Here is a 56,247-nt window from a genome sequence, read left to right as displayed (position 1 = left end):
TTGCCATCCAGGGCCATGTATGGTGGCACCTGGCGCTGGTCATGGCGGTGTCTAACATCATCGGCAGCCTGATCGGCACCCGGCTGGCGCTGAAACACGGTGCGGGCTTTGTGCGGCAAGTGTTCATCCTGGTGGTGCTGGCCTTGATTTGCAAAACCGCTTACGACACCTGGTTCAGGGCCTGACAACAGATCGCAGGAGCCACAAGCCGGCGAGTGCTCGGCTGGCCCATCGCTTCAGCGCAAGCGCCACTTGATTTGCCCAGCGTACTGCGCCATCGCCACGCCCAGCAGAGTGACACCCGCTCCGGCGAGCTTGATCCAGGAGTAGTGCTCCCCCGACAGCGCCCAAGCAAACAGGCCCGCTACGGGGGGCATCAAATACATCAAGGGCGCAGTGCGGGCCACCCCACGCACGTTGTTGATCCAGCCCCAGGCCAACCAGCCAATGAAAGCCGAAACCAAAATGGACCAAAACAAGCCCACCCAGGCCCAAAAACCCAAAGCCGACCAATTTGCATCCAGTCCAGCTGGCACCGACAGCAGCAACACCGGCAAGCCCCCCAACAAGGTGGCATAGCCCATGGTCAACACCGGACCATGTCGCTCCATCAAGGGCTTGACGGCCACGGTGTAATAGGAAAACAGGCTCGCGGCAAGCAGCAAAATCAAATCTCCCCCACCGGCCCGCCAATGGCCGCCCAGCAACTTGTCGGACAAGAACATCAACACCCCGCCAAAAGCCAAGGCCACACCGGACATTTGCGCCGCAGTCAGCCGCTCAAGGCCCTGATACCGCAGGATCAACAAGGTCAAAATCGGTCCGCAGGCCAAAATCACCGAACTGGAAAACGCCGTGGACCAGTGCACGCCATAAGTGACCAAACCCACATGCAAGGAATGACCAATGAAGCCCAGCCAAACCATGTGCATCAAGTCCTTGCGGGGCAAAGGGGGCAGCCAATGGCCAAAGCGCCAGCGCAGCATCAACAACGCACACACAGGCATGATCAGGTAGCGCGCCCACAAAAAGCCCCCCGGCGTGAGCAGCTCAAGAAGGTACTTTTGCAGGGTGAAGTTGCCCCCCCAGATAACCACCAATACGAGCGCTACGAGCAAGGCACGTCGGTCATGACGGTGTAGGTGAGTCTGATGAAGCATGCATAGATTGTGGCGCCAGCAGATGCCATCCCGTGTCTCGTTCGCAGCAAGAAGGCCACAGGATCACGGGGAGGGGCCAACGCACTCTGAGGATGCCGGCCACCTGAAGGTGCGCATGTGGCCAGCAGCGCTTGGCTGGCCACGTCAGACATCACTTCTTGCGTGCAGCAACAGCGGCTTCGGCTTCTTTCACCAGGGCAGGGCCCACGGTGTTTTTCCACTTCTCGTACACCGGGCGGGTGATTTTGACGAAGGCATCGCGCTCGTCGGCGGTGAGCGATGTCACCGTCACGCCCATGGCGGCGATGTCCTTGAGGACTGGCTTGTCGGCTTCAACCAAGCCTTTACGGGCAATGGCGATTTCGGCTTTGCCTGCGTCCACAGCGGCCTGGCGCACGATGGCCTGGTCAGCGGGTGTCCACGACGCCCAGATGTCCTTGTTGACCACAAAGATCAGCGGGTCTGCCACATAGCCCCAAGTGGTCACGAATTTCTGACCCACGGTGTGCATTTTCAGCACGGTGAACAAGAACAGCGGATTTTCCTGACCGTCCACGGCGCCGCTGGACAGCGCAGGCTGCGCATCGGCCCAGCTCATTTGCGTGGGGTTGGCCCCCATGGCCGAGAACATGTCCGAGTAAATGGGCGAGCCCACCACACGGATTTTCATGCCTTTCAAATCGGCTGGCGACTTGATGGGGCGCTTGGAGTTGGTGAGTTCACGGAAGCCGTTTTCACCCCAAGCCAAAGGCACCACGCCCGACTTGTCCAGGGTCTGGAAAATCTTCTGGCCCACGCTGCCTTGCGTCAACGCGTCAATGGCCGCGTAGTCGGGCATCAAAAATGGCAGCGAAAACAGGTTCAGTTCTTTGACCTGAGGCGACCAGTTGATGGTCGAGCCCACGGCCATGTCGATCACGCCCTGGCGCAATGCACTGAATTCGCGGGTCTGGTCACCCTGGATCAGCGACACGCCGGGGTAGAGCTTGATGTTGATGCGACCCTGGGTGCGCTCCCTGACCGTGTCGGCCCACATCTTGCCAGCCTGGCCCCAAGGTGTGGGAGGTCCCAACACCAGCGACATGCGGTACTCGGCTTTGTATTCAGCAGCCACCACCGGAGCGGTGAAGGCACCCAAGCCAGCGGCCACAGCCAGCAGGCTGAGCAAATGACGACGAAGTTTCATGGTTCTCTCCTTGTTGAAAAAATGAACATCAATAACCCAAATAACGCGGCAGCCACAGGGCCAGCTCGGGCCAAGCGATCACCGCCAGCATGACCAGGAACATCGAAAACAGCATCCAGCCGACCCAGCGCACGGTTTCTTCCATGCGCACCCCGGCGATGCGACAAGACACCATCAGGTTCACGGCCAGCGGCGGCGTGAACTGACCCAGCGCCACTTTGAGCGTGAGGATCACACCAAACCAGACCGGGTCCCATTTGTAGTACTGCACGATAGGCCACAGGAGTGGCACAAAGATCAAGAAGATCGACACACCGTCAAGGAACATGCCCACAGTGATGAGCATCAAGATGAGCAGCGCCAGCACGCCGTATTCGCCCAAGCCCGAGTTGACGATGGCGTTCGTCACCGGGTCGATCACCCCCAGCGTGGACAGCGAAAAGGCAAAAATACCTGCCAGCGACACCACCAGCAAGATCACCGCCGACAACTCGCCCGATTCGCGCAAGATGACAAACAGGTCGCGCACCTTGATCGTGCGGTAAATCACCATGCCCACAAACAGGCCATAAAACACCGCCACCACCGCCGCCTCGGTCGGCGTGAACCAACCGGCCCGCATGCCGCCCAAAATCAAGACCGGCGCTGCCAAGCCCCAAACGGCTTGCACAAAGCTTGTCCACAATTCGGGGCGTGGCAAGCTCGCCTCCAGCGCACCCATCTTGTGCTTGCGGGCCATCCACACGGTGGGCACGATCAAGGCCAAGCCCGCCAGAATGCCCGGGATCATGCCCGCCGCAAACAGCGCGGGCACCGAGGCGCCGGGCACCAGCACCGAATACACGATGAAGGCCACCGAAGGCGGAATCAAAATGTCCGTGGCCGCTGCTGCACCCACCACACTGGCCGAAAATGGTGCCGGATAGCCCGCGCGCGACATGGCCGCGATCATCACCGCACCCACCGCTGCCGCATTGGCCGGGCCCGAACCCGAAATACCACCCAGGAACATGGCCACCACAATCGCCACCAAAGGCAGCATGCCCGGGCCACGGCCCACGATGGCCACAGCAAAATTGACCAGCCGAAGCGCCACACCCGAGCGGTCAAAGATGGAGCCCACCAGCACAAACATGGGAATGGCCAGCAGCGGGTACTTGCCCAGACCGGCGTAAAAGTTTTGCGGCACAGCCAGCAGGCCAAACCACTGCGCGTCCGAGTTGGCCAAGGCAATGCAAGCAGCACCGGCCAAACCCAAAGCCGCGCCAATGGGCACGCCCATGAGCATCATGACCACAAAGGCCACAAACAGGAGGGTCGGGATCATGGCTGACGCCCCCGGCGTATGAACAAGCCCAAAGCACGCCCGGCAATGGCCACCGACAAAACCGGCAACCAGATGGTGTACCACCACTGCGGCACGCCAATGCCCGGTGAGGTCTCGCCAAAGCGGAAATCGTCCCAGACCACGCGCACGCTGAGCACCGCGATCAGCGCAAACAGCACAAACACCATCAGCGCACCAAAGCGGGCCAACGCCCGCTGGCGTTTTTCTGAACCGCTGTCGGCAAAGTATTCAATGCGGATTTGCCGGTTGCGGGCCACCGAGGCCGAGCCCGCCACCAGCGCCAGCACGATCATCAAAAACACCGAAAACTCTTCCGTCCAGGCAAAGGACTGGTCGGTGAAATAGCGCACCAGCACATTGGCAAAGGTGATGAGCGAGAGCAGAGCCATCACGATCACCGTGAGCCAGTCTTCGATTTTCAGAGGAACGGCGGTTTCTTCATCGGATTCAGCAGCGGCCACTTCGGCGGGGGCCTGCTCGTGCAAATGGGTCATAGGTCTCAAGCCAAATTTCAAATTCACTTTACCATGGCGTTATTGGCCACATGCCGCCCGATCAGGCCCCAAAGCGCCCCGGGGACACAGGGATTACCCCATGAAAAAGCCCGCAAAGTGCAGGTGCAAGCAGATCGCATGGGGCAACATCCTCACTGAGTGACGGGCTTCAGGCAGTTCTGCGCTGCCGCTACGATCTGCTCAGCCGACACGCGGGCCACCGCTTCCAGAACAGGGGCGTAACCCACCGGGATGCGCGGCGCGCCCAAGCGCTTGACGCGCACGCCCAAGGTTTCGGCCACGGTGGCGGCGATTTCAGCGCCAAAGCCTGCGGCCTGAATCGCTTCGTGCACCACCAGCAGATGGCCTGTTTTGGCCGCAGACTTGAGCACCGTGTCCCGATCCCAAGGCCACAGGGTGCGCAAATCAATCAGCTCGACCTGAATACCCAAAGCCGCCAATTGATCGCAAGCCACTTGGCACACCTGCATCTGGCGACTCCAGCTGACCATCGTCAAACGATCACCCGCACGCAAGACAGCGGCCTGGCCCAGTGGCACTTGCACGCTTTCGTCCACTGGCCCTTCCAAGCCCCACAGGGTCTTGTGCTCCATGTAGACCACAGGGTCACCGCACTGCATGGCCGCGCGCAGCAAAGAATAGTTGTCTTGCACCGAGCCCGGACACACGACCACCAAGCCGGGGATGTGGGCAAACCAGGCTTCAAGCGACTGCGAATGCTGCGCCGCCGAAGCGTCCCAGATGCCAATGGGCATGCGGGCCACCAAAGGCACACGGCCCTGGCCGCCAAACATGTATCGGTTCTTGGCGGCCTGGTTGATGATTTCGTCCATGCCGCAAAGGGTAAAGTCGACCACGCGCATCTCCACCACCGGGCGCATGCCCGCCAGCGCCATGCCCACGCCGCCGCCCATGATGGCCGCTTCGCTGATGGGGGTGTCGATGATGCGGTGCGTGCCAAAGGTCTGTTGCAAGCCTTTGTACTGGCCAAAGATACCGCCCCGCCCCACGTCTTCACCCATCACCACCACGCGCTCGTCGGCTTCCATTTCGCGCTGCACGGCCAGCACGGCGGCCTGGCTGTAGCTCATCGTGTTCAAAACCATTGCCCTGCTCCTGTGGTCTGGATGTCGGTGTAAGCGGCAGACACGCTGGGCCAGGGCGCTTGGTCCGCTGACTGCATGGCGGACTGCACTTCGGCCTGGGCTTGCTGGTCCATCTGGTCGCACGCGGCATCGCTGCTTCCCAGCGCCAGCAGCGCGCGGCGGGCGTTCTGGATGGGGTCGTTTTTCAGGGCTGCTTCGACTTCCCGGGGGTCCCGGTACGCGGCCAGGTCCACCGACACATGGCCTTTGACACGGTAGGTGAGCGCATGCAACAGGCGCGGCCCGTGGCCCGAGCGAACGGTCTGCACCAGCTCGGCGGCTTTTTCGTGAACAGCCCACACATCGTTGCCGTCGACCAGGTGGGCTGCAATGCCCAGACTTTCGCTGCGCGCCGAAGCGCCGGGGCCGGCAATCATCGGGCCGCTGGCGGTGGTGGCGCTCCAGCGGTTGTCTTCACACACAAACAGCACCGGCAACTGGTGCACCTGCGCCCAGTTGAGGGCCTCCAGAAAAGGCCCCCGGTTGGTGGCACCGTCGCCAAAAAAGCAAACGGTGATGTCGCTGCGACCCTGCAATTTCTGGGCGTGTGCTGCGCCCACGGCAATGGGCAGACCCGCCGCCACCACGCCATTGGCCCCCAACATGCCGACCGAAAAATCGGCGATGTGCATGGAGCCACCCTTGCCCCCGTTAAAACCTGTGGCTTTGCCGTACAGCTCGCACATCATGCGGCCGAGATCCGCCCCCTTGGCCAGGGTGTGGCCGTGGCCACGGTGGGTGGAGGTCAGGTAGTCGCGCGGAGTGAGGTGGGCGCACACGCCAGCGGCCACGCCTTCTTGCCCGGTGGACAGGTGCAAAGGGCCGCGCACTTTGGCGCTGCCGTCTGCGGTTTTGTTGTAAGCGCTGACGCCGCCCTGGCTCAGGATTTCTGCGGCATTTTCAAAAGCCCGGATGCGGGCCATGCACAGATACAAAGCGGCCAATGCGTCTTTTTTGGGAATCTGAAGCAATCGGTGTCTCCTGTGATGAGATCGCCCCGGAAAACAACTTCTCAAGGCCATGATTACTCTAATGGCATTTGGCCTGACGGCCTGCACGCAGGCGACAGGGCCCCTGGAACTTAGGGATGGGGCCTCAGACCACCAGCACCGGCACACGCGCAGCCAGTGCACACATGAGCTCATAGCCCACAGTGCCTGCCGCTTGCGCCACATCGTCAATGTCCAGCAACGCACCCCCTTCGGCTTGTCCCCAGAGCGTGACCTGGCTGCCCACGCCCGCATCGGGAAATGGACTCAGGTCCACCGTCAGCATGTCCATGCTCACGCGGCCCACGGTGCGGCCCCGTGCACCGTCCACCAGCACGGGCGTGCCTGTGGGGCAAATGCGCGGGTAACCGTCGGCATAGCCACAGGCCACCACGCCGATGCGCATGGGGCCATCGGCCACAAAACTGGAGCCATAACCCACGCTGTCGCCAGCCTGCAACTGCTGCACCGCGATGATGCGGGCATGCAAGCTCATGGCGGGTTGCAGACCCCAATCGGCAACGCTGTGTTCTGGAAAGTCGGGCGAGCTGCCGTAAACAGCAATGCCGGGCCGAATCCAGTCCGCTCTCACTGCGGCATCTTGCGCATGGCGCAAGGTGGCGGCGCTGTTGCTTACACTGCGCTCACCAGGCAAGTCCCGGGAGGCTTCTTCAAATCGGGCCATCTGCTCGGCAATGCCTTTGGGGCCGTCGGCGTCGCTGAAATGAGTCATGAGCGAGATTTCGTCCACCTGCGGCAAGGCATTGAGCCGCGTCCAGGCCGAGCGGTATCGCTGCGGTGCAAAGCCCAACCGGTTCATGCCCGAATTCATCTTGAGGAACACGCGGTGCGGCTCGTGCGTCTTGTGCAACGCCAGCATGTCGATTTGCTCGTCGCAATGCACCGTGTGCCACAAGTGCAGGCGCGAGCACAACTCCAGGTCGCGCGCCTCAAAAGCGCCTTCGAGCAACAAAATGGGGCCACGCCAGCCCAAAGCCCTGACACGCTCGGCTTCACTCAAGTCCAGCAAGGCAAAGCCGTCGGCTCCGCGCAGACCTTCAAACACCCGCTCAATGCCGTGCCCATAGGCATTGGCCTTGACCACCGCCCACACCTGGGCATCGGGCGCGGCTTGGCGTGCCAAGGCCAGGTTGTGGCGCAAGGCCGCGGTGTGGATGGTGGCTTGAATCGGGCGGGGCATGGTCAGGCGTGAAATCGCAAGAATACCCGAAAGTGCGCCAGCAAAAACGGGGCGTCGAATGCGGCGTCAACTCGAACGAATGCCTGTTCAGCTGCTCTGAAACACCCGCCTGACCCGTCTCAAGAAAGGACTTGTAAATGCTTTACACTGGCGCGCAGCCTGCTGAGCCCTTGCATTTCGCTAGGGGGGTTTTAAGCAATCAAACTTTGAAATCCATGGAAGTTTTTGAGTTTTTGATGCCCATCTTCACCGAGTACGGCTACCTTGCCGTATTCGTGATGCTGCTCATTTGCGGTTTTGGTGTGCCCATCCCGGAAGATGTGACCCTGGTCACGGGCGGGGTGATTGCAGGCCTGGGGCATGCCGATGTGCACACCATGTTTGCCGTGGGCATGGCGGGTGTGATGGTTGGTGATGGGTTGATGTTCACCCTGGGCCGTCTGTATGGCGAGCGTATTTGCAAGCTGCCCGGTTTTCGCAAAATCCTGACACCCGAGCGCTTTGCCAGAGCGCAAGAGGCTTTTGAGAAATACGGCAAATGGGTCATGTTCGTGGCCCGCTTTTTGCCCGGTTTGCGCACGCCGGTCTTCTTCTCAGCGGGCATGAGCCGACGCGTCAGCTTTTCCACCTGGTTTTTCATGGACGGCTTTGCTGCACTGATCAGCGTGCCCATTTGGGTCTACCTGGGTTACTTTGGCGCGCAAAACTGGGACTGGATGTTCAACGTGCTGCGCCAGTTCCAGCACGGCATTTTTGCCCTGCTGGGCATTGGCATCGTCTGGTTGGGCTGGCGCTGGTGGCGAAAGCGCCAGGCCACCCTGGCAGCCAAAGCCTCTGGCGACGTCTCTTAAGCTGCCCACGCATGGGCGACACATCCCCCAAAAGCCTGGCGGTCGCCGGGCTCCTGTTCAACGCCTTTGTCTGGGGCGTGTGCTGGTGGCCCTTCAAACAACTTGAAGCCCAGGGCCTGCACCCGCTGTGGGCCACGGCACTGGTTTACGCCTTTGTCTTTGTGTCCATCGCCTTGTGGCTGTGGCGCCGCGGCCAGTTGCAAAGCTGGCGCGGCCACCCCGGGCTGTGGCTCCTGCTGCTGGCCTCGGGCCTAACCAATGTCGGCTTCAACTGGGCCGTCACGGTGGGCGACGTGGTGCGCGTGGTACTGCTGTTTTATTTGATGCCCGCCTGGTCGGTGCTGGTGGCTTGGTGGCTGCTGGGTGAAAAGCCCACCCCCATGGCCTTGCTGCGCTTGGTGCTGGCGCTGGCCGGTTTGTTCATCGTTCTCAAAACCCCCGAGACGCCCTGGCCCGTGCCCGAAAGCCTGGCCGATGGGCTGGCGCTGATGGGGGGCCTGACGTTTGCCATCACCAACGCCTTGCTGCTCAAGCTCAAGGACAGCCCCAGCTCATCGCGCACCCTGGCCATGTTTGGCGGCGGCGCGGTCATGGCCACGCTGGCGGCCTTTGTCGGTTTGGCCACGGGCGTCGTGGCCATCGGCGCGGCCCCCACTTGGAGCTGGCTGCCTCTGGTGGCCTTGCTGTGCATCTCGTTCCTGTTGGGCAACCTGGCGCTGCAATACGGCGCGGCCCGACTGGCCGCCCACACCACCGCGCTGGTCATGCTGTCCGAAGTGCTGTTTGCCAGCGTGTCGTCGGTCTTGCTGGGCGCCTCCAACTGGGACAGCCGCACCCTGATCGGCGGGGCCCTGATCTTGCTGGCGGCTTTGCTGTCCATCGTGGGGCCTGGCCACAAGGCCCACTGAACCGCCCTGCCCAGCCAGGGTCCGTCACTGGCATGATGTCCATCTGTCCACACCCAACGGAACCAACCCCATGAGCTTGTACGACCTCGAAGCCCAAAGCATCGACCACCAACCCGTGCCCCTGTCGCGCTACAAGGGCCAAGTGATGCTGATCGTCACCACCGCCAGCGCATGCGGCTTCACGCCGCAGTTCACCGGGCTGGAAAAGCTGCACAAAACCTACGCCGACCAAGGCCTGGCCGTGCTGGGCTTTCCGTGTAACCAATTCGCCAGCCAAGACCCGGGTGATGACGCGCAAATTGCCAACTTCTGCCAAAAGAACTACGGCGTGAGCTTTCAGATGATGCGGAAGGTCAAGGTCAATGGCGCTGACGCCCACCCCCTGTACCAATGGCTCACCGCCGAAGCCCCCGGCATTTTAGGCAGCAAGGCCATCAAGTGGAACTTCACCAAGTTTCTGGTGGGGCGCGATGGGCGTGTGATCAAGCGCTATGCACCGCAAGACTCACCCGAGAAGATGGCCAAGGACATTGAGGCGGCGTTGGCGGCCAGTTGATGGTGTTTTGGTGGCGTTTTGATATCTGATCGATGGTGGTTTGATATCAGGCGACGGGATCAGTACCCAGCGCCTGGGACTGCAAGACTATTGATCCGGCCCATTGAAGTCGTTAACCCTGTTCATGGAACAGCTTATTTTGCAGGAGCCCACCCCTGTGGGCTCCTGCAAAGACAAAGATACCCGCATGGCCAACAACAACATGGGCCATTCAAACTTCATCGGGCCTGATCAATAGTCCGATGCCGTTGCATGATGGGCCACAAGCCCGTTCAGGCTTCTTGGCTCAAGTCCACCAAGTGAGCACCGCCAACCACAGCAACACAGCCGCCCCACCCCACACCAGCAACCGCGTGCGCAGGCGCAGCACTTCCACGGTGCTGACCAAGCGTGCGTTTTGCTCGGCCAACTCGGCCAGGGTTTCGGTCAATTCGCGCTGGGTCTGGGCTTGGCGGTCGATCTGGCCTTGTGCGGCAATCAAGGCGTTCTTGAGCTCGCCCAAACTGGGCACGGCACTCACCGGGGTTTGTGTGGCGGGGGTGCCTGCTGAGCCCGGGGGCTGAGGGGGCTGACGGTCCATCAGTTTGCGCGCAGCTTTGAGGACCGAAGGCGCGTGTTCGATCACATCGCCCCAGGGAATCACTTTGAGCGCCATCAACCAAGGTATCGCCATCGTCTTATCCTTTGTGTGCGCTGTGCCAGCGCGGTCTGCCGTCCAGCGTTGAATCCTACCCGGGTGGTCGTTTTGGCGTGCTCGGGCGCGGGCCTTGCCGGATGGGGAAAAGGATTTATGGTGCTGGCAATTCAGGTCGGCGACCCAGGATTAACCCATTAAACATTGAAATACTAACGCCACACGTTAAAATTTCAAAGATGATTGACCGACAAACCCTCACCACACTGTCTGAGCGCCTGCACGAAGCCCCAGCGGTGGTGCTGCTCGGACCGCGTCAGGTGGGCAAAACCACCTTGGCGCTCACGCTGGCCGACACCTGGCCAGCTGGCTCAACTTACCTCGATCTGGAACGTCCGGCAGACCGTTTGCGGCTGCAAGACGCCGACGCATTTTTGCGCGCCCAAGGCGGCAAATTGGTCATCCTCGATGAAATCCACCGCATGCCGGGCCTGTTTGAAGTCCTGCGCGGCATCATCGACGAGCGCCGCCGTGCAGGCCAGCGCTTTGGCCATTTCTTGCTGCTGGGATCGGCCTCGCTGGACTTGATGCAGCAAAGCAGTGAAACGCTGGCTGGGCGCGTGGCCTATCTGGAGATTGGCCCTGTTCACGGACTCGAATGGTCCGCCGCCGATCTGGACACGTTGTGGCTGCGCGGCGGTTTTCCGGACAGCTTGCTGGCCGCCAGCGATGCGGCCAGCCTTCGCTGGCGCGAAGACTTTGTGCGCAGCTACTTGCAACGCGACGTGCCCATGTTTGCGCCGCGCCTGCCAGCCGAAACCGTGGGCCGTCTGTGGACCATGTTGGCGCACCAGCAAGGAGCCTTGTTACAACAAAGTCGTTTGGCCCGTGGCTTGGGCGTGAGCAGCCCGGCAGTGGAACGCTACATCGACTTGCTGGTGGACTTACAGCTGGTACGCCGCCTGCGGCCCTGGAGCGGCAATGTGGGCAAACGCCTGGTCAAAGCGCCCAAGGTGTATGTACGCGACAGCGGGCTGGTGCACGCTTTGCTAGGCCTGGGTAGCTTGCATGACTTGGCAGGTCACCCTGTGTGCGGCCCCAGTTATGAGGGCTTTTGCATCGATAACCTGATGGCCGCCACCCACCCGCAATGCACGGCTTACAGCTACCGCACCCATACGGGGGCCGAGATCGACCTCTTGATTGAGCGTGCAGGCCAGCCGTGGATGGCCATCGAAATCAAACGATCCACCGCGCCCACCCTGAGCAAGGGCTTCGACATCGCCTGCGCAGACCTGAATATCGACCAGCGCTATGTGGTTTATCCCGGCACCGAACGCTTTCCGATGCGTTATGGCGCGCAAGCGATTGGGCTGGTTGAATTGATGCAGGTATTGCGCACAAGCTGAGGGAATTTGCTCGGCGTTAACGCAACCGATCGAACGGCTCTTGGTCTCTGAGCTCAACCGCCCAATTAGCCAATTGGCAATTTTTTCATTTTTGTTTGAGTACTGCTACTGACAAGCCTGAAGCCACAAACGTCAATCCAGCCCCCACATTGAGCCCAGCGACAACCCGCGGTTTCTGGCGCAGCCAAGACGACAGACGTGACGAGAAAATGCCCATCAAAGCAAAGCCTACCGCTGTCAGAAATGCGAACCAGCAACCATAAACCAGCATCTGAATCGTGACCGAACCACGATCAAGACTGACAAACTGAGGAATGAAGGCCAGCACAAAAAGACCCGGTTTGGGGTTGAGCGCCGCTGACAAAAAACCAGTCGCAAAGATCGTGGACAAAGGCTGTTTGGCTGTCGACGCAAAACTGATCAGATTGCGCGACCGCAAGACCTTGGCCCCCAACCAGATCAAATAGACGGCCCCGGTCAGCTTGACCACCCAAAACGCCAGAGCCGATGTCTGCATAAGCAAGGTCAGTCCAAAAGTCGCCGCAGCAACGTGAAACAAAATTCCGGCACCCGAAGAGACACCCGAAACAATCGCTGCACTTTTACCTTGACTGAGGCCACGCCCAATCGCCAGCAAGTTGTCCGGGCCAGGGGACAACATAAGCAACAAACATGCTGCGGTATAGGCAGCCCAAATTTCAAGTGGGAACATGGTGAATCTCCTGAACGTGTGAATGCTTAAAAATGACATAAAAGCATACCAATTAATTAACTCAATCCACCTCTCAGCTGTCCTTTTTCGTCCCCTTCTGGTCTCGCCCAGCCCTGTGCATCGTTGTGTCTGATTCGCACAATGGACACATGTTCAACGCCCACACCAGCGCACCATGACCAGCCAACACACACACCAAAAATCCGCTCTGCTCATCATCGATGTGCAGCAGTCATTCTTGCGCATGCCGTATTGGTCGTCTGGACAACTCGCGCCATTTCAACAAGCGCTGTTGAAACTGGAAGCAGGTTGTCGCGCAGCGGATGTACCGGTGGTGCACATTTTTCACATCGACGACGATGCGCCTTTTCGTGCCGAGTCGGGCCTGATCCGTGCCATGGACTGGCTGCCGGGCGAGCCCGCCGCACGCTTTGACAAGCATGTGCACAACGCCTTCACCGACACCGGGCTCGACAACTGGCTGCGCCGTCAAGGCGTGCAGCGGCTCATCATCAGCGGCATCCGCACCGAGCAATGTTGCGAGACCACGGCCCGTGTGGCCTCGGACCTGGGCTACGCGGTGGACTTTGTGTCCGAAGCGACGCTGACTTTCCCGATGACGCACAAAGGCACCGGCCAGACTTTCAGCACCCAAGACATCACCACGCGCACCGAGTTGGTCTTGGCTGACCGCTTTGCGCGCATCGTGAACGTGGATACTTGTCTGTCCAGCCTTTGAATCGCCCACCAGGAAACCCCATGCTCCAACTGCGCCCCAACTGCGAATGCTGCAACCGCGACCTGCCGCCTGAGGCGCTGGAAGCGCGGATTTGCTCTTTTGAATGCACCTTTTGCGTCGAGTGTGCAGACACGCGCTTGCAGGGCATCTGCCCCAATTGCGGTGGCGAACTGGTGCGCCGCCCGGTGCGCCCTGCGGCCAAGCTGCTCAACAACCCTGCATCGACCGAACGGGTGTTCAAACCGCAGGGCTGCCTTCCACTGGCTTGATCTCGGAAATGACCACCCCGCTGACCATATACTTGGTCCTCACACCCGGCGTGCTGTTACTCGACTATGCAGGTCCTGCCGAAGCGCTGCGCATGGCTCGCGACATGGGCGCACCGCTTGTCATGCACACCTGCGGACCGTGCTCTGGCGTGAAAACATCGCTGGGCACGCAACTGGCCGACATTGAGCCTCTGCCCCAGCGTCTGCCACCGAACTCCCTGGTGCTGATCACCGGCAACAGCCACGAGCAAGAAGACTACGCCACTCCAGCAGCACAGCAAGTGGTGCAATGGCTGCAATCCGCGGTGCTGCCCGACACACGACTGGCCAGCATTTGCTCGGGTGCTTTGCTGCTGGCCATGGCGGGCCAACTCGACGGCCTGCGCTGCACCACACACCACACGCTCCTTGATGATTTGCAAGCCTTGGCCCCCACCGCACAAGTGCAAGCCGACCGGATTTTTGTGGATGACGGCCGTGTGCTGACCAGCGCAGGCATCACCACCGGCATCGATCTGGCGCTTTACATCGTTGAACAAGTGGCCAATGCCGCACTGGCAGCGCAAGTGGCGCGGCGCTTGGTGATGTACACACGGCGCGGCCCCAACGACCCACAGCTTTCTCCTTGGCTGGCGCACCGCAACCACATGCACCCGGCGGTGCACCGCGCACAAGACGCCCTCACGACAAGTCTTGTCCAAGACCCGGCCCGCCGATGGTCACTGCCCGAGCTGGCTGATGTGGCCTTCGTGAGCCCCCGGCATTTGTCACGCCTTTTCATGCAGTACACCGGCATCAGCGTGCTGGACTACCAGCAGCAACTGCGCATGGCGCGTGCGCAAGAGTTGATGGCGCACAACCCGGCACTGACCCAGGAGCAACTGGCCGAGGTCTGCGGCTTTGGCTCTGCGCGGGATTTCAGGCGAGTTTGGGCCAGATGCTTGTAGAAAGTCGATTTATCCTTGTATTTTGAATATCGTATATTTAAAATACAAGGATGTTTAAACGCATCGCCCAAAACACACTGGCCTCACACCTCACTTGGAGCCCGGCTGTTGCCATTTTGGGGCCGCGCCAGATTGGCAAAACCACCTTGGCCCGTGCTCTGCTGGAAACCCATCCAAATGCCCTATATCTGGACCTGGAATCCCCACAAGATCAGGCACGCCTGGGCGAGGGCCCGCTGTTTCTGCAAGCCCACGCAAACCGGCTCGTGATCCTGGACGAAGTTCAAAATGCACCGCAGTTGTTTTCGGTGTTGCGCGGTGAAATCGACCGCATCCGTCGCCCCGGGCGTTTCGTCTTGCTGGGCTCGGCTTCGTTTGAATTGCTGCGCCAATCCCAATCCTTGGCCGGAAGGCTGAGTCTGATTGACATGTTCCCGCTCCTCGTCAACGAAGTCGGCTCCGACCTCAGCACCGTGCAGGACTTGTGGGTGCGCGGCGGCTTTCCGCCCAGCTTCACCGCCGTTGACTCGCACGCCTCTTGGGCCTGGCGTGATGCGTTCATCCGCCACCTGCTGCACACCGATTTGCCCGCTCTGGGCTTGCGCGTAGATGCCGAAAGTCTGCGCCGTTTTTGGCGCATGCTGGCACATGTTCATGGCCAACTGTTCAATGCATCGGCCATCGCCAACTCTCTGGACGTGAGCGCCCCCACAGTCAGTCGCTGGCTAGATCACATGGTGGGTGCCTTGCTGGTCAGAAAACTCGAGCCCTACCACGCCAACCTAGGCAAGCGTTTGGTCAAGGCTCCCAAGGTTTATGTTCGCGACAGCGGTCTGCTGCACAGCCTGCTGGGTTTGAGCAATCCGGACGACCTGCAAGGCCACCCCATGACAGGTGCGTCCTGGGAAGGCTTCGTCATCGACCAGATTGCCGCCCACTTGCCCACTGGGGCCAGCTTGTCGTTTTACAGAACAGCGGTGGGTGCCGAACTGGATGTGGTGGTGGAAACCGGGCAGCGAAAAATCGGTTTCGAAATCAAGTTCAGCGTCGCGCCCAAAGTCACCAAAGGCTTCTGGCAATCCCTGCAAGACGTGCAACCCGACAAAACCTACATCGTCGCCCCCGTGCAGCAGCGCTGGCCTTTCGCCGATGGGGTTGAGGTGATTTCCGTGGGCGATATCGCTGGGGTTCTGGCGGGGTGATGGGCTAACAAACGAAACGCACGCAGTCGGTGCACTTCAATGGACTGGTTAGGCTTGCGAAATTGTGCGTTCGCAATCACAGGGTGGCCTCACTCACCCTCAAAGGTGCTGCACAAAGTGGTGTGGCAATGTCATTGTGGCCAGGCCGTCTCGTGCCACTTGGGGTCGCATGTCCACATGGTGCAACTGCTGGGTTTCAAACCACTTGAACTCAAGCTGCCTGTTGGTCTCTACGCCTTTGAACGTCATGCGCTTGTCGTTGTAACTTGAGTCAGCGGGTAGCCCGGCGTAAAAATACAAACCAATTTCATGGTGACTTGCTTGGTCATGACGGAAGAAGTTTTCTCCGACACAAGCGAGGTGGCCACACTCAATGCTTGTACCAAGCTCCTCTTCAAACTCCCGACAAAGCGCTGCTTGTGCTGACTCACCCACATTCACCCGACCACCGGGCAATGTCCAAAAAGCATCACCTGATACCCGATGCAACAAAAGCTGACCTGAATCCATCACGATCGCCGCAACACGGTATTGGAAACGATGGGGTCCCTCTTGAAATGGAATCACAGCACTTGCTTCGGTTTACGCGACAAGCGTTTACTGCGCTGGCGTACGGCCTCAATGTCTTGCTCCAAAGCATTCAAATCTTGTGCAGGTGCCGCCACCTCAGGCAAGGCGGCATGTCGGCCCATGAGCCAAAGGGCCGTGGCGTAGACGCCCATGCCGACTGACGGGTCGCCTTTTTCCATGCGAATGAGCGTAGGCACCGAAACCGACAGGCGGCTGGCCCAGGCACGCTGGCTTTCATTGCGGCGCTGGCGGGCCAGGGCCAAGTTTTCGCCCAGGTCTTTCAGTGCGCGGGCAACCGCAGCAGGCAGAATTTCTGTGGCTTGAGCAGGCTTCGACATAAGACAAAGTTTACCATGAAATCCAATCATGTCAATTTTGTTTTACCTCAATGGGATCTTCACCCGGCCAGCAGCGCCTCGTCCAACAACTCCACCCAATGCCGCACAGGCAAGCCGCTGCCGCTTTGCAGGTGGGTGATGCAGCCAATGTTGGCGCTGATCACGCCTTGCGGCTCCAGCGCGTTCAGGTGGCCCAGCTTGCGGTCGCGCAGTTGTTTGGACAGATCCGGGTTGAGCACGCTGTAGGTGCCGGCTGAGCCGCAGCACAGGTGCGATTCATTGGCCGTGACCTTGATCTGGAAGCCCAAATCGCCCAAGTGCTTTTCGACGCCACCCTTGAGTTGCTGGCCGTGTTGCAGCGTGCAAGGCGGGTGGTAGGCCTGCAGGCCTGCGGCTTGCAGAGCTTCAGGTTTGAGCTTGTCTTTGAGCAGCGGCACCAGCTCGGGCAGCAATTCGCTCAGGTCGCGTGTCAGGGCACCGATGCGGGCGGCTTTGTCGGCGTAGTGCGGGTCGTCTTTGAGCACATGGCCGTAGTCCTTGACCATGACGCCGCAGCCCGAGGCGTTCATGACGATGGCTTCGACGTCGCCGCTCTCCACCAGCGGCCACCAGGCGTCGATGTTGGCGCGCATGTGGTCTTTGCCGCCGTCGTGGTCGTTCAGGTGGAACTTGACCGCGCCGCAGCAACCGGCCTTGGGGGCGGTCACCGCCTGAATACCTGCAGCATCCAGCACGCGGGCGGTGGCGGTGTTGATGTTGGGGCTCATGCTCGGCTGCACGCAACCGGCCAGCATCAGCACCTTGCGCGCATGCGTGCGGGTGGGCCAGGCACCGGCGTTTTGCGGCGCAGGCACTTTGGCTTTCAGGCTGTCAGGCAGCAGGCCTCGCACCATTTGGCCCATCTTCATGGCGGGGGCAAACAGGGGCGACGGCAAGCCCTCTTTGAGCGCCCAGCGCACCAGTTTTTCTCCAGCGGGGCGTTCGACTTTGGCGTCCACCAGCTTGCGGCCGATGTCCACCAAGTGGCCGTATTGCACGCCGCTGGGGCATGTGCTTTCGCAGTTGCGGCAGGTCAGGCACCGATCCAAGTGCATCTGGGTTTTGCGGGTGGGCGTTTCACCTTCGAGCACCGCCTTCATCAAATAGATGCGGCCACGCGGGCCATCCAGCTCGTCGCCCAGCAGTTGGTAGGTGGGGCAAGTGGCGGTGCAAAAGCCGCAGTGCACGCACTTGCGCAAAATGGCTTCGGCCGCCAAGCCGTCGGGGGTGTTTTGGTATTCGGGGGCGAGATTGGTTTGCATGACGATTCGCCTCAGAGGGGGTGCATTCGACCGGTGGCGAACACGCCTTTCGGGTCGAACTGTTTTTGCAGTTGCTGCTGAACGCGTTGCTGCACGGTATCCAGCGGGGAGTTCACGCCAACAGCTTTGTCCACTTCGGCATGGGCGGCACTGGCGCGGAACAAGGTGGCATGACCACCGACAGATTGAGCCAGTTCGCGCAAGGCCACAGCCGCCGTGGCAGGCGCCCACAGCCAGCGCTGCGCGCCTTGCCATTCAATGTAGGTGGCGTAGGGCAAATCCAAAACCGGCGCGGTTTGCGGCACCGACAGACGCCACAGGCAAGCGTCGGGGTTAGGTGCATCAAAGAAGGCCAGCGACTGCTCGGCGCTGGCGCGCCAGTCTTGCGCGGCTTCGGCATTGTCCATGGCTTGCACTTGCTCGCCCAAAGCCATGGCATCGGCCGCCATCTTGCCGGTGGCCGACTGCACCGCCGCCACCGCACCGCGCAGGCGCACAAACAAATAGTCGGCCACCGGTTGGGCGGTGGTGTCGCGCACCCAAGCACTGGCATTCAGGGGCAGGGGCTGGCCGCCCCAGCGGTGGAGCAAATCCAACGCCGGACCTTGGGCCAAACCCGCGATCATCAGCGTGGCCTCGGCCGGTGCCACGGGCAAGACTTTCAGACTGACCTCGGTGATCAGGCCCAGGGTGCCCCAGCTGCCCGCCATGAGGCGGCTCACGTCGTAGCCGGCCACGTTTTTCATGACCTGACCGCCAAAGGTCAGGTGCTCACCCAAACCGTTGATGAAGCGCGCACCCAAAACAAAGTCGCGCACAGCGCCAGCGGTAGCGCGGGCCGGGCCGCTCAGGCCTGCGGCCACCATGCCGCCCACCGTAGCGCCGGGGCCAAAGTGCGGCGGCTCAAACGCCAGGCACTGCCCCTTCTCGGCCAAAGCGGCTTCCAGCTCGGCCAGCGGCGTGCCGCATCGGGCCGTGACCACCAATTCGCTGGGCTCGTAACTCACGATGCCCTGGTAGGCCCGGGTGTCCAGCACCTCGTCCGTGAGGCTCTGGCCCCAAAAATCTTTGCTGCCACCACCGCGCAAGCGCAAAGTGCGGCCATCCGCAGCGGCCTGACGCACGGCGTCGATGAGGGTATTGAGTTCAGCTTCCATGGGCCAAGATGGTAACCCCCAGCCTTATGGGGCTGTGTGAATTTTTTGAACGTTGGGGTTGTGGGAAATTGATGGGGATTGAGGAAAAATCAAACGATTTCAAATCCCTTCCGCATCACGCAGGCGATCAATGAGTTCATTGGTGATTTGAGTACCGCGCGCAGGCAAGGGCTCAATACCCCAATCCGCCAGTTTTTTGTAGGTCTGAACCTTAAAACCATTCACCGGCAACCCCGCCACCTCCACCCGCATCGCCCATACGCACCCAGAACCGGGGTACTGCGCCAGCTCGGCCTCACTGCGACCTTGGCGCGATGTGGTGATGAACAGGGTTTTCATGTCCGCGCCGCCAAAGCAGGGCATGGTGGGGCAAAGCGCCGGGGTGGGCACTTCGGCCAGCACCTGGCCACTGGGTGCGATGCGCAGCAATCGTCCGCCCTCGTATTGGGCGGACCAATAGCAGCCCTCAGCATCCACCGCCGCGCCGTCGGGTCGTCCGCCGTAGGGCGCAGCGCTGCCCCAAACCCAGCCAGCGGGCTTGGGCGTCATTTGGTGGAACACACGCCCCGCGCTCAGTTGGCCGGTGGCCGCATCCACGTCAAACGCCCGCACCTGGTGCGCAGCGGTGTCGGCCCAGTAGGCGGTGCGGCCGTCGGGCGACCAAGCCAAGCCGTTAGCCGTCACCACGCCATGGTTCCCACCGTCTTTCTCACCGCCCACCATGGCGTGCAGCCCTTGGCCATCCAGCATGTAAAGCACGCCCAGCGCCTGGTCTTTGGGCTCATACAAACTGCCGGCCCAAAATCGGCCTTGAGCATCGCACTTGCCATCGTTGAAACGCAGCTTGGCCGTGTCATAAGGTGCGGCGGCCAGCTGGAGCAATGAGCCACCCCACTCGCGCGCCAAGTAAATGCCATCACGCAGGGCCATGACCAGGCCGCCCCCTTGCACCGGCGCGATGCAGCCGGGCTCTTGCGCCAAGGGCCAATACGCCACCGGCCCTTGGGTCTGCAAACCCTGCACCGCCACACGGCCAATGCGCTGCCCGGGAATGTCCACCCAATACAAGTGCTGCTCTTGCGGGTGCCAAAACGGCGATTCGCCCAAGCCATTGGGCTCTGTGGTGATGGCGGCCCAAGTGGGTGAAGACAAGTCAGATGCGTGCATGAAATCCATTGTGCCCGAGCGTATGGCGCGTTCGACTACCCCAACAAGGAACGTACCTCGATCAATCGCCACCGAAACCGCACACCCAAAGAAACAGCCCGCAGAACCTGAGCGCTGCGGGCAGATGAAAGGGCGGCTTGCGCCACCGCTTGCAATGAAACTTGTCTTGGCTGGCTTTTAGCCGTGGTAGGCCGACTCGCCGTGCGATGCAATGTCCAGACCTTCGCGCTCTTCTTCTTCGGTGACACGCAGACCAATGGTCAGGTCAACGATCTTGAAGGCGACCACCGAGACCACGCCCGACCAGACGATGGTCAGCAGCACAGCCTTGGCCTGGGTCCACACTTGCCCAGCGATGGAGTAAGCGTCGGGCGCGATCATGGCCACCGTGACCCAGTCGCCCACGGCGCTGGGGCCACCCAAAGCGGGCGAGTTGAACACGCCGGTCAACAAGGCGCCGACGATACCGCCCACACCGTGCACACCGAACACGTCCAGCGAGTCGTCCGCACCGAGCATCTTTTTCAGACCGTTCACACCCCACAAGCATGCAAAGCCCGCCACGATGCCGATCACCAAACCACCGCCGATGCCGACGTTGCCTGCGGCTGGCGTGATGGCCACCAAACCGGCCACAGCACCCGAGGCCGCACCCAGCATGGAGGCTTTGCCGCGCATCATGGCTTCACCCACACACCAGGCCAGCACAGCACCGGCTGTGGCGACCAAGGTGTTGATGAAGGCCAGCGCTGCGAAACCGTTGGCTTCGAGAGCCGAGCCCGCGTTGAAGCCGAACCAACCCACCCACAGCAAGGACGCGCCCACCATGGTCAAAGTCAGGCTGTGTGGGGCCATGGCTTCACGGCCATAACCCACGCGCTTGCCCACCATGAAGGCACCAACCAAGCCAGCCACAGCGGCGTTGATGTGCACCACGGTGCCGCCAGCGAAGTCCAGCGCGCCCCACTGCCAGATCAGACCGGCTTTGGATGTCATTTCGTCGGCGACTTCTTTGGCGGTGTAGGCGTCAGGACCCATCCAGAACCAGACCATGTGGGCGACAGGCAGGTAGCTGAAGGTGAACCACAGCACCATGAAGGCCAGCACGGCAGAGAACTTGATGCGCTCAGCGAATGCACCCACGATCAGCGCGCAAGTGATGCCTGCGAACGTGGCCTGGAAAGCGGCGAACGAGATTTCAGGAATGACCACCCCTTTGCTGAAGGTGGCTGCGTTGGCAAAGGTGCCTGCTGCGTTGTCCCAAATGCCTTTCATGAACAGGCGGTCAAAACCGCCGATGAAGGCATTGCCCTCGGTGAACGCCAGGCTGTAGCCATAAATGAACCACAACACGGTGATCATCGAGAAGGTGACTACCACTTGCATCAGCACCGACAGCATGTTTTTGCTGCGGACCAAGCCGCCGTAGAACAGGGCCAGCCCCGGAATGACCATCATGATCACCAAAATGGTGGCCACCATCATCCAGGCAATGTCGCCCTTGTTGGGCACCGCCGCTGGCGCGGCTTCGGCCGCTGCCGCGGCGGGTGCCGCTTCCGGTTTGGCTTCTGCGGCAGGAGCTGTAACGGCAGCAGGGGCAGTCTGTGCGGTGGCAACAGAGGTCGCACCGAACAGGCCCAAGCCCAGGCTCAAGCCCAAGGCCAGAGTTGCGAATAGCTTTTTCATCAATGACTCTCTTTCTGATCGATCAAAGGGCTTCGCCACCGGTCTCACCGGTGCGGATGCGAACCACTTGTTCGAGGTCGTAAACAAAAATCTTGCCGTCGCCGATCTTGCCGGTGCGGGCACCGGATTCAATGGCTTCGATCACACGCTCGACCAACTCGTCAGAGACGGCCGCTTCGATCTTCACCTTGGGTAAAAAGTCGACGACGTATTCAGCGCCACGGTACAGCTCGGTGTGGCCTTTTTGACGACCAAAGCCTTTGACTTCGGTCACAGTGATGCCCTGCACGCCGATGCCCGACAGTGCTTCACGCACTTCGTCCAGCTTGAAGGGTTTGATGATGGCGGTCACCAGTTTCATGATGGCTCCTTGGTTGGAATGGGTGAAATCAGAAGGTGTACTTCAGGCCAACGACCAATGCGTCTTTGCCGTTGTACTTGCCTCTGAAAGAATAAACGTTCCTGTTTGCATCTGTACCCACAAAGGCTGCCGATGCAGTTAAACCATTTTCAATATCTTTGACGAGGGTCAAGGCGTAATCGGTGTATGAAGCGTTGGCAATGTTCTGAACGCTCTGGTAACCCACATGGGGCGTTAAAGTCAATCCATTGCCCAAATCAAGGGCCGCACTCAGGTCAAGGTAATAGCTGTTTTTGCTGTTTGGATTACCAAACAAATTGGAAATGGCATGGGAGTACTTGGCCGTGAATACCCCGTAAGTCAGGCCACCATAAACTTCGTTGGTGTTGGCATTGGCAAATCCAGGGACATTGCCCAATTTGTTGCCGCTGTATTCATAACGCAAAAAACCCGCGTCATAAGACACATCGCCCACGGCACCCTTGTAACCACCGTACAAGTCAACTTCAACGTTGGCATCGCCGCCCGAATCCTTGATCCACTTGATGGTCGAAGCCCAGGCGCCTGCATACAAACCGCTCTTTTGGGCGTAATCAAAACCGCCTTGCACTGCCGGCTCCAGTCGAGACTGGGAAATACCACGGTAACGGTAGTCAGAAACCACCCCTGCATTGAACGACAAGGTGCTCTCGCCGGCCTGCGCCCGGGCTGCACCGGTGAGCAACAACAAGGACAAAGTCAGCAAAGAAGGTACGAGGATGTTTTTCATGGAAAGCTCCTGTAAGCAAAAAAGGACAAGCCATTCAAGCACGGACCGTGCCAATCCACCCCAGCGTCAACGTTCGGGGTTTTCCCCATGCATTCCTCACCCGTGCATGCTTGAATGGCATTCCAACAAGTTCTTTGCGCCGGGACTGCGCCACAGGACACGCAAAATTGCACCAAAACAGGGCAAGGAGGGTTTATGAGTCTCAGTTTGGTGCGAAGTCGCGCCCTGATCGGTCTGCAGGCACCACCCGTCACCGTCGAAGTGCACTTGGCCAATGGTCTGCCCAGCTTTACCCTGGTGGGCTTGGCCGATGTCGAAGTCAAAGAAGCCCGCGAACGGGTGCGCTCTGCCTTGCAAAACAGCGGGCTGGACTTTCCGCACAACAAACGCATCACCGTGAACCTGGCTCCAGCCGACCTGCCCAAGGATTCGGGTCGGTTGGACTTACCGATCGCACTGGGCATTTTGGCGGCCAGCGGGCAGATCGATGCCAGCAAACTGGCGGGCTACGAGTTTGCAGGCGAGCTGTCGCTGTCGGGTGAGCTGCGCCCAGTGCGCGGCGCACTGGCCATGAGCCTGGTGCTGCGCCAGCAGCAAGTTCGAACGCGGCTGGTCTTGCCACCCGGCAGCGCCGAAGAAGCGGCGCTGGTGCCCGATGCCGAAGTGTTCAGGGCACGGCATCTGCTCGATGTGGTGCAACAGTTTTTGCCCCCCTCCAACGAAGCTCTTCCAGAGCCCGGCGATGGCTGGGCCCGCATGGCACCGAGCACTCCGAACACCCCTCCACGGTATGCCGACCTGGCCGATGTGAAAGGCCAAGCCGGCATCAAACGGGTGCTGGAGATCGCCGCTGCCGGAGGCCATTCGCTGCTCATGGTCGGCCCGCCGGGTTCGGGCAAGTCCATGCTGGCCCAGCGCTTTGCGGGTTTGCTGCCGCCCATGGCCATCGAAGACGCCTTGGAATCGGCAGCCATTGCCAGCCTGGCGGGGCGTTTTGACCTGACGCGCTGGGCACAACGCCCCACGGGTCAGCCGCACCACTCGGCCAGCGCGGTGGCCTTGGTGGGCGGCGGCTCGCCACCGCGCCCAGGCGAGATCTCACTGGCGCACCACGGTGTGCTGTTTCTGGACGAGCTGCCCGAATTTCCGCGTGCGGCGCTGGAGGCCCTGCGCGAACCTCTGGAGACGGGCACCATCACCATCGCCCGCGCCGCTCGGCGGGCCGAGTTTCCGGCGCGCTTTCAGTTGATCGCGGCCATGAACCCCTGCCCTTGCGGCTATTTGGGCAGCGCCACACGGGCCTGCCGCTGCTCACCCGACCAGGTCAGCCGCTACCAAGGCAAGCTGAGTGGCCCGCTGCTGGACCGCATCGACCTGCACATCGAAGTGCCCAGCCTACCCGCGCAAGACCTGCTGAACGCCCCACCCGGTGAAAGCACCACCGCCATCGCGGCCCGCAGCCAGGTCGCCCGCGAACGCGCCCTGGCCCGCCAAGGTTGCGCCAACGCCGACCTGCAAGGTCAGGCCATTGACGCACAAGCGCGCTTGGACGACAACGCCACCGCCTTGCTGCAAAAAGCCGCCGTCAAACTCGGCTGGAGTGGCCGCAGCGTACACCGCAGCCTCAAAGTCGCCCGCACCATCGCCGACTTGGCGGGCAGCGACACCATTGCCACCACGCATGTGGCCGAAGCATTGCAGTACCGGCGGGTACTCAAGGAGCAGTGAGCCAGGCACGGATAATCCGGCCATGCCACACGCAGATCCATCAGCAGCGAGCGTCACCCGCCAGGGCCATTTCAGCATCTGGCTGTCGTTGCCCCAGCTCATCACCTGGGGCAGTGTTTTTTACACCTTCTCACTGTTGATGACGCCCCTGGAAGCCGAGCTGGGCATGAGCCGGGCCGAATCCTCGCTGGCTTTCAGCCTGGCACTGCTGGCCGAAGGTTTGATGGCCTATGGGGTGGGGCGCTGGATCGATGCGGGGCGCGAGCGTTGGGTCATGACGCTGGGTTCCTTGTGGATTGGCGTGGGCCTGGTGGGGCACAGTTTCGTCACCACGGTGGCGGGGTTTTATGCCGCCTGGATCTGGCTGGGCCTGGGCATGGCGGCCACGCTTTACACACCCGTGTTTGCGTTGGTCACACGCCGCTTTCCGCAGGACTTTCGGCGCGCCATCATCACACTCACCTTCTTGGGCGGGCTGGCCAGCACGGTGTTCATTCCGTTGTTTGCCTGGTGGATGGATTTGTGGGGTTGGCGCCAAGCCCTGTGGGCGCTGGCGGCGCTGCAGTTCTTGGTTTGCGCGCCACTGCATGCCTGGTTGCTGCAAGGCGCGCCGCTCAAGGCGCTCGAGTCCGCTGCGCATGACGCGGTGCAACCCGCCTCGGTGCGCGAACACCTGCGCCACGCGCCATTTTGGCTGTTGGCGCTGTTCATGGTGCTCACCATGTCGGTCACTGCGGCACTGCCCGCGCACATGATCGCCTTGCTGCAAGAGTCGGGCTTGTCCCCCACCTGGGTGATTGCCATCCCGGCGGCCATCGGGGTGATTCAAGTGCTGGGGCGCTTGGTGCTGTTTGTGTTTGAGCGTTATTGGGACGTTCACGCCGCCAACCGCTGGATTCCCACTTTGGTCCCGGCGGGCGTGCTGGCTTTGCTGATTGGCGGGCTCAGCCCACTCGCCTCGCTGGTGTTTGTGCTGCTGTACGGCCTGGGCAATGGCATGAACACCATCGTCAAGGGCACGGCCATGGCGCAGTACGTCAGCCGCCAGCATGTCGGGCAGCTCAATGGTTTACTGGGTGTGCCGATTGCGCTGGCCCGCGCTGCTGCGCCCTTGACGCTGGGCCTGCTTTGGTCGCCAGAGCACGGCTACACCCTGGCGCTGTGGTGGCTGTTGCTGGCCAGTTTGCTGGGCACGGCCGCGTTGTGGGCAGCGCAAAGTTTTGCCCGCACGGCGCGTCACTGAAACCTGCATCGACGCGGCGTTATATCCATTTCGGCATATAAACCTAACTAAAAAATCGTTCCCATGTCTGAGGAGGCTGACCACAATCGCGCCATCTTCTGCTCTTCTCTTTCAGGAAACGACCCCATGAAACACTTCTGTGCTTTGGTCCTGGCCTTGTCGGCCGCCAGCTTCAGCGCCAACGCCCTGGCAGCTCAGCCCCTGCTCAGCCCTGCCGAGTTGCAAGCCAAGTTGTCCGACGCCAACGTGCGCGTGATCGATATCCGCGACCCCAAATCGTATGCCGCCAACCACATCCCTGGCGCGGTGAATGCGCCCTATGGCACCTGGCGCGGCCCGGCCAATAACCCCGGCGAGTTGCCTGGCCTGCCCAAGTTGACCACCTTGGTGCAAAGCCTGGGCCTCACGCCCAGCACCCACGCGGTGGTGGTGTCCAGCGGTGCAGACGCCACCGACTTCGGCGCTTCTGCTCGCGTCTACTGGACCCTCAAAGTGCTGGGCCTCAAAGAGCTGTCGGTGCTCAACGGCGGCGTTCGGGCTTGGACCACGGCGGGCCTGCCGCAAAACAACACGGCCGTGCAAGTCGCTGCCAGCAGCTTCCAGCCGCAAATCGACAAAAGCTTGGTGGCCACCAAAGAAGAGCTGGTGGCCCGCGTGAAGTCGGGCGATGCCGCCCTGATCGACGCCCGTCCGGCCGACTTCTTCAAGGGCGACACCCGCCATGTGGCGGCCAGCGTGCCTGGCACCTTGCAAGGCGCGGTGAACGTCGAGCACGACAAATGGTTTGCCCCCGGCACCTCCACCTTTGTGAGCACCGACCAAGCCCAAAAAGTGGCCGCGTCCAGCCCCATCGATCCGGCCAAAGAGACCGTGTCGTTTTGCAACACCGGCCACTGGGCGGCGACCAACTGGTTTGCCATGTCCGAAGTGCTGGGCCAGAAAAACGTGAAGCTTTACGCCGGCTCCATGGTCGAATGGTCGAAAGACCCCAACGGCCTGCCCATGGCCAACGTGCCCAGCCGCCCCAAGCAGCTCTTGATCGACGCCAAGTTCTGGGCTGAGAAAACCTTCAAATAAACTCGGATCATGAAACGCCTTCCTTTAGCGGCCTTGCTGGCCGCTTTTTTCATCTTTTTAGCCCTGTCCGTGTCCGTCCGCCAGGCGGTGCTGATGCTGGTGGGCGTGGGCATGGGCGCGGCTTTGGCGGGGGCGCGCTTTGGCTTCACCACCGGCTGGCGACAACTCATTGAGCAGCGCAACCCCCAGGGCGTTGCCGGGCAGGTGCTGCTGCTGGCCCTGGCCAGCCTGGCGGCGCTGCCGCTGCTGGGGCAGTTTTCTGAATTGCAAGCCGCTTTGGGGCCACCCAGCGTGAGCTTGCTGGTGGGTGCGTTCGTGTTCGGGCTGACCATGCAAATTGCCGACGGCTGCGGTTCGGGCACTTTGTACAAAGCCGGTTTGGGCGTGCCCCTCAACATGGGCATCTTGCCGCTGTTTGCACTGGGCAGTTTTTTGGGATCGGTGCACCTGGACAGCTGGCTGTCGCTGGGCCAAATGGCCCCGGTCAGTTTTTCAGCCGCGTACGGCACAGGCGGCGCGCTGGCCCTGACGCTGGCTTTGCTGGCCGCCGTGCTGGTGGCGGTGCGCCTGTGGGTGGGCGCGGGCCAAACCTGGCTGGACAAACGCTGGCTTTGGGGTGCCGTGGCGCTGGCGGTGCTGGCCACACTCAACTTGTTGCTGGCGGGCCAGCCCTGGGGCGTGGTGTACGGCTTTGGCCTGTGGGCCGCCAAGGTGTCGGTGGCGCTGGGCGCTTTTGACCCCACGGCCAATGCCTTTTGGGGCCAGGCGGGCAATGCGCAACGCCTGACACAAACCGTGTTCATGGACGTGACCACCATCACCAACATCGGCATCTTGGGCGGTGCGTTGTGGGTCTCGGCCAAAGCCGCCTCCAACAGCACGCCTTTGACCACCCAGCAATGGGTGATTGGCCTGATTGCCGGGTTCGTCATGGGCTACAGCTCGCGCTTGGCCTTTGGCTGCAACATCGGCGCCATGCTCAGCGGCATCTCTACTGGCAGCTTGCACGGCTGGATCTGGGTGCCCCTGGCTTTTGCAGGCACGTTGATCGGTGTGCGCGTGCGCCGCCATTACCAATTTTGAAGGAGGCCGCATGAGCACCACGCACCAATTACAAGCGGTTTTCTGGCTCGGCCTGGCTGCCTTTTTGAGTTGGGACTTCATGGTCTCGGCCCCGGTGGACCTGCGCAATGAACCCCCGTTGATCGCGGCGGGTTCAGGCCAGGCCACCAGTGGCGGGCATTGTTCGATGGCGAAGTGAGTGTGGGTCGGTTGGCACTACTTCGGCTTGCGACCCAAAGCGGCTCGGTCATATTTCCCGAGACGTCAACTTGTTTGCGTTAATAGCGACCCGCCGTGCACCAGCCAGGAAACGGCCATTACCCGAAATCTAAAGCAATGACTTGTTCAAAGCGGCAGCACTGAAACCTGTTTGATATCCCGCAACACGATGCTCGAACGCACATGCGCCACTGCGGGCAGCTTAAACAAAGTTTTCATCAGGAAGTGTTCATACGCCTCGATATCTTGCGCCATGATGGTCAACACATAGTCTGATTGGCCCGTGGTGGAATAACAGTGCACGATGTGAGGCGAAGCCTGCACAGCCGCCTCAAATTCGGCCACTGTTTTTTCAGTGTGCTGGGATAGGTTGATATCGGCCATCACCATCAAATTCAGCCCTACCTTTTTGCGGTCCACCTGAACGGTGTAGCCGGTGATGACGCCTTGGCTCTCCATCTCCTTGATGCGTTTCCAGCATGGCGTGGTGGACAGACCTACCCGCTCTGAGATTTGCTGCACGGTCATACGCGAATCCTGTAGCAAGGATTCGAGGATTTTCAAGCTATAAACGTCTTTCATTCTTTAATTGTATTGATTTTGAGAATTTCATTCTCACTTGGATGCTGGAACGGTCTGAATAAGGTTTTTATTCGCAAATAGAGGGTCTATTCTTGCTCCACAAATACGGAGGCACCCATGATCAACAACCCCCTGACCCATGCCGCCAATCCTGCGGTTTTGCGCGATTACCAGCTCATGGACAACGTCTGGGCGTCGCAGGGTGTGGTCTTTTTGTCGGGCACGCAGGCGCTGGTGCGGTTGGTGCTGATGCAGCGCCGTTACGACGAAAGCCAGCAATGGAACACCCGAGGTTTCATCAGCGGCTACAGGGGCTCGCCACTGGGCATGGTTGATCAGGTCATCTGGAAACAAGGTGAACAGTTCAAGAATGCGGGTATCGAGTTTGTGCCTGCCATCAACGAAGAGCTGGGAGCCACTCAGGTGCTGGGGACGCAGCGCGTGGAATCCGACCCAGAGCGCACGGTCGATGGTGTATTCGGTCTGTGGTACGGCAAAGGCCCGGGGGTGGACCGCGCAGGGGATGCTCTCAAACACGGCAACGCCTACGGCTCGTCACCGCACGGTGGTGTGTTGGTGGTGGCGGGCGATGACCATGGCTGCGTGTCCTCGTCCATGCCGCATCAGAGCGACCAGGTGTTTCAATCGTGGCACATGCCAGTGGTCTCGCCAGCTGATGTCACGGAGCTGGTGAGCTTTGGCTTGTATGGCTTTGCCTTATCACGTTATTCGGGTGCCTGGGTGGGCCTGACCGCGTTGTCAGAAGTGGTGGAAAGCAGCACAACGGTGGATCTGGACGCCATCAACGCGCAGCTGGGTCTTTGGAAGCGACCACAAGAAGTACAAGACCTGACGGGACATGTTGCACCTGCCGATGGCCTGCATTACCGCTGGCCTGATTTGCCGTCTTTGCGTCTCGAATCGCGCCTACACGACAAGCTGAGCGCGGTGGTCGCCTTCGCACAAGTGAACAGCATTGACCGCCAGGTGATCGTCAGCCCGCAGGCCCACATTGGTATTGTCACAGCGGGCAAGGCCCACCATGATTTGATGGAAGTGTTCCGGCGATTGGGCCTGAGCGAAGCCTCACTGGCTGCTGCTGGTGTGCGCGTGATCAAGTTAGGCTTGACCTTCCCGATCGAAACCACCCGTATGCATGCCTTTGCACAAGGCCTTCGGGAGATTCTGGTGATCGAAGAAAAAGCGCCCATCGTCGAGCAACAATTGCGCGATCTGTTTTACAACGCGCCTTCGCGGCCTGTCATCGTGGGCAAACGCGATGCACAAGGTCAGGCGCTCTTGTCAGCGTTGGGCGAATTGCGCCCCTCTCGTCTGATCGTGCAAGTGGCTGACTGGTTACAACAGCACACGTTAGTGGCGCTGAATATTTCGCATCTGAAGGTGCTCGACTTCGTGCCCGCAGACATGCTGAGTAACGCCAGCGATGCGGTCAAGCGGCTGCCATACTTTTGTGCTGGCTGCCCACACAACACATCAACAAAAGTGCCCGAAGGCTCCACCGCGCGCGCAGGCATTGGCTGCCACTTCATGGCCAACTGGATGGAACGCGACACCGCTGGCCTGATCCAGATGGGAGGCGAAGGTGTGGACTGGGTCTCGCACTCGCGCTTTACTCGCACGCCGCATGTCTTCCAGAATCTGGGCGACGGTACGTATTACCACTCGGGCTACCTCGCCATTCGGCAAGCGGTTGCGGCCAAGTGCCGCATCACATACAAAATTTTGTTCAACGATGCGGTGGCGATGACAGGCGGGCAACCCGTCGATGGTGTCATCAGCGTAGATGCCATTGCGCGCCAGGTTGAGAGCGAAGGCGTTGCGGCGGTGGCGATCGTGAGCGATGACATCACAAAATTTAACGCCGTCAAAAGCCGTTTTCCGTCAATCGCCACATTTCATCCGCGTGAAGAATTGGACATGGTACAACGCAATTTGCGCGAATTGACGGGTGTTTCAGTGCTGATTTATGAGCAGACCTGCGCCGCCGAAAAACGTCGACGCCGCAAGAAAGGTGAGCTGAGCGATCCAGCGCGTCGCCTGATGATCCACGAAGGGGTATGTGAAGGCTGTGGTGACTGCGGTGTGCAAAGCAATTGCGTAGCTGTGCTGCCGCAGGAGACGCCATGGGGTCGCAAGCGCAAGATCGACCAGACGCATTGCAACAAGGATTACTCTTGTGCCAATGGTTTTTGCCCGAGTTTTGTCAGCGTGATCGGTGGTCGTTTGCGTCGCAAGACGGGCGCATCACCGCAGGCGCGACAGCAGTTCATGGCACACGCTGCACGCTTGCCTGACATCCATCCTCGCAGCACCGATAGCCCCTGGGACTTGCTGATCACTGGCGTGGGCGGCACCGGCGTGGTGACGGTGGGCGCAGTCATTGCCATGGCAGCGCACCTGCAAGGGCAGCACGCCAGCGTGCTTGACTTCATGGGCTTTGCCCAAAAAGGTGGCTCTGTGCTCAGTTTTGTACGCATAGCTCCCACACGAGAACTGCTCAACCAAGTGCGCATCGATACCCAACAAGCGGATGCCTTGCTGGCATGCGATGCGGTGGTGGCTGCTTCTCCTGAAGCACTTCAAACGATTCGCCATGGGCGTACACGCGTGCTGGTGAATGTGCATGAAACACCTGTTGCCGATGCTGTGCGCAACCCGGATGCGCAAGTGCAAACCAACTTGTTGGTAGAAAAAATACGCTTTTCTGCAGGCAATGCGCAGGTAGAAACCTTTGATGCTCAGGCACTGGCTGAGCAGGTACTGGGCGACACACTGGCCGCCAACATCTTGGCAATGGGTTATGCCTGGCAGCGTGGGCTAGTGCCTGTCAGCTTGGCGGCGCTGGAGCAGGCCATCCGTTTGAACAACGTCGCCGTGGAAGCCAACTTACTAGCCTTCACCGTTGGTCGACTGGCCGCTGCAGATCCCATGGCATTGAGCGTGTCCGCGACAGCAAATCCCACACAAGAAGACCTGCACAGCTACATCGAACAGGCCAGCCACCATCTAGCGGCCTATCAGAACGATGGCTGGGCTCAACGCTACACACGCTTGATGAATGATGTTCATCGGGCCATACAAGCAGCCGGCTTGTCAGATGACACCTTGAGCATGACGGTGGCGCGTAGCCTGCACAAATTGATGAGCTACAAGGATGAATACGAAGTTGCCAGGTTGTTCAGTGACAAGGCCTTCCAAGCGCAACTCGATGCGCAGTTTGAGGGCGATTACCGGCTGGCCTTTCACATGTCACCGCCCGCGCTGTTTAAAGAATCAGATGGAAAAGCACCACGCAAAGTCACCTTGGGTGCCTGGATGCGCCCAGTGTTGGGGCTTCTGGCCAAGGCAAAGGTGTTGCGCGGCACGATATGGGACCCGTTTGGCTACACGCACGAGCGGCGCATGGAACGTCATCTGATTGATGCCCAAATCCAACTGGTGCAAGAGTTGTTGCCCTTGGTCAACACAAAAAATCAAGCGTTGATGCGCGACATCATGGCGCTGCCGCTGTCCATGCGAGGCTTTGGCCATGTGAAGGCCCGCAACGTGCGCGCCGCCCAAAGCCGTCAAGCTTGGCTGCTTCACCGGATCGATCCGACGCGTTACCCGCGTCCGCGGGACGACAATGGTTTGCAGCAATTGCGGGGAGTTCCGATCCGAAGCGTTTGAGTTTCATCGCCCAAACTCGGCGCTGGTCGTCGAGACGAAATGTCCTGGCAAAAGCGTTGATGGCCCCTCTTGGCCGGTCACAGTAGATCCATTACAGCGATTGCGATGCCGCCATTGTCAAATGACCGCCTCAACCGATTTTGATTGAGCAGTGCCAGAGCCCCTCAACCCGCACAGACCCTTTTTTTCTGTCATCGGGCTGATCATCGGTTTGCATATCGCCATCTCAACCGACCGTCAGCTGCATCACCCCAATAATCGGCCCAAGATGAACCTCGCTCACCGTTTGCGAACGCATCAACCCTCAATGTGTAAAAGTTTAATTACACATCAAATTGTAATTTTTGCATTACTTTGGTTTAGTATGTCGGCTTGAGGTCAGGCAAACCGCCCATCCAGACGGCCCTGACTGTTCGCATCAGGAGATTGCCGTGAACCTCTACATCTATCTGTTCCTTTTGTTTGGCGCTGTATTCGGTCTCTCGACGTTTTCTTACAGGCACATCTTCAGCGAGGGGCCTCACCAGGTCGAGACGACCGAAGGAGGCTCCACTCTGGGCAGCCGCGTGTTGTGGGCCATGGTTTGCACGTTCTTGTGGCCCATCATGCTCCTCACCGGCCTCAACTCAGCCCGGATATTGGCCAGGCGCAAACGCCAAGCACTCGCTGCCAAGCACTGAGCCTTGGCGCTGATCCATCCCGCTTGTGGGGTAGCAATCATTTGAAGCTGCCAGACAAGCGCTTGCTGTCCATGCGAGCTGGGGATAACGGCTCTCGTAAGAGTCCATGACATGACAAACCGCTCATGTTTGACAGGCGCAGTCGAGCCCGAAGAGCCGGTCAGGTTTACAGGGCCAACGTCGGTAGTGCAGCGGTTGCAGACATTGATCATCAATAAGCTGAACTGCAGCTGCCGGCCATAAGCGGACGATGCGGTTGTGGCAACACAAGCATCTAAGGCTGGTAAGGCATTTCATAATCTAGCCCTTCCCCTCTGCTTTTCGAGATGCCTACCTTTGATCATGGACAAACTCTTACTACAGAAGCAGGTGCTGGAGCGGCTCGCCGAAGACCTTCTGCTGGCCGAACAGGCAGTGCGTGCGGCCCATGAGACGGCGACTCACGAAGAAAACATTGCCGAAAACAAATACGACACATTGGGACTCGAAGCCGCCTACCTGGCCACCGGCCAGGCTCGGCGCGCTGAAGACATTCGCCAGGCGATGGCCAATTGGCGCCATTTCCGCCCGCGCCCCTATGACTCCAGCAAAGGTATACAGCTCGGCGCGCTCGTCTGCCTGGTCGATTCCGCCGATAAGCAGCAACTGCTCTTTCTAGGGCCGGATGGGGGCAGCATGAAGTTGGTCAGTGGCGCACAGCTCATTCAGGTCATCAGCAGCGAAGCCCCTTTGGGGAGGGCCATGCTGGGTAAATACGAGGGTGATGAGGTGTGGATAGAGGTCGCTCCAATCCGACAGCAATTTGAGGTGCTGCGGGTTAATTGATCAGCAAGCAAGCCCAAGCCAAATTGGCTGGGGTCATCGGATGTGCCTGGAAGCTAGACATTGTTTCCGCCGACCACGATTTGACCAACTGATGGGCGTAGTGCCGATCGTGCTGAGAGCAACCCGTTCAATGGCCTTGCCAAGCCTCATGCGCACTGAACGCAGCGGCCGTCAATTCGATATCGGCCCGAGGAATGCGGGCTTGTTGAGCGACATCGCGCCAAGTGCCCACGACATCCATCACCTCGTCAACGATGTGCCGCCCTTGCGCGGCCGTCAAGCCGTAAAAAGCAGCAGTGCTCAACGCGGTTTGCAAGTCAGGACGGTTGTCCATATCGTCAATGTTCAGCACATGCTCGGCTTTGTCGATGTTCGGGTTCACATCAAACGCGGGTGCCAATCGCCAGCCCGTTGAGCTCAGCACAAAGCCGTGATTGCGCAAATGGTCGTCCCGATTGCCGACCGCCACATTAAAAACCACGCGCCTGAACAGCTGAGCCAGATCTGATTGAACCGTCGCTGCATCGCCACTGGCCCGCAGAAACTGCGCCAATTCCAGATAACTGCAGCCCTCGCTTTGGTCTTTTCGCAGCAGCGTCATGGCCGACGCATAAAACCGCCGCTGGCCACCGACACGGTCGAAGCGCTGCACACAAAAAGTATGAAACTCACCACCCAGGCGCAACAGCTTTGCAGCAGGGACATCGATGCCTGCACGTTGGGCCATTTGATGTGTGGCGAACTCCCAAGCCCCGACATCACGGTCATCATCACGCGCCGGAAATTTGCCAATCCAAAGAGAGCCGTCCAGCTCTGTGAAATTGGCCTTGGGACGGGCACCCCCCAACGAAGCACCCGGTGCCACCAGAACGGTTAACCATTTGCGCAAAGCATCGAGATCGTCAATGCGCTTATGGGTCAGTTGCCAAGCCACCTGCTCCAGTTCGCGCAGCGTGGTCACGGGTGGCGCTGCAAAAGGATCGTTGCCCAAAAACGCTTGCGTGCCGGATGGGCGAAAGCGCAACGCCCCCTGCCGCGTGACATCCTGCACGCCGATCAGGAAATCCCACGCATAAAGTGTTTTGGCCGGACGCTTTTGGTCCTTGGCCAGCAAGGCCTCGCGCCGTTTCATCAGCGTTTGTCCCCAGCGGTCGGGGGATGAGTCGAGAAAGACGCCAAAGTTGCCCAGCTCCGGCTTGGGGAAAAAAGGATGCGCGTCCAAAGACAAATCAGGGTCCAGCGCAAAAGCTCTCGGATCGTTCAGCCAATCTTTGTCGTAATGAAAGCGAAGCTGCCCTCGGTCATGCGCCAAGTGGCCCACCAGACAACCGGGCCCCAAATCGCAATCCAACCAGACCTCTAGCCCATCGAATTGCCCCGTCATGGCGGCCCCTCAGAAGTGCTGTTGGCAGCGTCGGTGGAGAGCACGCTGGCACGGCGCTGGCGTCGCGCTGCAGGCGATGGGGCCAAAGCCAAATCCTGCAACTTGCGCCCCACTTTGTCGTCGGCGGCCAAGGCGTTGAAATCTGCCTGCAGCCCAAGCACCGCCAGCACGCGCAGATAAGTGCCCAAAGTGGCACCCGCATCGCCGGCCTCGACCTTGTAGACCGAAGTGCGTGACATGCCTGCCCGCTGCGCCACCACGGCCGTGCTCAGTTTGCGGCGCAAACGCGCCAGCCGCAGGCGCTCGCCCAAGGCCGTGAGCAGTGTTTGCTCTTGAGGGAAAACAATGGGTGGCTTGCTAGACATTTTGCCATTATGGACAAAATAGATAGGTATTGTCCATTATGAATAAAAATGAAGAACGATATCAACAAGCAAGACCTCGTGTGCGGTGCCTGAGAGTTGCCCCTCGCTTCTCATCGTACGGGCGTCCTCAATCAGACTGGAACTGGCAAACTGCTAGCTGACCAGATTGCAGCGGAAGTAGTCATCGTGTCAGACGAGCTGTAGGACAGCAGTCGGCCAAGAAGCGACACTCCGCCTTTTCACCCAAAGCTGCCGCTATGGTTCTTTTGCCCGATTAGCGTCTTCGGGGGAATAAGTGCACTTTTTCTTGCTTGTTCATACCCAGGTAGACGGAAGAGTCATTTTGTTGCCATAAACTTCAGAAAGTTAAATCTCTTATGTATCAGTTATGGCACTCGGCGACTACTTCAAAGGTCCTCAACACAAGGCCAACGCGGCACGGCTTGAGGCTGAACTTCAGGATCAACACAAACGATCTCAAGCAGATCTGCAGTCGTTGCAGACAAAGTTTGACCAATTGGAAAGAAAAGCGCTGGAAATAGGGCTGCTAGATCTTTTGGCTGTCCAGAAAAAGATTCAGGATCAGGAGTCGATGCTGGCGGAGGCTAAGTCCAATGTCGACGCGGCTCTGGCAGAACTCCAGGCGGCTGATTCAACGCTTCAAGAAGTACGAAAGCAGATTCTGGTAGCTGAGGATACCGTCGAGCTGGAAACTTTTTCGCTGTATCACCCCAAGTATCAATTCACAAACAGCGCCGAGTACAAGGAGCGGCTGGATGCGATCCGAGAGGTTCAGAAGCAGACCGCGAGGGGTTTGAGTGCAGAAGTCGATGCCTGGGACAACCAGGCTGTTCAGCTAACAAAAGCTGAATGGAAGAAGCTGCGAAAGGATGCTCTCAAGTTGGCGCTTCGAGCCTTCAACAGCGAGAGTGAGTATTGCGTCGACAAAGTGAAATTCAACAACGTGGAGAGGATGGAGGAGCGCATCCGCAAGTCGTTTGAGACCTGCAACAAACTTTTGAAGAATGTCGGTGTTTGGTGGAAAGACGTTGTCTTGGAGGACAAGCTTAAGGAGCTTAATCTTGCGCACGAGTACCAGATGAAACGGCAGGAGGAAAAGGAGGTTGCGCGGCAGGCGCGGGAAGACCAGCGGGAGCAGGAAAAACTCGAGAAAGAAATCCGGGAAGCGCGCGCCAAGATCGAGAAGGATCGTAGCCACTTCATCAGGGCTCTACAAAGGCTGCAGCTACGTTTAGCGGAGGCCACCAATCAGCAGGAATACGAAGATCTGCAAGTCCGCATCGATGAGATCAGTACCCAAAACAGCAAGCTGGACGAAGAGGAAAAGCAGCTTGACTACCGTGAGCAAAATGCACGTGCCGGCTACGTCTACGTGATCTCAAACATCGGCGCGTTTGGTCAGGGGGTCTACAAGATCGGTATGACCCGGCGCCTCGAGCCCATTGAGCGTGTGGACGAATTGGGCGACGCTTCAGTACCATTCCGATTCGATGTTCATGCGCTTGTTTTCTCAGACAACGCGCCGGCTCTGGAGGCTAAGCTCCACGCACATTTCGCGGCCGGACGGCTCAACAAGGTCAATGGGCGCAAGGAGTTTTTCCAGGCTGACCTCAAGGAAATCGAGGCTGTGATCCGAGCAAACTACGATGCAGTAGTTGAAGTGACCCACGCCGCGCCTGCAGAGCAGTACCGTGAGAGCCTAAGACTGACGATGCCACTGGACTCAATACAAGCGTCAGAGCTCGTCGCTGCGGGGCTTGATCGGGGTGGCATTTAGTCCCACCGTTCCTGAACGACTGCTTAGCTGAGCCGGTTTTTACCGCTTTGGGGCGTTTTTTGCCCGTCAATTAAAGTGGTTGGATGACGGCTCACAGCCTTTAAGAGCCGTTCAGGTTCGAGGTCAGGTAGCCGGTGATGGCCGAAAACATCCTCACGTCTCACGCCTGACGCAAATGCAGCGCCGCTGCGGCCTTGACCGCCTGGGTCAGGCGCTGCGCTGACGGGGCCTCGCGGGCCCAGTGCTGCCAATACAGGGCCACATCCACCGTGGCGCCCGGCAGCAGTTCTTGCAGCGTCGGGCGTTGGGCGAGGTGCTGCTCGGGCACCATGCCCCAGCCCAGGCCCAGCTCGATGGCGGTCTCAAACGCTCCCACGGCAGGGGCAAAGTGGCGCGGGTAATGGGGTTGCTGCAGGCCAAAGTGTTGGACCAAAAACGTGTCTTGCAAGGCGTCCTTGCGGTTAAAAATCACGGCCGGTTGGGTCAGCAGTTTGTGCACCGTCACCGCACCGGCGCTGGTGCGGCAGCGCTTGAGCACCTCCGGGGTGGCCACACAGCGGTAACGCATGAGCCCTAAGGGCTCGGCCACGCAGCCGCGCATCGGCTCGGCCAAGGTGGTCACGCAGCCCATGACATCGCCGCATTTGAGTGCGTCGTGCGTGTGGTCCTGGTCGTCGATCATGATGTCGAGCAGCACATGGTGGCGCAACAGCATCGCGGCCACGCCCGGCAAAAACCAGCTGTCCACCGAATCGGCGTTGATGGCCACGCTGAGCGACTGCCAACGCACTACCTTGCGTGCCCCACTGTGGCTGGACGTGCCCTGCAGCCCGCCCAGCACATCGGCTTCCATCATGCGCACTTGCTTGATGTGGGCCAGCAAGGCCTGTCCGGCGGGGGTGGCCCGCACCTGCTTGCCACGCACCAGCAAGCGCTGGCCCAGGCTTTCTTCGAGTGCCTTGATGCGCAAAGACACCGCCGCCAGCGTGATGGACAAGGCTTGCGCCGCCGCGCCAAAGCCGCCGTGTTCGACCACGGCGGCCAGGGCTTCAAGTTGACGGGCGTCGAGCATGATTGAGTTAAAAAATATTGAGTGATGTGAGTTTAATTCAACATCATTTAATTGAATGCCTGTCTGGCGCACACTCCAGCCCATTCGCAGCCGCCCCTCAGGAGATTTGTCATGGTTTTCAGCCTTCCCACTTTCACCGCCGGCATGGTGCTCAGCATCTCCTTGATCATGGCCATCGGCCCCCAAAACGCCCATGTGTTGCGCATGGGCCTGCAGCGCCAGCACCTGTGGTTGACGGTGGCGGTGTGCGCGGTGGCCGACATCGCGCTGATTGGTCTGGGCGTGCTCAGCCTCGCTCAGCTGGGCGGCCTATCAGACAAATTGCACGGCGCCTTGGTCGGTGCGGGCATGTTGTTTTTGACTGTCTATGGCTGGCAAGCGTTTCAGCGGTTTTTGCACCCTACAGCCTTGGTGCTGAACCAGCCCGAAGAGGCCAAGGCTGAGGCGGGGGCTCGCGCAGGGCGTGTGCAGGCGGCCCCCGTCACACGCCGTCAGGCCTTGCTGTCGGCGCTGGCCTTTTCATGGCTCAACCCGCATGCCTGGTTGGACACGGCGGTGTTGATCGGCACCGCTTCGCTGGCCTATGGACAAGGCAGCACCACCTTTGGCTTGGGCGCGGCCGCTGGCTCTTTGTTGTGGTTCATGAGCTTGGGCGTGGCCGCCTTTTGGCTGGGTCGGCGTCTGAACTCGCTGCACGTTTGGCGCGCACTCGATGCGGGTGTGGCCTTGATGATGTGGGGCACCGTGGTGTGGTTGGCATTGAGCTTGGTGTCTTGAGGTCACGGCCGGTTGAGGTCAGCAACAAAACGAACATCGCTGCAGGCCAGCGGTCATCGCCCACGGGGTGGGCTCCTACAAACTCAAGACGCAGACAGTTCAGCGCATTACCGTGTCAACCAGCGTCTGGCTGCAAAGCTCAGCGCATCCACGCACGCCACCATGAGCAGCATCGCGCCCAAAATGGTCGCGGTTTTGTTCATGTGGAACAGGCCCATGTGGAAGGACAGCATTTGGCCCAAGCCCCCCGCGCCCACCACGCCCAGCACGGCGGCGGCGCGGATGTTGTTTTCCCAGCGGTAGAGCGTGTAGCTCATGAGCTGCGGCAAGACCTGGGGCAAAGTGGCGTAAAAGAAAACGCGCAGCGGCCCCACGCCTTGGGTGCGCAAGGCGTCACCGGGGCCAGTGGGGATGTTCTCCATGGCCTCGGCAAACAGCCGCCCCAGCACGCCGCTGGTGTGCAGCGCCAGCGCCAAGGTGCCCGCCATGGGGCCCAAGCCCGCAGAGATCAACAGCAATGCGGCCCACACCAATTCAGGAATGGCGCGCAGGGCATTGAGCAACCAGCGCGTGGGACTGCGCAGCCAAGCCGGGTCTTGGGCGGACATGCGGCTGGCGGGCACTGCCAGCGCCAGGCCGAGCGCCGCGGCCATCACGGTGCCCAGCGCCGACATGGCCAGGGTTTCCCAAGCGGCCCAAGCCACTTTGTTGACAAACACGGGCGACAGATCGGGCGGGAAAAACTCGGCCACAAAGCGGCCCATGCTGCGCGCCGCTTCCATCGATGCAAAGGCCGACCAATCCAAGTCGAGCGACACAAAGCTGGCCACCACCAACACCAGCAAGGCCGCTGAGAACCAGCAGGCGCGGCAGCGGGCGTCAAACAAGGGCGGGGGTAATTTGTAGGGCGGGTTGGCCGCCTCACGCGAAACACGGTTGACCAAGGCAGAGGCCGGGTTCGAAGGCGTGGGTTTCATGCCAAAGCCTTTCGCAACCACGCGCTCACCCGGTCGGCCAGCGCCACCAAGGCAATGAACACCAGCAGCAAGGTGGCCACTTCGCCGCCATTGAACATCTTCATCGAGTTGTCCAGTTGCTGGCCCAAGCCACCCGCGCCCACAAAGCCCAGCACCACGGATGATCGGATGGCGCATTCCCAGCGGTACACCGTGTAAGAGGCCAACTCAGCGGCGTGGCTGGGCAGCAAGGCGTACACAAAGGCCTGCAGGCGGCCACTGCCGTTGCGCATCAGGGTTTGGGTGGCGTGGCTTTCGCCACTTTCCAAAATTTCGGCATACACCTTGCCCAGCATGCCGCCGTAGGTCAGCGCAATGGCCAGCACACCCGCCGTGGGCCCCAAGCCCACCACGCGCACAAACACCAGTGCCCACACCAGCTCGGGCACGCTGCGCAGCACGATCAAAGTGGCCCGCACGCACCAACGCACCACCGCAGGCCAGCGGTCCATGCGGCCCGACAAGGCCGACAGCGACAACACCCGGGTGGCCATCAGGCCCAAAGGCACGGCCAGCACCAGCGCCAGCGTGACGCCTGCGGTGGCCATGGCCACGGTGCGCCAGGTTTCGCGCACCACCATGTCCATGAATTCGGCGTTGTGCACCAGCGGCCAAAAGCTGGCCACAAAATCGGCCGTGACCTTGCGGTTCTCGGGCGCCCACAGCACCCACGGACGGAACTCGGTGGCCACGCCGAGCGGCCAGAGCAAGACCAGCGCCAGGCTCAGCCAAAACACCCGAGACAAAAAAGCCGGGTCTCGCACAGGCGCACCCGAGCGCGAGCTGGCCGGCGGCAAACCAGCAGGCTGCGGGTCGGGCATTCGGGAAACGGTGGCAGACATGTCGCGTTCGAGCGTGTGTGAAGGGTCAGGGATCAGAGGTCAGGTCGCAGGCCGCGTCAGCGGCAATGCATCACAGCTGGCGCAGTCGCTGCCGAGGCCGGCTCGTCCAAGTGCATCGGCGCTTCGCCGCGCAGCTCGTGTTCGTACTGGTCATACAGGTGGGCCAAGTGCTCGCGGCTGACTTGTGCAGAAGGCAAGTCAAACTCCATCTGACCATCGCGCAGCCCAATGATGCGCGGAAAGTGCGCCAAGGCCATGTCCACTTGGTGCAAGGTGGCCACCAGCGTCACTTGGCGTTCGGCGGCCAAGCCCACCAAGGCCGTCATGGCCATGCGGGCGCGCATCGGGTCAAGTGCTGACAAAGGCTCGTCGATCAGCCACAGGCTGGCAGGGGCCAGCAGGGCGCGTGCCAGGCCCACGCGCTGGCGCTCACCACCCGACAAATGGTCCACCCGTTCGAACAATTTGTCGCCCAAATCAAAGTGCACCAAAGCTTCGTAGGCGGAAGGAATGTCGGCCGGGTAAAACAGCGAGCGCAAACTGGCCCACAAGCCCATGCTGGGCAAACGCCCGGCCAGCACCGAGGTCACCACGCGTTGGCGCGGCGGCAACGGCGGCACCTGCGGGGCCAGAAACAACTGGCCGCGCAAACGGCGCAGCGCGCCCGCCGATTGTGTCCAAGGGTTCACGTCCGACAACTGCAAGCTGCCTTGGGTGGGCCGCTGCGCACAGGCCAGCACCTGCAGCAAGGTGGTCTTGCCTGCGCCCGATGGGCCAATGATGGCCACTTGCTCGCCTGCGCTAAAGCGCAGGTTCAAAGCCCGCAAGGCCGCTGGCGCGCCCGCCAAGGCTGCCGGGTGCCGCGCCTCCAGGGCCGAGAGTTCGATCTTCACCGCAGTGCAGCTCAGGCTTTTACAGCAGACCTGCGCTGCGAGCGGCCGACTCCAGGCCCTTGTAGTTCTCGGGCGTGGTGGAGATGTAGCGGGTCGAGCGGTTGAGCTTCAAGATCTCAGCGTGCTCGGGGTTGGCGGGGTTCAGGGCCAACAAGGCGGCCTTGATTTTTTCGCGCACATCGGCGGGCATGTCGGCATGAACCGACCAGTTGTAATTGAAGTAAGGCGCGGTGGTGAAGAACACGTTCACGTCTTGCGTGTTGACCTTGTTCTCAGCAACAAACTTGCGCCAAACCGTGATGTCCAGCGCCGCGGCATCGACCTTGCCGCTAACGACAGAAGCAATGGTGGCGTCGTGCGCACCGCTGTAGGCGATGCGTTTGAAGTCTTTTTCAGGGTCGATGTTGGCTTGCAGCAAAAAGCTGCGCGGCATCAGGTGGCCCGAGGTGCTGCTTTGCGAGCCGAACGACACTTGCTTGCCCTTCATGTCGGCCAAAGATTTGATGCCCGAGTTGGTCTTGGCGATGAACACCGACTGAAAGCGCGTGTCTTCTTCGCGCTGGGCGATGGGCACGATCTTGCCGCCCGAGCGGATGCTCGCTTGCACAAAGGTGAAGCCACCGAACCAGACGAGGTCCACCTTTTTGTTCACCAAAGACTCTACGGCAGCGGGGTAATCGGTCACGGGGGTGAATTGCACCTTCATGCCCAGCTGCTTTTCCAGGTAATTAGCCAAGGGCGTGAACTTGCGCACCTGCTCGGTGGCCGCTTCTTCGGGGATGGTGGTCACGCGCAGCGTGGTTTGGGCACTGGCGTGGGTCATGGCAAACAAGGCCAGCAAGCCCAAGCATGCTTTGGTACGAAGATGGGCGATAACGTTCAGGTTCATGGTGATCGGACATTGACAAGAAAGGTGCATTACACCCTGAAATTTTTTGACAGGCAGTGCCGAATCTGAAAAACACCCACCAAGTAGTTGGATGAGGGCAGCCGGTTGCGGCAGGAACTTGAACAACTCCCGTTCAACCGTCAAGGCAGATCGCACCCCAAAGCTCTTGTGTGGGGGGTTGTTGATCTCAACCTGAGCAAAAAACCCACCGAATGCGGTGGGTTCAGGCTCTCCAAGTTGGCAGCTCTCAGGCCATGGGCTCGCCGTTGCGAATGCGATGAACTGTGGCCACATCCAACACCCAGACCAAGCCATCGCCGATTTGACCGGTGGTGCACGATTTGATGATGACATTCCGTATGGTTTCCACCATGTCATCGGGGCATAGGACACAGACCATGTACTTCTCTGTGAAGTCGGTCAACTCGTCACGCACACTGCGTTTATCGACAGAGGCCGGGGCTGTGAAGCCCTGCGCACTGAACATAGACACTCCGGGAAAATTAGGGATTGCCCGCAAAGCTTCTCGCAAACGCTCTCGGCGATTGGGGCGAATGATGGCGCGTACTTCTTTCATACATGAACTCCAGTTTCAAGCTTCTTGTGGCACATCATCAAACCACCTGTAAAGAGCGGGCAAGACGACCAAAGTCAGTAAAGTAGAAGAAATCAGACCCCCGATGACCACCACGGCCAAAGGACGTTGAACTTCTGATCCGGGGCCTGTGGCAAACAGGAAGGGGACCAATGCCAGCATCGCCACAGTTGCCGTCATGAGCACTGGTCTGAAGCGTTGCACGCAACCCTCGCGAACCGCTGCAGCAACCGCCATGCCGTCTTCGCGCAATTTGCGAATCGAGCTGACCAGCACCACACCATTGAGCACCGCAATGCCCCACAAGGCAATGAAGCCGACCGAGGCCGGTACGCTGATGTATTCGCCCGAAACAAACAGGGCAATGACACCACCGATCGATGCAAACGGCAAAACCAAAATGATCAAAGAAGCCAACCGTACCGAGTTGAACAGCATGAAGAGCAAGAAGAAAATCGCAGCAATGGTGAGCGGCACAATGACCGTCAGTGTGGCCATGGCGCGCTCCATGTTTTCAAACTGTCCACCCCAAGACAAGTAGTAGCCATCGGGCAAAGTCAACTCGGCATCCACGCGCCGCTGGACTTCTTGCACAAAGCCCCCCAAATCCCGGCCACTGACGTTAGCACCCACCACCACACGGCGTTTGCCAAATTCACGGCTGATGGTGGGAGGACTGTCCAGCAGTTCGATGCTGGCCACGGCCGACAAGGGCACCAGGGTGCCGTCGCTGGTTTTCAAGGTGGTGTTGCGGATGGCTTGAATCGAATTGCGGTACTCGCTCGGGTACCGCACCACAATGGCAAAGCGCCTTTGCCCTTCATACAACTGTCCCACCTCGTTGCCGCCAAACGCGGTTTCGATCAAGTCGTTGACATCCGAGACATTGATGCCATACCGGGCGATCGATTGCCGGTCAATTTCAATGGTCAAGGTCTGCTGCCCCGACAAGCGTTCCACACGCAAGTCAATGGCGCCAGGCACGGTGCTGGTGATGCGAGCGACCTCTTCGGAGATGCGCTTGAGCTCGGCCAAATCATCGCCAAACACCTTGATGGCCAATTGCGAGCGCACACCGGTCACCATTTCGTCCACCCGTTGTGCGATGGGCTGGTTCATGATGACCTGCACCCCAGGCAACACCGCGAGCGCTTTGCGAATGTCTTCTTCGATCTCGGTCTGGGTGCGACCGGCTTCGCGGTCAATCACCACGATCGGATCGGATTCGTTGGGGCCGACAGGGTCGGCCAATGATTCACCTCGGCCCAATTTGGCCACCACCGATTTGACGCCTGGCACTTGCGAGACGATTTTCATCGCCTCAAATTCCACCTTGAGCGACTCGTCCAAAGCAATGCTGGGCACACGAATCAATTGAGGAACGATGTTGCCCTCTTTCATGGTGGGGATGAAGCTTTTGCCAAGCAGCGGAAACAAAGACAAAGAGCCGACCAACAAGACCACAGCAATCGCGATCGTCTTCTTTTCAGCGCCCAAGGCCACATGCAAAACCGTCAGGTAATGGCGCTTCAAAAAGGCGATCGGCTTGGTGTCGTGGTCGCTGCCGCCACGCAGCACATAGCTGCACAGCACCGGCGACAAAAACAGCGACACCACCAAGGACACGGCCAATGCGATCGCAATGGTCAGGGCCAAAGGCGCAAACATCTTGCCTTCCATGCCCGTCAAGGTCATCAGGGGCAGGAACACCAAGATGATGATGGACATGCCATACACCGTGGGCTTGGCGATTTCACTGGTGGCCTCCAGGATGGTTCGCAGCCTGGACTCCCGGCTGGATCCGGCTTGGCCCAATTTGTGGAAGACGTTTTCAACCACCACCACCGTGCCGTCCACCATCAGGCCAATCGCGATGGCCAAGCCCCCGAGCGACATGAGGTTGGCCGAGAGGCCCAAATGGTTCATCATCATGAAGGTGACCAAGGGCGTGATGACAATCGTGGCCACCACCACCAGACTAGAGCGCACATCGCCCAAGAACAACAACAAAATGATGATGATGAAAACAATGCCTTCCAGCAGCACCTTGGTCACCATCCACAAGGCCGAATCGACCAACTCGGTGCGGTCGTAGAAAGCTTCGATCTGCAGGCCACCGGGCAGCATGCCCTTTTGGTTGATTTCATTGACCTTGGTCTTGACCCGGCCCACCACCTCTTTGGCGTTGGCGCCGCGCAGCATCATCACGATACCGGCCACGGCCTCGGTCTCACCATTGCGCACAATGGCGCCTTGGCGCACGGCAGCACCGATTTGAACTTGCGCCACATCGCGCACGAACACCGGCACATCACCCGACTCTTTCAAGATGATGTTGCCGATGTCGTCGGCCGTCTGGATCAGGCCCACGCCACGGATCAGGTACTGCTCGGCCGAGGAGCGCAGCAGACCGCCCCCCGAGTTGGCGTTGTTGCGCTCAATCGACTCGAGCACCTCACGCAGCGACAAACGGTAGTGGCGCAGCCGGTCTGGGTTGACCAGCACCTGGAATTGGCGCTCCAGGCCGCCCATCGAGTTGATCTCGGCCACACCCGGGATCGAGCGCAACATGGGGCGCAGCACCCAATCCTGGATGACGCGGCGCTCCATCAGTTCGCTGTCGGAGAGTTGGCGGTCGCCATCATCCGGGTGTACCAAGGTGTATTGGTAAACCTCGCCCAAGCCGGTGGACACCGGGCCCAAAACCGGCACCACCCCCTCGGGCATGCGCGGGGTGACTTCGAGCAAGCGCTCCATCACCAATTGGCGCGCAAAGTAAACGTCGGTTTTGTCAGTGAAGACCAAGGTCACCAAGGACAAACCTGCACGATTGAGGGCTCGCATCTCGGTCAGGCCCGGCAATCCGGTCATGGCCACTTCGAGGGGCATGGTGACAAAACGTTCCACCTCTTCCGGAGAGCGGCCAGGCACCTCGGTGGCCACCTGGACCTGCACGTTGGTCACATCGGGAAACGCATCGACAGACAGGCGCATGGCCGCCCGACCGCCAAATCCCAGCAAAACAATCGCTACCACCAGCACCAGCAAGCGCTGGGACAAAGCGGCACGGATCAATGACTTCAGCATGGCAGGTCCTTATTACTGAAGTTCGGCGCGCTTGCGCTCGTTGTGCAAATGGAATGCGCCATCAATGACCACTTGGTCGCCCAGCTTGAGTCCCTTGATCACGGGCCGCAAGTCGTGGTGGGCCGGGGCCAGTTCAACCGGTGTGAAACGGTAAGTGCCCTCTGCAATCTTGAGGTACACATGGTCTCGGTCGCTTTCGCGGATGACCGCCTCTTGGGGCACCACCAATTCACTGGTGGCCTCTCCCCGAATGCTCATGGTGACCAGCATTTGAGGTTTCAAATCGCGACTGAGGTTGTCTACCTGGGTGCGAAACGGCACCGTGCGTGTCTCGGGTGAGACCGCGTCGCCGACATAAATGATTTTTCCGGACAACTGCCGGTTAGCCAAAGCAGGCACTTCGATGTCGACTTGCTGACCGATTCGCACCGAACGAGCGGTTTGCTCAGGCAAAGCGCCCCCAACCCAAACATTGGCCAGATCGGCCACAGTAAACAGATGGTCGCCGGGCTGCACCACCTGACCGTTGCTGATTTTGCGCTCGAGCAAGACGCCCGATTGCGTCGCCAGCACCGGGGCATGCGACTGCAATGCACCCTGGTCACGCAGCGCCTCCAGGGAAGCGCCTGAAATACCCAACAACTTGAGTTGATCACCCAAGGCACGCAGTTCTGCACGGGTCACAGACAGTTCGGATTCGCGGCGCTGCAGTTCAGCAGCACCAATCACATCGGCCTGAAAAAGCTGTCGCGCGCGATCTACAGCCCGCTCGGCCAGACCCGCGTTTGAGTAAGCACGCAAGAATCCCATTTGGGCCTGTGTCAATTCGGGGCTGGCAATACGCGCCAAAGGCTGACCAACTCGAATACGATCCCCCACCTCCACCAGCAGCTCGGTCACGCGCCCTGTGACCGAAGCACCAATTCGTGTGACTTGACGTTCATTGGCTTCAATTCGGCCAGGGACTTCTTTGATGGGCACGATGGTGCTCATGACCACCTCGCCCACTTTGAAGCGGCTCGCCATGGAAGGCTCGACCTTGATTTGCAATGGGTCTGCCGCAGGCTTGGCCACTGGCGTAGCAACTGGGTCAGACTGCTGTCCGCAGCCCACCAGCAACAGAGCAGCCACAAGGGTGGTGAGTAAAAGTACTTGTGAGCGCAAGGGGTGATTGATCGGGAAGTGCATGGGTTTCATTTTTGGGAAAGGTTGGAATCTGAAGCGTAACGACCACTGAGCTGAAGCAAGGTGATGCGGGCCACTTGCAACTGGAAACGGGCCTGCAAGAGGTCGGCGCGAACGCTGCGCAAAACCCGCTGTGCATCCAGCACGTCCAAGATGCCTCGCTCGCCAAAGCGATAAGCCGCTTCGGCCACGCGCAATGCCGATTCGGCTTCGCGGACAACGCCCTGACTCAGGGCGTCTACACGCAAACGGGACATCTCCAGGGACCGCCAGGCCAACAACACCTGCTGGGTCATTTCGGCTTGTCGCCCCTCGTAACGCAGACGGGCGCGCTCGAGTTCGGCCACCGCCTCGGCGATGGGGCCGCTGCGCTGGTCCAACAAGGGAATTTGAACGCCGATACCCCACTGGGATTGGCGAACCTGCGGGTCGGTCATCTGTGAATAGCGCAGGTCGACCGATGGCAACACACTGGCGCGCACGGCAACCAAACGGGACTGGGCACGGTCGAACTCATGCTTGAGGGTCAGAATCTCCGGGTTGAACTGGTTGGCACTGGCTTGCAACTGCTCCAGGGTCAGCGTCATGGCCCGCTCGGCGGCAGTCGGTGGCTTGAGTTTCCAGCGGGCGGGCAACTGACCAGCCACAAGCCGGCTGATCTCGAGCAGCGTTTTGTCTGCGCGCAAAGCGGCTGTTTGCTGGCGCTCGCGGGCGTTAATGACCTCGGAGTCTGCCTTGATCAGCTCGTAGCGTGGCGCCTCGCCACTGCTCACGCGCACGCGAACCCTTTGTTGAACTTGCTCCAACAAAGTCAGCGACTCGGCCGCGGCCTCGGCTTCACCCTGATGCAGCATGGCTTCAAAAATCCGCATCCGCAATTGCGCCAACAGATCATTGCGCAGCAAAGCCAATTGCTGCTCGGCGCTTTTTTCGCCCGCCTTGGCGCTGTCAATGCGCGCACGCCGGATTTGGGGGTTTTCAATGGGCTGGGTCAAGGTCCAGCTTTGGCTGGAGGCAGCGCTGGCACCCTGCGGCTGCCATGGGCCTCTTGACCAGTCCACACGCGGGTTGAGCAAAGCGCCCGCCGATGTCACAGAAGCCCGGGCCGCATCCACAGACTGGGCTGTGGCCTTGAGAAGGGGGTTGAATTGCAGCAGCAGGGCCTCCAGGCGGTCCGTATCGAACTCCTGGACAACCGCTGGGCTGACGCCCTGACCGGGCGCCAAAGCGGAGGGCGCATTGGCAGCGAGGCTGGTCAAGTGGCTTGTGCACAAAAGGGCGCCCAGCACGCAAAGTGCTGCCACGCTGGGGCCTGATGCCCTGTAGCGCGATAGGCCGCCAACAACCGCGGGAAGGATCATGGGATGGTCCTGAGTAAGTGTGAATTGCATGAACGGTCTATATTCTACAAAAAACAGAACGAGGTTTTGATTCATTCAGTTTTATCCGAATCAAAACAGGGATATTGAAAGCCGAATCATGGCCATGGGTCGATTCATGATCGAGTGCAATCTGCCCACAAAGTATGACATGGGTACTGCTGACGCCGGGTTACGAATGTCACGGCTCCAGACAGCGGATCGGCATACTCGGTTATAAATCCGTGATGAAATCTTTGCGCATTGTGATTGTCAGCCCAGCCTTGGCCTCAGCCAACAACGGCAACTGGCACACAGCGCGCCGCTGGCAACGCCTGTTGTGGCCACACAGCGTGCGCATCGTGCAGCAATGGCCCGATGCTCTGGCGCATGCCGACGAGGTGATGTTGGCCTTGCACGCCCGCCGCTCGGCCGACGCCTTGCTGGCTTGGCATGCTCAACGCGGTGGGCGTGGTTTGGGCCTGGTCCTCACGGGTACCGACCTTTATCGCGACATTGCCCACGACGCAGTGGCTCAGCAATCTTTGCATTTGGTGTCGTCACTGGTGGTGCTGCAAGGCTTGGGCATTCACCGACTGTCGCCAGAGCTGCAAGTCAAGACCCGAGTGATTTACCAATCGACGGGCACCCGCCAAAGCCAGGCCAAAACGGCACGCCACCTGCGCGTGGTGATGGTGGGCCACTTGCGTGACGAAAAAGACCCCCTGACCTTGATGGCAGCGGCCCGCTTGTTGCCTGCCAACAGCGGCATCCTGATCGACCACATCGGCGCACCCCTCGATGCCACGCTGGGCCAGGCCGCGCAAGCGACACAGGCACAATGCCCGCATTACCGCTGGCTGGGTGCCTTGCCGCACCGCCAGACCCTGCAGCGCATCCAGCGTGCCCACTTGTTGGTACACACCAGCCGCATGGAAGGCGGTGCACATGTGGTGATGGAAGCCATTTGCAGCGGCACACCGGTGCTGGTCTCGCGCATCGACGGCAACATGGGTCTGCTGGGTGAGGGTTACGCCGGCGTATTCGAGCCCGGGGACGCGCAAGGCTTGGCCGAGCGTCTACTGGCTTGCCGCGACACCACCGGCGGTCCGGTACTGATGGCACAGCTTCAAGGTCAATGCGCTTTGCGCGCACCCTTGTTTGAACCGCAGGCCGAACGCGCCGCCTTGCACCGCTGGGTGCAAGACCTCATCGCCCGTTGAGGGCCTCAGCGTCGCAAAACCGCCAGCCACTGGGTCTGCTCGGGTGACAAAGCGGCATCGGAAGTGAGCATGGCACTGACCAGGGCTTGTCGGCTGTCCGCATCCGGCACCGGCAAAGGGGCCGTCAGCAAGGCATCGAGCACTTGTGCGGCCTTGACCAGTGTTTTGCCATACAGCTCAAAAATACCGGACACACTGACATGCTGCGCCGGGGTCCTCCAGCCAGCAGTCGTAATCGGTGACCAGACCCACGGTGGCGTAGGCCAGCTGCGCTTCACGCGCCAAAAAGACTTCGGGCACATTGGTCATGCCCACCAGGTGGCAGCCCGCCTGACGCAAAAAATGGCTCTCGGCCTGAGTGCCCAGACGCGGGCCTTCCACACAGACATAGGTCAGGCCACGGTGCAGCGAAAAGCCACAGCGAAGGTGTCGAGGGTTTTACGACGGATGGCCGGAAAATCGGTCAACTTCAGAAGTGGCAAAGTAGGATGCATGGCGGGGTTTCCTGATCAGGCGTCGGTCTGTTCTGAAGTCGATACCTTACATCAGACCCATCAGGGACACCAAGTCCCTTCTCAACTGGTGGCACACTCGAGACATGGCTGCAAGCCAAACCCACCTGCACCCCTGAGTGCAAGCCCCACCCTGGACACCCCGAGAATGCAATCTATCACCCAACCCGTGCTGCGCGACCTGGTGCTGGTCGGCGGTGGCCATAGCCACGTGGGCGTGCTGCGCATGTTCGCCATGAAACCCGAGCCAGGGGTTCGCATCACCGTCATCTGCACCGACATCGACACCCCCTATTCGGGCATGCTGCCGGGCTATATTTCGGGTCACTACAGCTTTGACGAAGTGCACATCGACTTGTGGCAACTTTGCGCATTTGCCGGGGCACGCTTTTTCCGCGATGAAGTGGTGGGCATTGACCGCCAGAACCGACGGGTCATTTGTGCACACCGCCCACCCGTGGCCTACGACCTGTTGTCCATCAACACGGGCTCCACACCCCGGGTGCAAAACATCGAAGGCGCGCAAGCCCTGGCCATCCCCGTTAAACCGATCGCTCAATTCAATCAACGCTGGGTGGCCCTGCTGAACCAAGCGCGACATTGGCCTTTGCACCGGGGCCGCATGACGATTGCCGTTGTGGGTGGTGGCGCTGGCGGAGTCGAGCTGGTCTTATCAATGCAATACCGCTTGCGCTTGGAGCTCAAAGCCCTTGGGCGCAACCCCGAAGACCTGAAATTTGTACTCTTGACCTCAGGCGAATCCATTTTGCCCACCCACAACCCGGGCGTGCGTGCACGTTTTGCCCAGGTGATGCTCGAGCGCAATGTCGAAGTACACCTGCATGCTGAAGTGGTGCAAGTATTGCCTGGCTGCATTCACACACGCGATGGACGAACCTTTGATGCCGACGAAACCATGTGGGTCACACAAGCGGGAGGACCCGCCTGGCTGCAAGGCACGGGGCTTTCGCTGGACAAACAAGGCTTTATCCTGGTGCGCCCGCAGCTACAGAGTTTGAATGACCCCTTGATTTTTGCGGCCGGAGACGTGGCCTCGTTTGTCGAGCGCCCCCTCGAAAAAGCCGGTGTCTTTGCCGTGCGCATGGCCAAGCCGCTGGCAGACAACTTGCGCCGAAGCTTGCGGGCACAAAAGCTGAAAGCCTATACCCCCCAACGGCATTGGCTGGCGCTGATATCGACGGGCAACCGATATGCCGTCGGGTCTCGCGGTGCCTTGGGTTTTGGTGGTGAATGGGTGTGGCGGTGGAAAGACCGAATCGATCGCAAGTTCATGGGCCGCTACACCGATTGGCCCGCCATGCCTCACGCGGGTGACATCTCAGCCGCAGCCAGACTGCATGCGGCTGTGCGAGCCATGGGGCAACTGCTCAAAGACATCCTGTTCCCTGGCAAGGCTCCCACCATACGCCTGAACTTGACCTCTGAAGAGTCGCTGCAAGCCATCTCGGCCATCGCCATGCGCTGCGGCGGCTGCGGGGCCAAAGTGGGGGCCAACGTGTTATCGCGCGCCTTGGGGCAATTGCAACCGGTGGACCGATCCGATGTCTTGATCGGCCTGCATTCGCCCGACGACGCGGCTGTGGTGCGCGTGCCACCGGGCATGGCCATGGTGCACACGGTTGACTTTTTCCGGTCCTTCATCGATGACCCCTACCTGTTTGGCAAAGTGGCGGCCAACCATGCGCTGGGCGATATTTTCGCCATGGGTGCCGAGCCACAGACCGCCACGGCGGTGGTCACGGTGCCACCGGGCCTTGAAAGCAAAGTAGAAGACCTGCTCAAGCAAATGATGGGCGGAGCCATGGAAATACTGAACGCCGCCGGTTGCGCTCTGGTGGGCGGGCACACTGGCGAGGGGGCCGAATTGGCGCTGGGCTTTGCCATCAACGGCCTGATCGACGAGCAGATGAGCGGCGTGATGCGCAAAGGCGGCATGCAGCCGGGCGATGCGCTGTTACTGACCAAACCCGTTGGCACTGGCACCTTGTTTGCCGCACACGCCCGCGCCGCCGCCAAGGGTCGCTGGATCGCGGCCGCACTGTCATCGATGGTGCAACCCAACCAGGCGGGCGCACAAATTTTGCGCAGCCACGGTGCCACCGCTTGTACCGACCTGACGGGTTTTGGCCTGCTGGGCCATTTGGTGGAAATGACGCGCCCCTCAGGCGTAGATGCCGAATTGCAACTGAGTCAGCTGCCGCTGCTCGACGGTGCGGTGGAATGCATCAAGGCTGGCATTGTCAGCTCGCTGCAGCCTGCCAATGTGCGTTTGCGCCGCGCCCTGCGCAATGCCGAAGACTTTATGCAAGACCCGCGCTACCCGCTGCTGTTTGACCCGCAAACCGCTGGTGGCCTGCTGGCCAGCGTGCCTGCTGCACAAGCGGCAGCCTGCGTGCAGGCCTTGAAAGACGCAGGCTACGCGCACGCCGCCATCATTGGCCGCATCACCGCACAAGCCGATGCGCTGGAGCCGGTGGTTCTGAAAACCTGAAGGCCTCTGACTCTCGCTGCCCATCGTAGCCGCCGTCCAGCACACCAACCGAAGCCCGCCTTGCGTGGTCCACACTTGAGCCAACACCCGCCCCTCAGCCAAGAGAAGGCTTCTTGATGCTGATGAAGACCAAGCATCTGGCATGGAACCCGCCACACCCAGCCCGACTGAATGGTATTGCGCCAGGTCTTGAGCCCAAACGCCAGCGCGGCCACGCAATTGTCAGCCTGCTGCATGGCTTGTTTTTTAAAATAGCCGGTCATTCTCTTGTCCTTGTTTCTCCGACCCCTATGGACCCTTCATCTGCAAGCACTTTGGCCGCTCTGGTCGCGCCCCACGGCGTCTTGCGCGTAGCCATTAACCTGGGCAACCCGGTGCTCGCTGGTCTTGATGCTGCGGGTGATCCCTCGGGCATTTCAGCCGATCTGTCACGCAGGTTGGCGGCCCAGTTGGGCTTGGACATTGAGTGGCGCGTTTTCAAAAAAGCCGACGAGTCAGTGCAGTGTGTGCGAGCCGACGAAGCCGACATCGGGTTTTTTGCCATCGATCCCGTGCGTGGGCAGGGGCTGTATTTTTCGCCGCCTTATGTCCAAATCGAAGGCGCCTACTTGGTGCGCAGCGACTCGCCCTTGCAAAGCAATGAACAGGTGGATCAGCCTGGCCAACGTGTCACCGTAGGCGCAGGCAGTGCCTACGATCTATACCTGACGCGCCACCTGCAACAAGCCTCCTTGGTGCGCGCTCCCAGCTCCCCAGCAGTGGTCGATGTCTTCATGGCGCAGCAACTCGAAGTAGCCGCTGGCGTAAAGCAGCAATTGCAAGCCGACACACAACGCCTGACGGGCTTGCGGCTGTTACCGGGTCGCTTCATGGTCATCCACCAGGCAATGGGCATGCCCGCGCCACGCAGCGAGCAAGCACGCCAGTGCCTGAACGACTTTGTTGAAGAAGCCAAGCAATCGGGCTGGGTGGCGCAAGCCTTTACGCGCCACCAGATTCAGGGGGCGACGGTGGCACCACCGGGCTATCCCGCACAGGACTGAGAGCAGCCCGGTCCGGTGATAGATTGGGGTTTGATTTTTCAACCCAAGAAACAAGCCGATGAGCTCCAGCAAAATCGACCGCCTGCCCGAAATTCCCCGAGAGCAAATGACCGACGCCCAGCGCACGGCGGTGGATGAGTTGATCAACGGACCACGCGGCAAACTCTCAGGACCCTTTGTGCCCCTGATGCGCAGCCCCGAGCTGATGCGCCGCTTGCAAAAAGTGGGGGAGTACCTGCGCTATGACAACAGCGTCGGTTTGCGCAACTCGGAATTCGCGGTGCTGGTGGTGGCGCGCCATTGGTCGCAACCTGTCGAGTGGCACATCCACAAGCCCATCGCCATCAAAGCGGGGGTGAGCGCAGAGACCTGTGATGCGATTGCCGAGGGCCGCCGCCCGCCGGATATGTCGGCAGAAGAGACCGTGGTGTACGACTTTTTGCAGGAACTGCTGCACAACCAGTCGGTCAGCGACGTGACCTGGTCCGCCGCACAAAAAATATTGGGTGACCAAGGCATCATCGACATGACGGCGCACTGCGGCTACTACAGCTTGCTGGCGATGGTGATGAACACCACGCGCCGTGCCCTGCCCGACAACGCCACACCCGACATTGCGCCATTTCCGCATTGATCAGGTCGTCGTCTTCCTGGTCTTTGGCAGGTGCATGCAAGCGCTTGGCATACACAAAAACCCTTCCAAAAGAGGTCATTGGGTCAACTCACAATGCCGCAATGCAGAACAGTCCCCCATCCAAAACCGACACAGGCACACCACTGATTGCCCATACGGCCTGTCCCTGTTGCGGCAGCCAGTCGGCTCAAATCATTGCCGATCAAGACGGCAAAACGGGTGAGAGGTTGATCACCGTTTCCTGCAGCGATTGCGGTCTGGGCCATATTGACCCGCTGCCCACTGATCAAGAATTGGCCGAATGGTATGCAACGCAATATCGGCAAGCCTACAAATCTGCAGTGCAACCCGCCCTGCGCCATGTCTTGCGGGCGGGCCGCAATGCCCAATGGCGTTGACAATGGTTGCGCCAAAACAGCTTGGGACTGGACCCCGCCCAAAACACCCATGCCCGACGCAGTCTGGACATTGGCTCCAGCAGTGGCGAGTTCGTTTATCTGATGCACACCCTGGGCTTTCAGGCCAAGGGCATTGAACCCCACGCGGGTTATGCCAGCTACGCCCGGCACATGCTGGGTATTGAGGTCAACAACGTCACCTTGCAACAAGGTCTGGCCAGTCCCTGATGGCCACCCAAATTCCCCCACTTATGGCCACCTCAAACTCCTCCACCTGAATTGATCGGGGACAGGGTCTCAACGCCGACACCGTCGGCACCTGTGGGCAGGACGCATGTTCTGGCCTTCCTCGAAGGAAGGCCAAGGAGTGAATGTCTTGAAACCCAACCAACGCGCCACGGTGATCACACTGCTCGAGCGCAACACCCCACAGCGTGA

At 60.1% G+C, this 56,247-nt stretch carries 57 protein-coding genes (2 of these 57 only partly in view); 26 read left to right on the top strand and 31 right to left on the bottom strand.

Annotated features, from left to right (window positions below; translation table 11 throughout):
- On the top strand, positions 1–185 hold the end of the coding sequence (locus HEQ17_RS14490) for a TSUP family transporter (protein ID WP_296293393.1). It extends 577 nt beyond the left edge of the window; the window shows 185 of its 762 coding nt (coding positions 578–762); its start codon lies beyond the left edge, outside the window; the stop codon is at positions 183–185.
- 51 nt (positions 186–236) lie between these two features.
- Here the strand turns inward: HEQ17_RS14490 and HEQ17_RS14485 are convergent, their stop codons facing one another.
- The 7 genes from HEQ17_RS14485 to alr all read right to left on the bottom strand — a co-directional run bounded on the left by HEQ17_RS14485 (position 237) and on the right by alr (position 7,544).
- Positions 237–1,118 (bottom strand): DMT family transporter, encoded by an 882-nt coding sequence (locus tag HEQ17_RS14485; RefSeq protein ID WP_296293392.1) that lies wholly within the window; start codon positions 1,116–1,118, stop codon positions 237–239.
- 193 nt (positions 1,119–1,311) lie between these two features.
- Positions 1,312–2,346, bottom strand: coding sequence for a DctP family TRAP transporter solute-binding subunit (locus HEQ17_RS14480; protein ID WP_296293391.1), 1,035 nt, complete (start codon positions 2,344–2,346; stop codon positions 1,312–1,314).
- 28 nt (positions 2,347–2,374) lie between these two features.
- Positions 2,375–3,673, bottom strand: coding sequence for a TRAP transporter large permease (locus HEQ17_RS14475; RefSeq protein WP_296293390.1), 1,299 nt, complete (start codon positions 3,671–3,673; stop codon positions 2,375–2,377).
- Complete coding sequence (locus HEQ17_RS14470) at positions 3,670–4,188, bottom strand: TRAP transporter small permease (protein WP_296293389.1); 519 nt, start codon at positions 4,186–4,188, stop codon at positions 3,670–3,672. The genes HEQ17_RS14475 and HEQ17_RS14470 overlap by 4 nt, the downstream gene beginning before the upstream one ends.
- A gap of 152 nt (positions 4,189–4,340) precedes the next feature.
- A complete protein-coding gene (locus tag HEQ17_RS14465) occupies positions 4,341–5,315 on the bottom strand; it encodes a transketolase C-terminal domain-containing protein (RefSeq protein ID WP_296293388.1) in 975 nt (324 codons plus the stop codon).
- Complete coding sequence (locus HEQ17_RS14460) at positions 5,306–6,316, bottom strand: thiamine pyrophosphate-dependent dehydrogenase E1 component subunit alpha (protein ID WP_296293764.1); 1,011 nt, start codon at positions 6,314–6,316, stop codon at positions 5,306–5,308. The genes HEQ17_RS14465 and HEQ17_RS14460 overlap by 10 nt, the downstream gene beginning before the upstream one ends.
- Positions 6,317–6,449: 133 nt before the next feature.
- The gene (gene alr, locus HEQ17_RS14455) at positions 6,450–7,544 is read right to left on the bottom strand and encodes an alanine racemase (protein WP_296293387.1); all 1,095 of its coding nucleotides are present in this window, start codon (positions 7,542–7,544) and stop codon (positions 6,450–6,452) included.
- 215 nt (positions 7,545–7,759) lie between these two features.
- On the opposite strand from alr, the gene HEQ17_RS14450 reads away from it, so the two are divergent.
- From HEQ17_RS14450 to HEQ17_RS14440, 3 genes are all read left to right on the top strand, one after another.
- Entirely contained in the window at positions 7,760–8,395 is a 636-nt protein-coding gene (locus tag HEQ17_RS14450; RefSeq protein ID WP_296293386.1) for a DedA family protein, read from the top strand.
- An 11-nt stretch (positions 8,396–8,406) separates the two neighbouring features.
- Entirely contained in the window at positions 8,407–9,303 is an 897-nt protein-coding gene (locus HEQ17_RS14445; RefSeq protein ID WP_296293385.1) for a DMT family transporter, read from the top strand.
- Between the two features lie 70 nt (positions 9,304–9,373).
- Complete coding sequence (locus HEQ17_RS14440) at positions 9,374–9,859, top strand: glutathione peroxidase (RefSeq protein WP_296293384.1); 486 nt, start codon at positions 9,374–9,376, stop codon at positions 9,857–9,859.
- Between the two features lie 286 nt (positions 9,860–10,145).
- On the opposite strand, the gene HEQ17_RS14435 is transcribed toward HEQ17_RS14440, so the two are convergent.
- The gene (locus HEQ17_RS14435; protein ID WP_296293383.1) at positions 10,146–10,532 is read right to left on the bottom strand and encodes a hypothetical protein; all 387 of its coding nucleotides are present in this window, start codon (positions 10,530–10,532) and stop codon (positions 10,146–10,148) included.
- A 200-nt stretch (positions 10,533–10,732) separates the two neighbouring features.
- On the opposite strand from HEQ17_RS14435, the gene HEQ17_RS14430 reads away from it, so the two are divergent.
- Positions 10,733–11,902: an ATP-binding protein gene (locus HEQ17_RS14430; RefSeq protein WP_296293382.1), complete on the top strand. Its 1,170-nt coding sequence runs from the start codon at positions 10,733–10,735 to the stop codon at positions 11,900–11,902.
- Positions 11,903–11,987: 85 nt separating this feature from the next.
- On the opposite strand, the gene HEQ17_RS14425 is transcribed toward HEQ17_RS14430, so the two are convergent.
- Positions 11,988–12,614: a LysE family translocator gene (locus HEQ17_RS14425; RefSeq protein WP_296293381.1), complete on the bottom strand. Its 627-nt coding sequence runs from the start codon at positions 12,612–12,614 to the stop codon at positions 11,988–11,990.
- Between the two features lie 175 nt (positions 12,615–12,789).
- Here HEQ17_RS14425 and HEQ17_RS14420 point away from each other — a divergent pair, with 175 nt between their 5' ends.
- From HEQ17_RS14420 to HEQ17_RS14405, 4 genes are read left to right on the top strand one after another with little or no spacing between them, the layout of a single operon-like run.
- The gene (locus HEQ17_RS14420; RefSeq protein WP_296293380.1) at positions 12,790–13,353 is read left to right on the top strand and encodes an isochorismatase family protein; all 564 of its coding nucleotides are present in this window, start codon (positions 12,790–12,792) and stop codon (positions 13,351–13,353) included.
- Between the two features lie 20 nt (positions 13,354–13,373).
- Positions 13,374–13,622 carry a DUF1272 domain-containing protein gene (locus HEQ17_RS14415; RefSeq protein WP_296293379.1) on the top strand — a complete coding sequence of 83 codons (249 nt, stop codon included), beginning with the start codon at positions 13,374–13,376 and terminating at the stop codon, positions 13,620–13,622.
- An 8-nt stretch (positions 13,623–13,630) separates the two neighbouring features.
- Positions 13,631–14,569 carry a helix-turn-helix domain-containing protein gene (locus HEQ17_RS14410; RefSeq protein ID WP_296293378.1) on the top strand — a complete coding sequence of 313 codons (939 nt, stop codon included), beginning with the start codon at positions 13,631–13,633 and terminating at the stop codon, positions 14,567–14,569.
- Between the two features lie 50 nt (positions 14,570–14,619).
- Positions 14,620–15,771: an ATP-binding protein gene (locus tag HEQ17_RS14405; protein ID WP_296293377.1), complete on the top strand. Its 1,152-nt coding sequence runs from the start codon at positions 14,620–14,622 to the stop codon at positions 15,769–15,771.
- Between the two features lie 99 nt (positions 15,772–15,870).
- Here the strand turns inward: HEQ17_RS14405 and HEQ17_RS14400 are convergent, their stop codons facing one another.
- From HEQ17_RS14400 to HEQ17_RS14365, 8 genes are all read right to left on the bottom strand, one after another.
- On the bottom strand, positions 15,871–16,338 hold the full coding sequence (locus HEQ17_RS14400; protein ID WP_296293376.1) for an NUDIX domain-containing protein: 468 nt from the start codon (positions 16,336–16,338) through the stop codon (positions 15,871–15,873).
- Entirely contained in the window at positions 16,335–16,679 is a 345-nt protein-coding gene (locus tag HEQ17_RS14395) for an XRE family transcriptional regulator (protein ID WP_296293375.1), read from the bottom strand. Before HEQ17_RS14395 ends, HEQ17_RS14400 begins: the two co-directional genes overlap by 4 nt.
- Before the next feature lie 59 nt (positions 16,680–16,738).
- Positions 16,739–17,980: a glycolate oxidase subunit GlcF gene (gene glcF / locus HEQ17_RS14390; RefSeq protein ID WP_296293374.1), complete on the bottom strand. Its 1,242-nt coding sequence runs from the start codon at positions 17,978–17,980 to the stop codon at positions 16,739–16,741.
- A gap of 11 nt (positions 17,981–17,991) precedes the next feature.
- A complete protein-coding gene (glcE, locus tag HEQ17_RS14385) occupies positions 17,992–19,137 on the bottom strand; it encodes a glycolate oxidase subunit GlcE (protein ID WP_296293373.1) in 1,146 nt (381 codons plus the stop codon).
- Between the two features lie 99 nt (positions 19,138–19,236).
- Entirely contained in the window at positions 19,237–20,304 is a 1,068-nt protein-coding gene (locus HEQ17_RS14380; protein ID WP_296293372.1) for an SMP-30/gluconolactonase/LRE family protein, read from the bottom strand.
- Positions 20,305–20,481: 177 nt separating this feature from the next.
- Entirely contained in the window at positions 20,482–21,990 is a 1,509-nt protein-coding gene (gene amt / locus HEQ17_RS14375; RefSeq protein WP_296293371.1) for an ammonium transporter, read from the bottom strand.
- 22 nt (positions 21,991–22,012) lie between these two features.
- Entirely contained in the window at positions 22,013–22,351 is a 339-nt protein-coding gene (glnK, locus tag HEQ17_RS14370; RefSeq protein WP_108285680.1) for a P-II family nitrogen regulator, read from the bottom strand.
- 28 nt (positions 22,352–22,379) lie between these two features.
- Positions 22,380–23,120, bottom strand: coding sequence for a TorF family putative porin (locus HEQ17_RS14365; RefSeq protein WP_296293370.1), 741 nt, complete (start codon positions 23,118–23,120; stop codon positions 22,380–22,382).
- A gap of 195 nt (positions 23,121–23,315) precedes the next feature.
- Between HEQ17_RS14365 and HEQ17_RS14360 the strand changes: the two genes are divergently transcribed.
- The 5 genes from HEQ17_RS14360 to HEQ17_RS14340 all read left to right on the top strand — a co-directional run bounded on the left by HEQ17_RS14360 (position 23,316) and on the right by HEQ17_RS14340 (position 28,429).
- Positions 23,316–24,848, top strand: a complete 1,533-nt coding sequence (locus HEQ17_RS14360) for a YifB family Mg chelatase-like AAA ATPase (protein ID WP_296293369.1) — start codon at positions 23,316–23,318, stop codon at positions 24,846–24,848.
- 22 nt (positions 24,849–24,870) lie between these two features.
- Positions 24,871–26,091, top strand: a complete 1,221-nt coding sequence (locus HEQ17_RS14355) for an MFS transporter (RefSeq protein ID WP_296293368.1) — start codon at positions 24,871–24,873, stop codon at positions 26,089–26,091.
- A gap of 126 nt (positions 26,092–26,217) precedes the next feature.
- Entirely contained in the window at positions 26,218–27,168 is a 951-nt protein-coding gene (locus HEQ17_RS14350; protein WP_296293367.1) for a sulfurtransferase, read from the top strand.
- A 9-nt stretch (positions 27,169–27,177) separates the two neighbouring features.
- Positions 27,178–28,251 carry a YeeE/YedE thiosulfate transporter family protein gene (locus HEQ17_RS14345; protein WP_296293366.1) on the top strand — a complete coding sequence of 358 codons (1,074 nt, stop codon included), beginning with the start codon at positions 27,178–27,180 and terminating at the stop codon, positions 28,249–28,251.
- A gap of 10 nt (positions 28,252–28,261) precedes the next feature.
- Entirely contained in the window at positions 28,262–28,429 is a 168-nt protein-coding gene (locus HEQ17_RS14340) for a hypothetical protein (RefSeq protein WP_296293365.1), read from the top strand.
- 146 nt (positions 28,430–28,575) lie between these two features.
- Here the strand turns inward: HEQ17_RS14340 and HEQ17_RS14335 are convergent, their stop codons facing one another.
- The gene (locus tag HEQ17_RS14335) at positions 28,576–29,031 is read right to left on the bottom strand and encodes an Lrp/AsnC family transcriptional regulator (protein ID WP_296293364.1); all 456 of its coding nucleotides are present in this window, start codon (positions 29,029–29,031) and stop codon (positions 28,576–28,578) included.
- A gap of 117 nt (positions 29,032–29,148) precedes the next feature.
- On the opposite strand from HEQ17_RS14335, the gene HEQ17_RS14330 reads away from it, so the two are divergent.
- The 3 genes from HEQ17_RS14330 (at position 29,149) to HEQ17_RS14320 (ending at position 34,226) form a co-directional block, all read left to right on the top strand.
- Positions 29,149–32,721 carry an indolepyruvate ferredoxin oxidoreductase family protein gene (locus HEQ17_RS14330; protein ID WP_296293363.1) on the top strand — a complete coding sequence of 1,191 codons (3,573 nt, stop codon included), beginning with the start codon at positions 29,149–29,151 and terminating at the stop codon, positions 32,719–32,721.
- A gap of 431 nt (positions 32,722–33,152) precedes the next feature.
- A complete protein-coding gene (locus HEQ17_RS14325; protein ID WP_296293362.1) occupies positions 33,153–33,401 on the top strand; it encodes a hypothetical protein in 249 nt (82 codons plus the stop codon).
- Positions 33,402–33,743: 342 nt separating this feature from the next.
- Positions 33,744–34,226 carry a GreA/GreB family elongation factor gene (locus HEQ17_RS14320; protein WP_296293361.1) on the top strand — a complete coding sequence of 161 codons (483 nt, stop codon included), beginning with the start codon at positions 33,744–33,746 and terminating at the stop codon, positions 34,224–34,226.
- Positions 34,227–34,353: 127 nt separating this feature from the next.
- Here HEQ17_RS14320 and HEQ17_RS14315 read toward each other — a convergent pair whose 3' ends face one another.
- A complete protein-coding gene (locus HEQ17_RS14315; protein ID WP_296293360.1) occupies positions 34,354–35,610 on the bottom strand; it encodes a type II toxin-antitoxin system HipA family toxin in 1,257 nt (418 codons plus the stop codon).
- Positions 35,607–35,975, bottom strand: a complete 369-nt coding sequence (locus tag HEQ17_RS14310) for a helix-turn-helix transcriptional regulator (RefSeq protein ID WP_296293359.1) — start codon at positions 35,973–35,975, stop codon at positions 35,607–35,609. Before HEQ17_RS14310 ends, HEQ17_RS14315 begins: the two co-directional genes overlap by 4 nt.
- Positions 35,976–36,363: 388 nt before the next feature.
- Between HEQ17_RS14310 and HEQ17_RS14305 the strand changes: the two genes are divergently transcribed.
- Positions 36,364–37,773: a DUF4041 domain-containing protein gene (locus HEQ17_RS14305; protein WP_296293358.1), complete on the top strand. Its 1,410-nt coding sequence runs from the start codon at positions 36,364–36,366 to the stop codon at positions 37,771–37,773.
- Positions 37,774–37,933: 160 nt separating this feature from the next.
- Here the strand turns inward: HEQ17_RS14305 and HEQ17_RS14300 are convergent, their stop codons facing one another.
- Complete coding sequence (locus tag HEQ17_RS14300) at positions 37,934–38,845, bottom strand: HTH-type transcriptional regulator ArgP (RefSeq protein ID WP_296293357.1); 912 nt, start codon at positions 38,843–38,845, stop codon at positions 37,934–37,936.
- Between the two features lie 111 nt (positions 38,846–38,956).
- On the opposite strand from HEQ17_RS14300, the gene HEQ17_RS14295 reads away from it, so the two are divergent.
- Positions 38,957–39,622: a LysE family transporter gene (locus HEQ17_RS14295; RefSeq protein ID WP_296293356.1), complete on the top strand. Its 666-nt coding sequence runs from the start codon at positions 38,957–38,959 to the stop codon at positions 39,620–39,622.
- Between the two features lie 107 nt (positions 39,623–39,729).
- Here HEQ17_RS14295 and phnE read toward each other — a convergent pair whose 3' ends face one another.
- The 8 genes from phnE to HEQ17_RS14255 all read right to left on the bottom strand — a co-directional run bounded on the left by phnE (position 39,730) and on the right by HEQ17_RS14255 (position 49,490).
- Positions 39,730–40,599: a phosphonate ABC transporter, permease protein PhnE gene (gene phnE, locus HEQ17_RS14290; RefSeq protein WP_296293355.1), complete on the bottom strand. Its 870-nt coding sequence runs from the start codon at positions 40,597–40,599 to the stop codon at positions 39,730–39,732.
- Positions 40,596–41,459, bottom strand: coding sequence for an ABC transporter permease (locus HEQ17_RS14285; protein ID WP_296293763.1), 864 nt, complete (start codon positions 41,457–41,459; stop codon positions 40,596–40,598). Before HEQ17_RS14285 ends, phnE begins: the two co-directional genes overlap by 4 nt.
- A 77-nt stretch (positions 41,460–41,536) precedes the next feature.
- The gene (locus HEQ17_RS14280) at positions 41,537–42,373 is read right to left on the bottom strand and encodes an ATP-binding cassette domain-containing protein (protein WP_296293353.1); all 837 of its coding nucleotides are present in this window, start codon (positions 42,371–42,373) and stop codon (positions 41,537–41,539) included.
- 19 nt (positions 42,374–42,392) lie between these two features.
- The gene (locus tag HEQ17_RS14275) at positions 42,393–43,262 is read right to left on the bottom strand and encodes a putative selenate ABC transporter substrate-binding protein (RefSeq protein ID WP_296293352.1); all 870 of its coding nucleotides are present in this window, start codon (positions 43,260–43,262) and stop codon (positions 42,393–42,395) included.
- A gap of 247 nt (positions 43,263–43,509) precedes the next feature.
- A complete protein-coding gene (locus tag HEQ17_RS14270; RefSeq protein WP_296293351.1) occupies positions 43,510–43,839 on the bottom strand; it encodes a P-II family nitrogen regulator in 330 nt (109 codons plus the stop codon).
- Between the two features lie 15 nt (positions 43,840–43,854).
- Positions 43,855–46,944 carry a CusA/CzcA family heavy metal efflux RND transporter gene (locus HEQ17_RS14265; RefSeq protein ID WP_296293350.1) on the bottom strand — a complete coding sequence of 1,030 codons (3,090 nt, stop codon included), beginning with the start codon at positions 46,942–46,944 and terminating at the stop codon, positions 43,855–43,857.
- 12 nt (positions 46,945–46,956) lie between these two features.
- On the bottom strand, positions 46,957–48,132 hold the full coding sequence (locus tag HEQ17_RS14260; protein ID WP_296293348.1) for an efflux RND transporter periplasmic adaptor subunit: 1,176 nt from the start codon (positions 48,130–48,132) through the stop codon (positions 46,957–46,959).
- 5 nt (positions 48,133–48,137) lie between these two features.
- Positions 48,138–49,490 carry a TolC family protein gene (locus HEQ17_RS14255; RefSeq protein ID WP_296293347.1) on the bottom strand — a complete coding sequence of 451 codons (1,353 nt, stop codon included), beginning with the start codon at positions 49,488–49,490 and terminating at the stop codon, positions 48,138–48,140.
- Between the two features lie 245 nt (positions 49,491–49,735).
- Between HEQ17_RS14255 and senB the strand changes: the two genes are divergently transcribed.
- Complete coding sequence (senB, locus tag HEQ17_RS14250; RefSeq protein ID WP_296293346.1) at positions 49,736–50,710, top strand: selenoneine biosynthesis selenosugar synthase SenB; 975 nt, start codon at positions 49,736–49,738, stop codon at positions 50,708–50,710.
- A gap of 5 nt (positions 50,711–50,715) precedes the next feature.
- Here senB and HEQ17_RS14245 read toward each other — a convergent pair whose 3' ends face one another.
- Positions 50,716–50,904 carry a hypothetical protein gene (locus HEQ17_RS14245; RefSeq protein WP_296293345.1) on the bottom strand — a complete coding sequence of 63 codons (189 nt, stop codon included), beginning with the start codon at positions 50,902–50,904 and terminating at the stop codon, positions 50,716–50,718.
- Positions 50,888–51,091 carry a hypothetical protein gene (locus HEQ17_RS14240; protein WP_296293344.1) on the bottom strand — a complete coding sequence of 68 codons (204 nt, stop codon included), beginning with the start codon at positions 51,089–51,091 and terminating at the stop codon, positions 50,888–50,890. Before HEQ17_RS14240 ends, HEQ17_RS14245 begins: the two co-directional genes overlap by 17 nt.
- A gap of 279 nt (positions 51,092–51,370) precedes the next feature.
- On the opposite strand from HEQ17_RS14240, the gene selD reads away from it, so the two are divergent.
- The 6 genes from selD to istA all read left to right on the top strand — a co-directional run.
- Positions 51,371–53,734, top strand: coding sequence for a selenide, water dikinase SelD (gene selD / locus HEQ17_RS14235; RefSeq protein ID WP_296293343.1), 2,364 nt, complete (start codon positions 51,371–51,373; stop codon positions 53,732–53,734).
- Positions 53,735–54,024: 290 nt separating this feature from the next.
- The gene (locus HEQ17_RS14230; protein WP_296293342.1) at positions 54,025–54,777 is read left to right on the top strand and encodes an ABC transporter substrate-binding protein; all 753 of its coding nucleotides are present in this window, start codon (positions 54,025–54,027) and stop codon (positions 54,775–54,777) included.
- A 58-nt stretch (positions 54,778–54,835) separates the two neighbouring features.
- Positions 54,836–55,411: a carboxymuconolactone decarboxylase family protein gene (locus HEQ17_RS14225; protein WP_296293341.1), complete on the top strand. Its 576-nt coding sequence runs from the start codon at positions 54,836–54,838 to the stop codon at positions 55,409–55,411.
- A 101-nt stretch (positions 55,412–55,512) separates the two neighbouring features.
- Positions 55,513–55,809 carry a hypothetical protein gene (locus HEQ17_RS14220; RefSeq protein ID WP_296293340.1) on the top strand — a complete coding sequence of 99 codons (297 nt, stop codon included), beginning with the start codon at positions 55,513–55,515 and terminating at the stop codon, positions 55,807–55,809.
- A 6-nt stretch (positions 55,810–55,815) separates the two neighbouring features.
- Positions 55,816–56,037: a hypothetical protein gene (locus HEQ17_RS14215; RefSeq protein WP_296293339.1), complete on the top strand. Its 222-nt coding sequence runs from the start codon at positions 55,816–55,818 to the stop codon at positions 56,035–56,037.
- A 106-nt stretch (positions 56,038–56,143) separates the two neighbouring features.
- A protein-coding gene (gene istA / locus HEQ17_RS14210) for an IS21 family transposase (RefSeq protein ID WP_296293338.1) crosses the window boundary here: on the top strand, positions 56,144–56,247 show its 5' end (the start). The gene runs 1,573 nt beyond the window's last position; the window shows 104 of its 1,677 coding nt (coding positions 1–104); it begins with the start codon at positions 56,144–56,146; its stop codon lies beyond the right edge, outside the window.

The organism is Limnohabitans sp. (genome assembly GCF_023910625.1).
Taxonomy (GTDB): domain Bacteria; phylum Pseudomonadota; class Gammaproteobacteria; order Burkholderiales; family Burkholderiaceae_C; genus Limnohabitans_A.
The sequence above is the reverse complement of the archived record's forward strand: the minus strand, read 5'-3'. Positions and strand labels throughout refer to the sequence as shown.

Excerpts from the sequence above, each read along its gene's own strand:
- HEQ17_RS14480 (WP_296293391.1), bottom strand. The coding sequence starts at position 2,346 with ATGAAACTTCGTCGTCATTTGCTCAGCCTGCTGGCTGTGGCCGCTGGC.
- HEQ17_RS14475 (WP_296293390.1), bottom strand. The coding sequence starts at position 3,673 with ATGATCCCGACCCTCCTGTTTGTGGCCTTTGTGGTCATGATGCTCATG.
- HEQ17_RS14470 (WP_296293389.1), bottom strand. The coding sequence starts at position 4,188 with ATGACCCATTTGCACGAGCAGGCCCCCGCCGAAGTGGCCGCTGCTGAA.
- HEQ17_RS14465 (WP_296293388.1), bottom strand. The coding sequence starts at position 5,315 with ATGGTTTTGAACACGATGAGCTACAGCCAGGCCGCCGTGCTGGCCGTG.
- alr (WP_296293387.1), bottom strand. The coding sequence starts at position 7,544 with ATGCCCCGCCCGATTCAAGCCACCATCCACACCGCGGCCTTGCGCCAC.
- HEQ17_RS14450 (WP_296293386.1), top strand. The coding sequence starts at position 7,760 with ATGGAAGTTTTTGAGTTTTTGATGCCCATCTTCACCGAGTACGGCTAC.
- HEQ17_RS14445 (WP_296293385.1), top strand. The coding sequence starts at position 8,407 with ATGGGCGACACATCCCCCAAAAGCCTGGCGGTCGCCGGGCTCCTGTTC.
- HEQ17_RS14440 (WP_296293384.1), top strand. The coding sequence starts at position 9,374 with ATGAGCTTGTACGACCTCGAAGCCCAAAGCATCGACCACCAACCCGTG.
- HEQ17_RS14435 (WP_296293383.1), bottom strand. The coding sequence starts at position 10,532 with ATGGCGATACCTTGGTTGATGGCGCTCAAAGTGATTCCCTGGGGCGAT.
- HEQ17_RS14430 (WP_296293382.1), top strand. The coding sequence starts at position 10,733 with ATGATTGACCGACAAACCCTCACCACACTGTCTGAGCGCCTGCACGAA.
- HEQ17_RS14425 (WP_296293381.1), bottom strand. The coding sequence starts at position 12,614 with ATGTTCCCACTTGAAATTTGGGCTGCCTATACCGCAGCATGTTTGTTG.
- HEQ17_RS14420 (WP_296293380.1), top strand. The coding sequence starts at position 12,790 with ATGACCAGCCAACACACACACCAAAAATCCGCTCTGCTCATCATCGAT.
- HEQ17_RS14415 (WP_296293379.1), top strand. The coding sequence starts at position 13,374 with ATGCTCCAACTGCGCCCCAACTGCGAATGCTGCAACCGCGACCTGCCG.
- HEQ17_RS14410 (WP_296293378.1), top strand. The coding sequence starts at position 13,631 with ATGACCACCCCGCTGACCATATACTTGGTCCTCACACCCGGCGTGCTG.
- HEQ17_RS14405 (WP_296293377.1), top strand. The coding sequence starts at position 14,620 with ATGTTTAAACGCATCGCCCAAAACACACTGGCCTCACACCTCACTTGG.
- HEQ17_RS14395 (WP_296293375.1), bottom strand. The coding sequence starts at position 16,679 with ATGTCGAAGCCTGCTCAAGCCACAGAAATTCTGCCTGCTGCGGTTGCC.
- glcF (WP_296293374.1), bottom strand. The coding sequence starts at position 17,980 with ATGCAAACCAATCTCGCCCCCGAATACCAAAACACCCCCGACGGCTTG.
- glcE (WP_296293373.1), bottom strand. The coding sequence starts at position 19,137 with ATGGAAGCTGAACTCAATACCCTCATCGACGCCGTGCGTCAGGCCGCT.
- HEQ17_RS14380 (WP_296293372.1), bottom strand. The coding sequence starts at position 20,304 with ATGCACGCATCTGACTTGTCTTCACCCACTTGGGCCGCCATCACCACA.
- amt (WP_296293371.1), bottom strand. The coding sequence starts at position 21,990 with ATGAAAAAGCTATTCGCAACTCTGGCCTTGGGCTTGAGCCTGGGCTTG.
- glnK (WP_108285680.1), bottom strand. The coding sequence starts at position 22,351 with ATGAAACTGGTGACCGCCATCATCAAACCCTTCAAGCTGGACGAAGTG.
- HEQ17_RS14365 (WP_296293370.1), bottom strand. The coding sequence starts at position 23,120 with ATGAAAAACATCCTCGTACCTTCTTTGCTGACTTTGTCCTTGTTGTTG.
- HEQ17_RS14360 (WP_296293369.1), top strand. The coding sequence starts at position 23,316 with ATGAGTCTCAGTTTGGTGCGAAGTCGCGCCCTGATCGGTCTGCAGGCA.
- HEQ17_RS14355 (WP_296293368.1), top strand. The coding sequence starts at position 24,871 with ATGCCACACGCAGATCCATCAGCAGCGAGCGTCACCCGCCAGGGCCAT.
- HEQ17_RS14350 (WP_296293367.1), top strand. The coding sequence starts at position 26,218 with ATGAAACACTTCTGTGCTTTGGTCCTGGCCTTGTCGGCCGCCAGCTTC.
- HEQ17_RS14345 (WP_296293366.1), top strand. The coding sequence starts at position 27,178 with ATGAAACGCCTTCCTTTAGCGGCCTTGCTGGCCGCTTTTTTCATCTTT.
- HEQ17_RS14340 (WP_296293365.1), top strand. The coding sequence starts at position 28,262 with ATGAGCACCACGCACCAATTACAAGCGGTTTTCTGGCTCGGCCTGGCT.
- HEQ17_RS14335 (WP_296293364.1), bottom strand. The coding sequence starts at position 29,031 with ATGAAAGACGTTTATAGCTTGAAAATCCTCGAATCCTTGCTACAGGAT.
- HEQ17_RS14330 (WP_296293363.1), top strand. The coding sequence starts at position 29,149 with ATGATCAACAACCCCCTGACCCATGCCGCCAATCCTGCGGTTTTGCGC.
- HEQ17_RS14320 (WP_296293361.1), top strand. The coding sequence starts at position 33,744 with ATGGACAAACTCTTACTACAGAAGCAGGTGCTGGAGCGGCTCGCCGAA.
- HEQ17_RS14315 (WP_296293360.1), bottom strand. The coding sequence starts at position 35,610 with ATGACGGGGCAATTCGATGGGCTAGAGGTCTGGTTGGATTGCGATTTG.
- HEQ17_RS14310 (WP_296293359.1), bottom strand. The coding sequence starts at position 35,975 with ATGTCTAGCAAGCCACCCATTGTTTTCCCTCAAGAGCAAACACTGCTC.
- HEQ17_RS14305 (WP_296293358.1), top strand. The coding sequence starts at position 36,364 with ATGGCACTCGGCGACTACTTCAAAGGTCCTCAACACAAGGCCAACGCG.
- HEQ17_RS14300 (WP_296293357.1), bottom strand. The coding sequence starts at position 38,845 with ATGCTCGACGCCCGTCAACTTGAAGCCCTGGCCGCCGTGGTCGAACAC.
- HEQ17_RS14295 (WP_296293356.1), top strand. The coding sequence starts at position 38,957 with ATGGTTTTCAGCCTTCCCACTTTCACCGCCGGCATGGTGCTCAGCATC.
- phnE (WP_296293355.1), bottom strand. The coding sequence starts at position 40,599 with ATGAAACCCACGCCTTCGAACCCGGCCTCTGCCTTGGTCAACCGTGTT.
- HEQ17_RS14285 (WP_296293763.1), bottom strand. The coding sequence starts at position 41,459 with ATGCCCGACCCGCAGCCTGCTGGTTTGCCGCCGGCCAGCTCGCGCTCG.
- HEQ17_RS14275 (WP_296293352.1), bottom strand. The coding sequence starts at position 43,262 with ATGAACCTGAACGTTATCGCCCATCTTCGTACCAAAGCATGCTTGGGC.
- HEQ17_RS14270 (WP_296293351.1), bottom strand. The coding sequence starts at position 43,839 with ATGAAAGAAGTACGCGCCATCATTCGCCCCAATCGCCGAGAGCGTTTG.
- HEQ17_RS14265 (WP_296293350.1), bottom strand. The coding sequence starts at position 46,944 with ATGCTGAAGTCATTGATCCGTGCCGCTTTGTCCCAGCGCTTGCTGGTG.
- HEQ17_RS14260 (WP_296293348.1), bottom strand. The coding sequence starts at position 48,132 with ATGCACTTCCCGATCAATCACCCCTTGCGCTCACAAGTACTTTTACTC.
- HEQ17_RS14255 (WP_296293347.1), bottom strand. The coding sequence starts at position 49,490 with ATGATCCTTCCCGCGGTTGTTGGCGGCCTATCGCGCTACAGGGCATCA.
- senB (WP_296293346.1), top strand. The coding sequence starts at position 49,736 with ATGAAATCTTTGCGCATTGTGATTGTCAGCCCAGCCTTGGCCTCAGCC.
- selD (WP_296293343.1), top strand. The coding sequence starts at position 51,371 with ATGCAATCTATCACCCAACCCGTGCTGCGCGACCTGGTGCTGGTCGGC.
- HEQ17_RS14230 (WP_296293342.1), top strand. The coding sequence starts at position 54,025 with ATGGACCCTTCATCTGCAAGCACTTTGGCCGCTCTGGTCGCGCCCCAC.
- HEQ17_RS14225 (WP_296293341.1), top strand. The coding sequence starts at position 54,836 with ATGAGCTCCAGCAAAATCGACCGCCTGCCCGAAATTCCCCGAGAGCAA.
- HEQ17_RS14220 (WP_296293340.1), top strand. The coding sequence starts at position 55,513 with ATGCAGAACAGTCCCCCATCCAAAACCGACACAGGCACACCACTGATT.